The following is a 57671-nucleotide window of genomic DNA, read 5'->3' as shown; positions in this document are numbered from 1 at the left end:
CGCGCGAAGGGTGCTGGGCGAGCGAGGCGAGGAACGCGAGTCGAAGCGTAGCAGGCACTACGCGCGGCGAGCGTGACGAAGCATCGAGAAGCCCACCACCCCTCGCCCGGAGGGATGAAGCCAGGCGGACGCCCCGCGGCGTCAGGCCCCTTGAACGATGTCCCGCATCGCCCTGCGGGCCCTTCCTTTCGGTGCATCCCGCCTAGCTTCATCGCGGCGTCGTGGGATTTTGTTAGGAGCTCTTAGGGGCCTCGTCTCCACCGCAGTTTACTGGTCTGGGCATAAAAAGGGGGGCCGCACGCGGCCCCCCTTTTTGCCTTGGTGAAAAGCGGAAACGACTACACAAGCCCCTGGTCGATCATGGAGTCGGCCACCTTGATGAAGCCGGCGATGTTGGCGCCGTTCACGTAGTTGCCGGGGGTGCCGAAGCGGGCGGCGGCATCGGCGCAGGACTTGTGGATGTTGATCATGATCTGGTGCAGGCGGGCATCCACTTCCTCGGCGGTCCAGCCCAGGCGCATGGAGTTCTGGCTCATCTCCAGGCCCGAGGTGGCCACGCCGCCGGCGTTGGAGGCCTTGCCGGGGGAGAAGATGATCTTGCCGGTGTTGGCCTGGAAGAACTCCACGGCATCCAGGGTGCTGGGCATGTTGGCGCCCTCGATCACGGCCTTGCAGCCGTTGGCCAGCAGGCTCTTGGCCTCGTCGAGGTTCAGCTCGTTCTGGATGGCGCAGGGCAGGGCCACATCGACCTTCTGCTCCCAGGGGCGCTTGCCCGCGTGGAACTGGGCGGTCTTGAACTTCTGCGCGTAGGGGGCCACGGACATGCGGTCGATGCGCAGCATCTCGGTCATGTACTCGATCTTCTCGCCGCTGATGCCGTCCGCGTCATAGATGTAGCCGTCGGGGCCGGAGATGGTGACGACCTTGGCGCCCAGCTGGGTGGCCTTGGTGACGGCGCCCCAGGCCACGTTGCCGAAGCCGGACACGGCCACCTTCTTGCCTTGCATGCTGTCACCCTTGGTCTTCAGGGCTTCTTCCGCGAAGTAGACCACGCCGTAGCCCGTGGCCTCGGGGCGCACGAGGCTGCCGCCCCAGTACTGGCCCTTGCCCGTGAGCACGCCCGTGAACTCGTTGGCCAGCTTCTTGTACATGCCGAACATGTAGCCGACCTCGCGGCCGCCCACGCCGATGTCACCGGCCGGCACGTCTGTGTCGGCGCCGATGTGGCGGAACAGTTCCATCATGAAGGACTGGCAGAAGCGCATCACTTCGGCGTCGGACTTGCCGTTGGGGTCGAAGTTGGAACCGCCCTTGCCGCCGCCCATGGGCAGGCCGGTGAGGCTGTTCTTGAAGATCTGCTCGAAGCCCAGGAACTTCAGGGTGTCGAGGGTGACGTTGGGGTGGAAGCGGATGCCGCCCTTGTAGGGGCCGATGGCACTGCTGAACTGCACGCGCCAGCCTGGATTGACGCGGATCTGGCCCTTGTCGTCCACCCAGGGCACGCGGAAGCCGATGGCGCGCTCGGGCTCCACGATGCGCTCGAGGATGGCGTTCTTCTTGTACTTGGGCTCCTTCTCGAGGACGGGTGCCAGGGAGTGGAGGATCTCGGTCGCGGCCTGGATGAACAGGCTTTCCCAGGGGGCCTTCTTCTTGAGGCCCTCTAGGACTTCATTGACGTACTGGCTCATGGTTCCTCCGGGAGGAAGGGGGTGTGAAGGCGAAGCCGGAGCTCCGATCGGATGGGGTCTTGAGGTGGTGGCCGTTGCGCCCGTCCCGAGGCTGCCGCGGCGTGGTTCAAGGGCCGAAAACAGGACGACATGACTCTAGCCTCAGGAGCCGGGCCGGGCGAGGGGCAGGTATCAAGAGGTGATGGGGAGCACTAAAAGCGGGCCATTTGATGGGTGCCCACGGCGTTCTCTTGACGATATGTCAAGAGCGCACGCTTCAGGGCGCGGGGGCTGGGACCGGCCAGCCGGCCCGCACCTCCACCCGGTTGTCGTAGAAGGTGCTGCCGCCACCGCGATCCGTGAGGCGCTGGGAGGTCAGGGCGTTCACGGTGCGGTCACCGGGAGCGTGGCGGCGCCACCACACCCCCTCGGCCACCGCAACCCCGGCGGGCACCTTGTCCGTCACCTCCAGGGTGAAGGCCACCTCGCCCAGGCCGTTGAACGCGGTCACCGGACCGCCGTCCGCCAGGCCCCGGGCCGCGGCCTCGGCAGGGTTCACCCGGAGGGTCATCCGGCCCATGCGCCGCCGCAGGTCCTCCCGCTCGTGGAAGGTGCTGTTGAGGCCCTGGACCGCCGGGGCCGTCACCAGTTGAAGGGAGTGCGGATCATTCGCGCTATGGGGCGGCAGGAAACGGGGCAGGGGCTCCGGATCGCGGAGGTTGAGGACCTCCACCTTGCCGCTGGGGGTGTGGAAGCGGAGACCCGTGCCGCGGCCCGGGTCCAGCTCCACCGCGAAGCCCTGGGCGAGCCGGGCCTCGTCCAGGCCCGCCCGCCACGGATGGGGCTCGGCCAGGAGGGCATCGATGAGGTCGTCGGCGGACTGCGAGAACACTTCCTCCGTGAACCCCATGGCCCGCGCCAGGGCCTGGAACACCTCGAGGTTCGAGCGGCTCTCCCCCACCGGCGGCACCACGGGTCGCGCCCCCTGGATGGCGTAGTGCCCGAAGGCGCGGTAGAGGTCGCTGTGCTCCAGGGAGGTGGTAGCGGGCAGGACGAGATCGGCGAACCGGGCCGTGTCCGTCATGAACCGCTCGTGCACGACCGTGAAGAGGTCCTCCCGGGCCAGGCCCCGCAGCACGGCGTTCTGGTCCGGCGCCACCACCGCGGGGTTCGAGTGGTAGACATAGAGTGAGGCCACCGGCGGGTCCTGCACCTCGTTCAAGGCGCGGCCCAGCTGGTTCATGTTGAGGGTTCGGACAGGGCGGGGCAGCAGATCCTCGCGCTCGAGGAGATGCATGGGGAAGGCGCCCCCGGTGTTGGTGGAGGCGAAACCGCCGCCGCCGGGCTTGGCGTAGGCCCCCACGAAGGCCGGAAGGCAGGCCAGCGTGCGCAGGGTCATGGCGCCGTTGCCGTAGCGGGAGATCCCGTTCCCCGGGCGCAGGTGCGGATCGCGGGCGCGGCCGTAGGCCTCCGCCAGCTCGTGGACCGTGGCCGCGGGCACGCCGGTGATCGCCTCCACCCGCTCCGGTGGATAGTCCGGCAGGATGCGTTCCCGAAGCTCCGCCGCACCCTGGACATGGGCTGCGAGGAAGGCCTCGTCACAGAGACCCAGGCGGTCCAGCAGGTGGAGGATCCCCAGGGCCAGGGCCCCGTCCGTGCCCGGGCGCACCAGCACCACGCGGTCGCAGAGGGGCGCCGTGGCGTGGGCGTAGGTGTCGATGAGCCAGACCTGGGCGCCCTTCCGCTTGGCCTCCCGCACGGCGTGGAGGGCGTGGACGGTGGTGGCCGCGGCGTTGATGCCCCAGAGCAGGATGAGGTCGCTGGCGGCGCAGGCGTCCGGGTGCGGCGCGGGCGTGCCGCCCATGACCAGGGCCCAGCCCTCGCTCTTGGCCGGCGAGCAGATGGTGCGGTCCAGCTTCGAGGCCCCCAGCCGATGGAAGAAGGCATGCCCGGCATTGCGCTGGACGAGGCCCATGGTGCCCGCGTAGGAGTAGGGCAGGATGGCCTCGGCGCCGTGAGCGGCGATGATCCGCCGCCACCGCTCGGCGATCTCCCCGATGGCCTCGTCCCAGGAGATGGGCGCGAACGCGCCCTCGCCCTTCGCGCCGGTGTGGCGCAGGGGCGTCGTCAGCCGCTCCGGATGGTGCACCGTGTCCTGGTAGCGGTTCATCTTCGGGCAGAGGTTCCCCCGGGTGAAGGGATGCTCCGGGTCGCCCGCCACCGCCACGGCGCGGCCGTCTTCCACCTCGATCACGAGGCCGCAGGCGTCGGGGCAATCGTAGGGGCAGACGGAACGATGGTGGGTGCGGGGCATGGGACACCTCCGAGGGGTTCCATCATGGCCGCAGGCGCGGTTCCTTCCTAGTCGCCCTGGAAGGCCCGGCGGTAGGCCGTGGGCGAGGTCTTCAGGATCTGGCGGAAGTGCAGGCGGAGGGAGACCGCCGAGCCGAAGCCGGCCAGGGCGGCCACGTGTTCCACCGGGTGCCCGGTGGTCTCGAGGAGCCTCTGCGCGAAGGTGAGGCGCCGCTGGAGCAGCCAGGCCCAGACGGTGGTGCCGGTCTTCCGCCGGAAGTGCCGGGTGAAGGTGCGCCGGCTCATGCGGGCGCGCGCCGCGAGGGCGTCCACGGTGAGCGGGTGGTCCAGGTGCCCCTCCGCCCAGGCCAGGGCCTCGGTGAAGGGGTCCCGGTCCGGGGCGGACGCGACGGGCTGCTCGATGAACTGCGACTGGTCTCCGTGACGGTGGGGCTGCACGACCATCCGCCGAGCCACCGCATTGGCGACCTCGGCCCCGCACTGGGACCGGAGGAGGTGGAGGCAGCAATCAAGGCCCGCAGCCGTGCCCGCCGAGGTCACCAAATCCCCCTCGTCAACGTAGAGCACGCCTGGGTTCAGTCGGACCCGTGGGAATTGCCGGGCGAAGCTTTCGGCCCAGTTCCAGTGGGTGGTGGCCTGGCGCCCATCCAGAAGGCCCGCCTCGGCCAGGACGAAGGCGCCGAGGCAGAGGCCCACCACCCGCGCACCACGGGCATGGGCCCTCCGGAGGGCGGCGAGGAGGGCTTCGGGCGGGCGCTCCTGGGGATCCCGCCAGCTGGGGACGATGATCGTGCCCGCACCGTCCAGGCCCTGGAGGCCATGGGGGGCCCGGAGGGTAAAGCCGGCCGAGGTGCGGAGGGGCCCCGCCTCCACCCCGCAGATTCGGAGGCGGTAGGGCGGGACGCCGAGGTCCGGCCGATGCTCGAAGACCAGGCAGGGCACCGAGAGGTGGAACGGACTGATCCGATCGAACGCCACCACGGCCAGGGTGAAGGGATCCAGCGGGGGAGAGGCCATGGCCTGATCTTATCGAACATTGTCATTTAGGCCACTTTTCTGGTCCCGATGCAGGGCACAGCATGAACGCAGCCCGGCCCTGCCGGCCCCTTCAAGGAGCAGCCCATGCCCGCCTCCCCCCACCGCGCACTCATCGTCATCGATGTCCAGGAGGAGTACGTCACCGGCAACCTTCCCATCGAGTTCCCGCCCATCGCCGAGTCCCTGGCGAACATCGGCGCCGCCATGGACGCCGCTCGGGAGGCGGGCATTCCGGTGATCGTCGTCCAGAACCACGCGCCCGCCGGGGCGCCCCTCTTCGCGAAGGGCAGCCCCGCCTGGGAGCTCCACGAAGTGGTCCGCTCACGCCCGCACGACCACTACCTGGAGAAATCCCTTCCCAGCGCCTTCACGGGAACCGATCTCGCCGAGTGGCTGGGAACCCGGGACATCGACACCCTCGCCGTCGTGGGCTACATGACCCACAACTGCGTGGATTCCACCATCAAGCACGCCATGCACGCCGGGCTGGCGGTGGAGTTCCTGTCGGACGCCGCAGGTTCGGTGCCCTACGAGAACGCCGCGGGACGGGTCAGCGCCGAGGCGATCCACCGGACCTTCTGCGTTGTCCTCCAGTCCCGGTTCGCGGCTGTCACGGACACCCGCGCCTGGGTGGCGGCCATCCGGGGGGAAGCGCCGGCACCGGCCCGCGGCACCATCTACGACTCCAACCAGCGGGCCCGGAGCCACCGCCCGAAGTGACCCCGAAGTGAAGGTGCGCCCGGGGTGAAGGGGGGTATCCTGGCGCCGGAACGTTCCCATGGCCCACGCCCTCCTTCCCTCCGGCCACGGCACCTACGAGCGCCTGGTGGCGCGTCTGAACCGCTTCCCCCAGGGCGCGCCGCCGTCGGAGCGGCTCTTCCAGATCCTCAGGCTCCTGGTGAACGAGGAGGAGGCCGGCCTGCTGGCGCAGGTCCCCATTCGGCCGTTCACCGCCCGCCGGGCCGCGGCCATCTGGAAGCTTCCGGAGGCCCGAGCCCGGGAGGCGTTGGACGCGCTCGCGGAGCGGGCCATGCTGTTGGACTTCACATGCGAGGGCGAGACGCGCTACGTGCTGCCGCCGCCCATGGCCGGCTTCTTCGAGTTCTCGATGATGCGGGTGCGGGGCGATGTGGACCAGAAGGCCCTGGCCGAGCTGTTCCATCAGTACCTGAACGTGGAGGAGGACTTCGTCCGGGCCTTGTTCGCCCATGGCGAGACCCAGCTGGGCCGCGTCTTCGTGGACGAGACGGCGCTTCCCCGGGAGGACAGCCTGGTGGTCCTGGACCACGAGCGGGCCAGTGAGGTGGTGCGCTCGGCCAAGGCCATCGGCATCGGCACCTGCTATTGCCGACACAAGATGGCCCACCTCGGGAAGGCCTGCGACGCGCCCATGGACATCTGCATGACCTTCGGCACCTGTGCGGATTCCCTCACCCGTCATCACGCAGCGCGGCGGGTGGAGGCTGCGGAATGCCTTGACCTCCTGCAGCAGGCCCGGGAGCGGGGCCTGGTGCAGTTCGGGGAGAACGTCCGCGAGCAGGTGAGCTTTATCTGCAACTGCTGCGGCTGCTGCTGCGAGGCGATGATTGCTGCGCGGCGGTTCTCCTTCATGAAGCCCGTCCACACCACCAACTTCCTGCCTGAGCTGGCCACCGACCACTGCAACGGATGCGGCAAATGCGTCAACGCCTGTCCCGTGGAGGCCCTCGGGCTCGTCTCGGCCCACGACCCCCACCATGCGGCGGCGAAGCGTGCCCAGCTGGACGAGGAGCGCTGCCTGGGCTGTGGCGTGTGCGTCCGGGCCTGCACGAAGGAGGCGCTTCGGCTGAAGTCACGCCGGGCACGCGTCCTCACTCCTGCCAATACCGCTCACCGCACGGTGATGATGGCCCTCGAGCGGGGCCAGCTGGCGGAGCTGCTGGTGGACGGGCAGTCCGGCCACGGCCATCGCGCGGTTGCCGCCATCCTCGGCGCGGTGCTCAAACTCCCGCCCCTCAAGCAGGCCCTCGCCTCCAGGCAGCTGAAGTCGCGCTACCTCGACCGGCTGATGGCGGGGGTCTGAGCGACCCCCGGAAGAGGTTACCCAGGCCCCGGCAGTTCGTTGGTGTTCGGCGGCCTTCGCCTTTCCATGGCCTTCCGCCCTAGGATGGTCCTTACCATGCCCCGGACCCGCCCCGTTCTTCAGCTCAGGACCAGGATCACCCTCCTGGTCTGTCTGATCCTGGGCCTGGCCCTGCTCGTGACCGGCACCCTGGTGGATTGGAAGATGGAGCAACAGGCCCGGGAGGCCCTGGGCGACAAGGTGACGCTGCTCTCCCGCATCATGGCCGAGTCGGAGGTGGTGCGCGAAGGGCTGACGGGCCGGCGCTCCCAGGGGCAGATCCAGGAGCTCGCGGAACAGATCCGGACCGGGGCGGGCGTGGATTATGTCGTGGTGATGGACATGAACGGCCTCCGGCTCTCCCATCCCAACCCCGCCCTGATCGGCGCCCGGTTCGCCGGCGGGGATGATGCGGACGTGTACCGCGGGCGCTCCTACCTCTCCGTGGCCCAGGGGACGCTGGGGGTCTCCCTGCGCGCCTTCACCCCGGTCCGGCAGGGGGATCGGCAGGTGGGGGCCGTGGCCGTGGGCCTGCTCCAGTCGGGGGTGGACCGGGCCGTGGTGAGCGTGCAGAAACGCATCGTATTCGGGGGGGTCATCGGCTTCGCGGCGGGGATTCTGGGCGCCATGTATCTGGCGGGCCGCATCAAGCGGATCCTGATGGGCATGGAGCCCCAGGAGATCTCCACCGTGCTCCAGCAGCGCAACGCCATGCTGCATTCGGTGCGGGAGGGCATCATCGGCGTGAACCGGGAGCTGGTGGTCACCATCGTCAACGAGGAGGCCCTGCGGTTGTTCGCGCTGGCGGGGAGCCATGGCGAGCTGGTGGGCCACCCGGTGGAGGAGGTGCTGCCCAGCTCCCGCCTCGGCACGGTGATGGAGACGGGCCAGGCGGAGTACGACCAGGAAGGCGACATCCTGGGCCTGAAGATCCTGACAAACCGGGTGCCCGTGCTGGTGGATGGCCGCATCACCGGGGCCCTGGCCACCTTCCGCGACATCACCGAGATGAACCGGCTGGCGGAGCAGCTCACGGGGGTCCGCCTCTACGCCAACGCGCTCCGGGCCCAGGCCCACGAGTTCATGAACAAGCTCCACGTGATCCTCGGGCTGGTGCGGCTGGAGGAGTACGAGCGCCTCAAGACCTACATCACCGGGGTGGTCGGCCGGCTCGATGACGAAGTGGGCTTCGTGGTGCAGCGGATCAAGGACCCTGTGATCGCGGGATTCCTGCTCGCCCGGTTCGCGTCGGCGCGGGAACAGAACATCCTCATGGAACTGGATCAGGACGCTTCGCTGCTCCCCTGTCCTGATGACGCGGCCTCCCACGATCTCGTCACGGTGCTCGGCAACCTGCTGGAAAACGCGGTCGAGGCCATCGGGGAAGGTGCCCACCGGGAGATCCAGGTGTCCCTCCGCCCCGAGGGCCCCCTGCTGCACTTGTCCGTCGCGGACAGCGGCCCGGGACTGCCCGCGGAGCTCCTCACCCAGACCTTCACGCTGGGCTTCTCCACGAAGGGCGAGAACCGTGGCTTCGGCCTCTGGCAGGCAGCCCGGGCCATCGAGACCCGGGGAGGGCGCCTGGTCGCGAAAAACCGCGAGGGTGGTGGCGCCGTCTTCACGGCTTCGTTCACTCTGTTCCCCGGGGAGGAGCCATGATCCGGGTGCTGCTGGTCGAAGACGATCCCATGGTGGCCGAGCTCAACCGGATGTACCTGAGCCGCGTGCCGGGCTTCGAGACGGTGGCCTCCGCGCGGAGCGCCTCCGAGGCCCTGGAGCTGCTCCAGAGCCACACCGTGGACCTGCTGCTGCTGGACATCTTCATGCCTGGCCAGAGCGGCATCGAGCTCATGGAGGGGATCCGGAGGCGGGCCCTGGATGTGGACGTGATCTTCGTGACCGCCGCGCGGGACGCGGTGACCATCGACCGGGCCCTGAAGCTCGGCGCCGTGGACTACCTCATCAAGCCCTTCGAGTTCGAGCGGCTGAAGCAGGCCTTGGATCGCTACGGGGAGACCCGCCGCATGATCCGGGACGGTCAGACGCTCGACCAGGCAGAGCTCGACAGGCGCCTGGCTCGCCGGACCCCCGAAGGCCGGAAGGCGGAAGGGCTGCCCAAGGGCCTCGATCGGAACACCCTGGACAAGGTGCTGCAGGCCATCTCCGCGTGGCCGGAGACAACGCCCTGGTTCACCAGCGAGGAGGTCGGCCAGCAGGTGGGCATCTCGCGCGTCTCTGTCCGCAAATACTTCGAGTTCCTCTGCACCCTCAAGGTGCTGCGGATGGAGCCCGGCTACGGCACGGGTGGCCGGCCGGTCCACCGCTTCCTGCTCCAGAAAGCCTACCTGCGCGAGGCGAAGCGCTTTTTATGATCCTCCGGGGGTCCTCCCGGCCACGCATGCGTGGCCGGGATCTAGGGGCGCGCTGCGCGCACACCCCCGGACCCCCGCGCTCAGCCCAGCGGAGCTGGGCTTCGCTTGTGATTCTCCGGAGATTCCAGCTCCGCACTGATTCCGCTTACAAAAGTTCCAATTCCTGGAATCAACTTCCATAACGACCGGCTTTTGGCCGGGCGACCCAGAATCAGGAAAACCACCCGTAGGTCGCGTGAGCAGGATGCCTGCTCGTCAGCGGGGTCGCTCCTCGGTACGCACCTCCCTAGGCATCTTTCCCACCTTGTTCACATCCGGCTCTTCCAGGGCCGTCCACTGCGCATGGCTGGCTTTTCTGAAAGGACCAATCGCATGTTGAAGCGAGCCGCATCAAAACTGTACAACTGGGTCGCGCTCATGATCGTTCTCGGCGCGCTGCTGGGGCACTTCTATCCCGGCGTGGCCGTGAAGATGCAGCCCCTGGCCGACGGCTTCATCGCCCTCATCAAGATGCTCATCCCGCCGGTGATCCTCTGCAGCGTGGTGCTGGGGATCGCGGGTTCCGGCAGCATCAAGAAGGCCGGCCGCGTGGGCGGAAAGGCCATCCTCTACTTCGAGATCGTCAGCACCCTGGCGCTGGTGGTCGGCCTCGTCATGGCCAACGTGTTCGGGCCCGGGCGGAGCTTCCACGCCGACCCCTCGAAGCTTGATCCCAAGCTCGTGGCCAACTACGTCACCCAGGCCCAGCACCTGACCATCACGGATCACCTGCTGAAGATGATCCCCAAGACCATGTTCAGCGCCTTCACGGACGGCGACATCCTCCAGGTGCTGCTCATCTCCGTGCTGCTCGGCTTCGCGGTGGCTGCCCTGAACGAGAAGCACAAGGCGCCCCTCATCGGCCTCCTGGAGAACCTCAGCAAGATGTTCTTCGGCGTCATGCGCCAGATCCTCTACCTCGCCCCCCTGGGCGCCGGCGCGGCCATCGCCTACACCATCGGCAAGTTCGGTCTGAAGTCGCTGGTGCCCATGGCGCAGCTCATCTTCCTCTTCTACGCGACCTGCGCCGTGTTCGTCTTCGTGGTGCTGGGGATCATCGCGCGGCTGGCGGGCTTCAACATCTTCAAGGTGGTGGGCTACATCAAGGATGAGCTCCTGCTGGTCATGGCCACCAGTTCCTCCGAGTCCGCGCTGATCCCCCTCATGGAGAAGATGGAGAAGCTCGGCCTGTCCAAATCCGTGGTCGGTCTCGTGATCCCCACGGGCTACTCCTTCAACCTCGATGGCACCAACATCTACATGACCCTGGCTTCGCTCTTCATCGCGCAGGCCCTGGGCATCGAGCTCACCCTGGGCCAGCAGCTCGGCATTCTGGTGGTGGCGATGATCACCAGCAAGGGCGCCGCCGGTGTCACCGGCTCCGGCTTCATCACCCTGGCCGCCACCCTGGCCGTGGTGCCCACCATCCCCGTGGCTGGCATGGCCCTCATCCTGGGCATCGACAAGTTCATGTCCGAGGCCCGCGCCATCACCAACCACATCGGCAACTGCATCGCCGCCGTCGTGATGGCCAGCTGGGAGAAGGAACTGGACTGGGACAAGTTCCACGCCGTCCTGGGCAAGTCGAAGGACATGGCTCCCGTGGTCGAAGTGCCGGTCCTGGCGAACGAGATGGAATAGGGCCTGAGCACGAACGGAAAGCGGGGGCGAAAGCCCCCGTTTTTTTGTAGAAGTAATGTCTAACCTTGAGGACCAGGTTTCGCCCGGATGAATCTGCCAAGTCGGGCTATTGGCCGGACCACTTGATCTCTTCCTGACCGGCCCGGTCTTTGTATGGATGACAGGTTTATATCCGGCCTCACGGCACCAAAGGCCGCAAGGAGTCGAGTCTTGCGACTTCGGCCCTTGCCAAGGCTCACATTACGAATTATGAGTATCAGCCTTTGCCACCTGTGATTGGCCTTGCAAGTACCTCGACTACTGAGGAGGCCTTGGCTGCATCGATCCCGCCCTCCTGGGAATAGCCGGTGGACTGAGGTGCAAAGACACAAGCTGCCGCCTGTCCGAGGATTACCTTCCCTGCCTCGGGGTCTCCAGATGCCTTCACGAAAGCTTCGAAGGTAAGCAGGGCATTCTGGCGATGGCGGTTGACCACTTCGTTATGTCGGTGCGCTAGGTAGTTCTTCGCGGATAGGTAGAGCATGAAGGAGATCACCGCAAAGACGAGAGCCTTGCTGACGATTAATTGGACGTGCTGGTATGCGTCTTCTGGTTTGAGCCAATTCCATCTCGCCAGGAAAAGACTTGTGATGGCCCAGGCACCCAAGCCGATGGCCCACCAAAAAGTGTATTTGCCCCAGTTATCAGCTTCAGTCCTGTGGTGACTCGCCTCGTCTTTGAAATATATTGCCTGCTGGGTCACGCCCTGTTCGGCCGCCACTTTCCGGACTGTCTCGACAACCTCAGTGACCCGATTTACCTGCGTCTGAAGGCTAACCTCGATATCTTTTGCCTGTTTCGTCACCCGGTCAACAACAGCCTTGGCCTCGCGTTCAACCCGACCAAGATCGATGGTCCTCGTGTTGGCATAGGCGATGAGCGGAAACAGCGTACTGAATGTAGGTACATAATAATTGGTGATCTGAGAGATCAATTGATCCCGTGCCCCTTGGCCTTGAGCTGGCTGGAAGGCCAGGATCTGATTGAAGTAGGCCATCACTTGAATGGCGTAGTCCCGGATGTGACCTTGGAGGATGTTCGTCGGAAGGTCTTCCAGCGTTTCTGGTGAGATCTGCCGAAATAGGCTAATCAAACGCTCTGCAGGCTCCACGACCTCACGGAAAGAGGACAGCTCGCCCAGCTCCCGCTCTCGAATAAGAGATTTCACATCGAATGATTGAATGGCTTCTAGGGCTTCCTTGGCTTCCTTGAGCATCTGGAGTTCAGCAGGGTCTTTAGAGGCCATAGATACTCCTTGGGTCGTGTAGTCAACATATACCGATGTCGATGGACAAGGTTCCATTGTTATCGCGAAGTCTGCAACAGGCTGAAGTTCATTATTAACGGTAAACCTCGAATGAGATCGAATGCCGTATCGCTGCTGGTCGCAGCGGCAATTCCACCAAAGGAAACCCCCACGAGTGGCTCGACAGTGTTCCGGTGGCGGAAGTCTCTCCGCATCATTCTTCGAGCGATGCTCCGGATACGCGACATGCTGACACGCCGCTAATCCCCTTCGACAGCTCCGGGGTGCCTGATGGGGCGCAGACCCTCTCCCTGGAGGTTCGGGCTAGAAGTTTGGAGTAATAGGCAAACTCGAAGACTCGCCAATCCCTAGACTTCCTTTTGTCGCCACGCAGGTCGCGGTTCCCGTGAATGACAAGCACTCACGGATCGGGCCGAGACCTGATTTCACCCCGGCACGGAGGAAGCAATGACCATCAATGTTCTCGGCTACGCCGCCCAATCCCCCACCTCGGAGCTGGCGCCCTTCCCCTTCGAGCGCCGCGACCCCCGGCCCGACGATGTGGTGATCGACATCCTCTACTGCGGCGTCTGCCACTCGGACCTGCACACGGCCCGCAACGACTGGGGTTGGACCACGTACCCCATCGTCCCCGGCCACGAGATCATCGGGCGCGTGCGCACGGTGGGCGCCGCCGTGACCCGCTTCAAGGCCGGCGACGCCGTCGGCGTGGGCTGCCTGGTGGACTCCTGCCGCCACTGCAGGCCCTGCGAGCACGGGGAGGAGCAGTACTGCCAGAACGGTTTCACCGGCACCTACGGCGGCACGGACCGCCATGACGGCCGGCCCACCCAGGGCGGCTACTCCGACCAGATCGTGGTGTCCGACCGCTTCGTGCTGAAGGTGCCGGACAGCCTGGACCTCCAGGGTGCCGCGCCCCTCCTCTGTGCGGGCATCACCACCTGGTCGCCCCTGCGCCACTGGAAGGTCGGGAAGGGCAGCCAGGTGGCGGTGGTGGGCCTCGGGGGCCTGGGCCACATGGGCCTGAAGCTGGCCAAGGCCCTGGGCGCCGAGGTGACCCTCTTCACGCGCTCCCAGGGCAAGGAGGCCGATGCCCGGCGCCTGGGCGCGGACCGCGTGGTGCTGTCGACGGACCCCGCCCAGATGGCGTCGGTCGCGGGCCGCTTCGACCTCATCGTCGACACCGTGCCCTACGTCCATGACCTGAATCCCTACGTCCCCACCCTGGCCACGAACGGCACCCTCGTGCTGGTGGGCTACCTGGGCGGGCTGGAGCCCAGGCTCAGTACCGTGCCCATGGTCCTCGGCCGCAAGTCCGTGGCGGGCTCCCTCATCGGCGGCATCGCCGAGACCCAGGAGCTGCTGGACTTCTGCGGCGAGCACGGCATCACGTCGGACGTGGAGGTGATCCGCATGCAGGACATCAACGGCGCCTACGAGCGCCTGCTGAAGAGCGACGTGAAGTACCGCTTCGTCATCGACATGGCTTCGCTGAAAGCGAAGAACTGAACCCGACCCACAAGGAGAACATCATGCAAACGCGCACCCTCGGAACCCACGGACTCAACGTTTCTGCCCTCGGCCTGGGCTGCATGGGCCTGAGCTTCGGGCTCGGTCCCGCGGTCGAGAAACAGGAAGGCCTCGCCCTCATCCGGGCCGCCGTGGAGAAGGGCGTCACCTTCTTCGATACGGCCGAGGTCTACGGGCCCTGGGTGAACGAAGCGCTGGTGGGAGAGGCCCTGGCGCCCTTCAAGGGCCGGGTGGCCATCGCCACCAAGTTCGGCTTCGCCATCGACCAGGTCACGGGCCAGAACCCGGGCGGCCTGAACAGCCGGCCCGAGCGCATCCGGGCCGTGGCCGAGGCCTCCCTGAAGCGCCTGCGCGTGGAGGTCATCGACCTCTTCTACCAGCACCGGGTGGACCCCGAGGTGCCCATCGAAGACGTGGCCGGCACGGTCAAGGACCTCATCGGGGAAGGCAAGGTCAGGCACTTCGGCCTCTCCGAAGCCGGCGCGGCCACCATCCGCAAGGCCCACGCCGTGCAGCCCGTGGCCGCCCTCCAGAGCGAGTACTCCCTGTTCTGGCGGGAGCCGGAAGTTGAGATCATCCCCACGCTGGAAGAACTGGGCATCGGCTTCGTGCCCTTCAGCCCCCTCGGCAAGGGCTTCCTCACCGGCAAGATCGACGAGACCACCACCTTCGATCCCACGGATTTCCGGAATGTCGTTCCTCGTTTCACCCAGGAGGCGCGCAAGGCGAACCTCGCCCTGGTGGAGGTGCTGAAGGGTCTGGCCACGGCGAAAGGTGTGACCCCGGCCCAGCTGGCCCTCGCCTGGCTGCTGGCCCAGAAGCCCTGGATCGTCCCCATTCCGGGCACGACGAAGCTGCATCGGCTCGAAGAGAACCTGGGGAGCGTCGCCCTCGACCTCACCGCCGAAGACCTGAAGGCCATCGACACCGCCGCCTCCCAGGTGGAACTGCAGGGCGCCCGGTACCCAGAGCACCTGCAGAAGCTGGTGGGCCGCTGATCGGCAGGAAACCACGAAAGGATGGAGACAGTCCCATGAACGTTCTCATCATCAATGCCCACCTTGCCTATCCCGGGTGGTCCGAGGGCAAGCTGAACCTCGCGTTCATGGACTTGGCGAAGGCCTTCTTCCTGGCGCGCGGACATCAGGTCGCTGAGACGTTGGTCGAGCGCGGCTATGACCCGGAAGAAGAGGTGGGCAAGCATGTGGCCGCGGACCTGGTCATCCTCCAGACCCCGGTGAACTGGTTCTCAGCTCCATGGATCTACAAAAAGTATGTGGATGAGGTCTTCAACGCAGGGCTGGCCACGAAGGCCCTGCTCGAAGGCGATGGCCGCACGCGCCAGGATCCGAGCCGGCAGTACGGAACGGGCGGCCTCATGCAGGGGCGGGCCTTCATGATCTCCGCCACCTGGAATGCCCCAAGGGAAGCCTTCGGCAACCCCAACGGCGTGCTGTACGGAGGCAAGGGAACTGCGGACCTGTTCCTCCACATCACCTCGAACTACAAGTTCATGGGGTTCGACATCCTCCCGGACTACGGGGTGTTCGACATCTTCAAGTCGCCCGACATCCCGCGTGCGCTTGAGAACTACCAACGGCATTTGGAGCGACACTGCCTGTGAAGGCTCCGGCCGCGCCACCGCATCCCGCGCCCCAGGCGTGAGACCCTGTTTCGGGACCTTTCCATGAGCCGAACGCCCACTTCCTTTCCGGCCACGAGCCCCGATTCCGGCTCGCCGGACCTGGCCCGGCTGGCGGACCTGCTGCTGGCCCACGCCCCCTTCGACGGCACCTTCGAGCTGCGGCTTCCGGGGGTACATGTCTCCCGGGCCTCCCGCGCCCACAAGGACTTCCATCACGCCGTGCAGCGGCCGGGGCTCTGCCTGGTGGCCCAGGGCGCGAAGCGGGTACTGCTGGGGCAGGAGCTCTACGAGTACGATGCCTCGCGGGTGCTGGTCTATTCCGTGGATGTCCCCGTGTCCGCCCAGGTCACCCAGGCCAGTCTGGACGCGCCCTACCTCGGCCTTCGGATCGACCTGGATCCGGCGCAGATCGCCGACCTGACGGCCAAGGTTTACCCGCTCGGCCTGCCCCGGCGGGGCGAGGGCCGCGCCATCTGCGTCGACCAGCTGGACGAGCCGGTGATCAACGCGGTAGTGCGGCTCCTGGAGCTGGCCTCCCGGCCCGACGAGGCGGAGCTCCTGGCGCCCCTCGTCCTCGACGAGATCCTCATCCGGCTCCTGCGGAGCCCGCTGGGTCCGCGGGTGGCCCTGATCGGCCAGGAGGAGAGCCAACTCCACCGGGTCGCCAAGGCCGTCTCTTGGGTCCGCACCCACTTCGACCAGCCGCTGGACGTGGAGCGCCTGGCCACGCTGGTGCACATGAGCCCATCCTCCTTCCACCAGCACTTCAAGGCCGTCACCGCCATGAGCCCCCTGCAGTACCAGAAGGCCATCCGCCTCCAGGAGGCGCGGCGGCTCATGCTGCTCACCCGCCTCGACGCCGGCACCGCCGGCCGCCGCGTGGGCTACCAGAGCCCCTCCCAGTTCGCCCGGGAGTACGGACGGTACTTCGGGAATGCACCCACCAAGGATGTGGCGCGATTGCGAGAGCAGGCGGAAGGAGTGGGAGAGTAAGCGCAAGAAGCGCCGTGGATGCGGCCCGGCAGCTCCAGCGGTGGTGGGCCCCCCTCTGCATCACCCTGCGGGTGACGCTCCGGCCGCGTGAAAGGCTGGCACGCCGCTTGACGTCTTCAGCAGTCCCCCGGACTGCCTTCGGCTACGGCTACCTGCCAGCCTTTCAGCGATTTCGAGTCCCGCCTTTTTATCTCCACCACCAAATGGGGCCCCGAATGGGAGGCACTTGGCGTGTCGCTGCTGGGCACGGCGCTGATCCTCCGGGCAGGACATCAAGTCCTGCCCTTCGGGCGCCTACCTGCCCGCAGCGGCAATTCCACCAAAGAAAAGCCCCCGCAGGCGGGGGCTTTTCTTTGGTGGAGGTGGTGGGAGTCGAACCCACGTCCAAGACATGCCGGATGGCGGCTCTTCCACAGGCTTGGTCCGCTCTTGAAACCTCCCGGCGGGGAACGGACGAGCCGCTCGGGACGTGTGCCCCCTTATCTCGGCCGCTGTCAGGGGGCGTCGCGGCGGCCTATCTGGTGCCTCCGTCCGGCAGGCCGAAGCCACCCTTTCGGAGGTTTAACGAGCTCGGTACCCAGAGATCCCGAGGACTCGCTCGGAGCCTAGGTTGCCCTAGGCAGCGAGAGCCAGTTCGAAGTTATCGTTGGCAGTTTGATTTGGGCGGCTTGATAAGGGGGCCAGCCGTCCAACCCCCGCCTGCACCAGGCACCCGGATCACGACCTGTCGAAACCGGTCACCCCCGTGTGTGGTGGTCACCGCCCGAGGGGCGGCGCCGCCGTCTCGTCCCCCGCGAGGGCGCGAATCGAGCGGATTCTGAGTATGGGTGCTGCTTCCTGGATGCACAAGGTGCGGAGCTACTTCCCCTGCCTCCGCCGCGCGGTGACGGTCTCGCCGCCGATGCCCCAGTTGTCCGTGTCCACTTCGTCGATGGTCACCACGGTGGTCTGGGGATTCTTGCCCAGCACATCCACCAGGAGCTGGGTGGCGCCCTGGATGAGCCGGGCCTTCTGGTCGGCGGTGGCGCCTTCGCGGGTGATGCGGATGTTCACGTAGGGCATGGCGGCCTCCAGGGGGAAGCATAGACGGATTCAGAGGGGGCCGAGGGCCTTCGGCTGCAGGACGGCGCGGCTGTCCGCGTCGGCGAAGCGCCAGGGGCGGGCCTGGTCCTCGGCCGTGGCGAAGGCGATGCCCAGGCGGGGGCCGGCGAGGAGGCGGGCCGGGGGTGTTCCCGGGCGCAGCTCCAGGCCGCCAGGGGTCAGCAGGTCGTGGCCGTCGAAGGTGCGGTCCAGGCCCAGGGCCTGGGCCACCTTGCCAGGACCCGCGCAGAGCTGGGGCGTGACCTTGGCGGCCTTCCGCCGTTGCAGCACGGTCTCGAGCCCTGCCACGACCTCGGCGCCGCGGATGAGCACGGCGGAAGCCTCGCCCTCGGGCCCCGTTACCACGTTCAGCATCCAGTGCACGCCATAGCAGAAGTAGAGATAGGCCCGGCCCGGCGGTCCCCACATGGGCGCGTTGCGGGCGGTGCGGCCGTGGCGCGCATGGCTGGCGCTGTCCCCCCGGCCGTCGTAGGCTTCCACCTCCGTGATGCGGAGGGCCACCTCCCCGCGCACCAGCACCATGCCCAGCAGGGCCTGGGCGGCGAGGGGTACGGGCCCGGCGAGCTTCATCACTGCAGCAGCTTGCGGGCCCGGAGGAAGGTCTCCAGTTCCGCGCTGGCGGCGGCCTCCAGGGCCCGCTCCGGCAGGAGCACGGCCCGCGAGGGGCCGGTGCGGAAGATCCAGAAGCCGCTCTGGCGCTGGATCTTCTCGAAGTCGGACCAGGGCAGGCCGCCTTCGCTGGCTTCGGTGCGCAGGGTGAGCCCCTCGTCATCGAAGACCACCTCCACAGGGGTGTAGGCATCGGCCCCGCGCCGGCGCCGGGCCAGGCGAAGGACCGCCTCCGGCAGCCCCGCGAAGAGCAGACCGTTCAGGACCAGGAACAGGCCGGGCACCCGCTGCGACCCCGTGGCGAGGCTGTAGGCGCCCAGCAGCATCAGCCCCACACCCGCACCCACGGAGACCTGGTACCAGATGCGCTTGAAGGTCCGCGCGCCCCGGAGGGCCTCGTCGGCGGTGAGGGTGTAGGTCACGGTGATGTGCATGGTCGTCCCTGAGGGCCTGGGCCGCTGAGCGGCCCGGGAAAAGAAAGCATTCCACGAGAAAGGGCCCGCGAGCGGGCCCTTTCGCTACTCGAAGCGCATCGCGAGTCGAGGCCCTACACTTCGTCGAAGAAGTAAGGCTTGAGCACCTGGATGCGCTCCTCGAAGTCGTCGGGGTGGATGAAGTGCAGGGCGGCGGCCACGCTGGAGAGCAGGCTGTTACCGTCCTGGGGAGTGAAGCAGAAGCCCACCACCCGCTTCTCGTCGGGCATGGCGAGGGTGCTGAGGGGGATCACGGTCTGGTTGAGGATGCGGCCGTAGTGGCCCTGGTCGCGGCCGAAGGAGAACACGGTGTTGGCGTCCTTCTTCTCGGTGATGGCGATGCGGTCGTTGGCCTTGATGCGGGTCTTGAGGCTCTCCAGTGTGGTGGGCCGCTTGAGACGCAGGTCGAACCAGAGGCTGTGCATGTACTGGGTGGGGAGCTTGATGGCGCTGCTGAACAGGTTCAGCTCCAGGCCGCGGGTCTGGAACAGGTGGTAGGCGTCGCGGGCGTGGTGGGTGCCGAACTTGCCTTCCTTGTGGGTGCCCACCTGGGGTGCGGGGCAGAAGTCCTTCACCTGGCTGATGTCGTTGGCGCGCCGCATGCAGACGAAGGTGCCTTCGATCAGGTTGTCATCGCCCTCGGTCAGGGCCAGAGTGTCGATGATGCAGGAGAGGTTGTGAGTGTTGCAGCTCACGACCTGCACGTACTGGCCGCTCTTCTTCAGAACGTCGTCGTTGATGCCGCGGGCATACATGGTGCCGAAGCCGAACTCGCTGCCCTGGGCGAGGAAGCCCTTGGTGTTGTGCTCGTAGTGCGTGTAGAGCTTCTCCTTCATGTCCAGGCCCTTGGGGCTGCAGTCGATGACCACGGTGGCCTCGTTCAGGGCCTGGTCGTGCAGCATGGCGGGCTCGACGCCCATGGCCTTGAAGCCCTCCACCTTGTCGGCGTCCACCACGAGCTTGGCGCCCCGGCGCAGCAGGGCCTTCACCTTGGGCCGCTCGCTGACGCTGTTCTTGTGGAACGTGACGTCGTCGATGCCCAGTTCCTTCTTGTACTCCGTCAGCAAGCCGATCAGCGGCTCGCCGATGGTGCCGGTGCCGACCACATGGACGACGTTCCTCTTGGACATGGATCCTCCGTGGCCGGTGTCTTGGGACGCCCCCCCAGCCCAGTAGACGATTTTCCCAGGCGTCAGAAGGAAAAGCCACCTGCAAAAGCCGGACACGGCCTTCTTGTGACGAGTGGCCTACCAGCCACGCAGCTCGTTGGCCCTTCTCACCCGCTCCAGCGCCAGGACGAGGGCGCCGGTGCGCCAAGTGCAGCCATGCAGCTTCACCTTCTCTTCGACCTCGTGGAAGGCCTGGATCAGGATTTTCTCCTCCTTCTCGAAGATCTCGGCTTCGTCCCAGAACAGCTGCTGGAGGTTCTGCACCCACTCGAAGTAGGACACGGTGACGCCACCGGCGTTGGCGAGGATATCGGGGATGAGCGTGATGCCGCGCTCGCGGAAGATCCGATCCGCCTCAGGTGTGGTGGGGGCGTTGGCGCCTTCCACGATGAGCCGGGCCTTCACCTCCGGCGCCGTGGCCTGGGTCAGGACGCCACCGAGGGCGGCGGGGACGAGGATGTTGCCCTCCTGGGCCCACACGGCCGCGGGATCGAAGGCTTCGCCCCCCGGGAAGCCCGCCACGGTGCCCTTGTTCCGCGGCACGTAGGCGAAGAGGGCGGGGACATCGAGGCCCTCCGGCCGGCGCACGGCGCCCCCGAGATCGGCCACGGCCACGATCCGGGCGCCCATCTCATCCAGGAATTTCGCGGCGAAGCTGCCCACGTTGCCGAAGCCCTGGAGCACCACCCTGGCATCTTTCAGGTCTCGGCCGAGCACCTTCGTCCAGGCCTCCCGCGCACAGAGGGCCACGCCCCTGCCGGTGGCGGCCTCCCGGCCCTGGCTGCCGCCCAGTTCGAGGGGCTTGCCCGTGACGCAGGCGGGCTGGTAACCGTTCTTGCGGCCATATTCGTCCATGACCCAGGCCATGGTCTGGGCATTGGTGTTCAGATCCGGCGAGGGCACGTCGCGGGTGGGGCCCAGCACCATGGAGATCTTGGAGATGTAGCGGCGGGTCAGCATTTCCAGTTCGTGCTGGGACATTCTCGAGGGATCGCACTGGATGCCGCCCTTGGCGCCGCCGAAGGGGATGTTCACCACGGCGGTCTTCCAGGTGTTGAGGCTGGCCAGGGCCCGCACGTCATCCAGGACCAGATCCGGATGGAAGCGGATGCCGCCCTTCTGGGGGCCACGTACGCCGTTGTGCTGCACGCGATAGCCCTTGAAGACCCGCAGCGTGCCGTCCTCCATGCGGATGGGCATGGCGACGGTGATCTCGCGGTAGGGCGTCTTCAGCAGCTCCCGCAGTTCCTGGGAGAGGCCGAGAATGTCGGCGGCTTCGTCGAACTGGCGGTTCACGTTGTCGAAGAGGTTCATGTGCTCGGTCATGGAACCCCCTGCCTGCACCTGGCCTTGGGCTGGGCCAAGCATAGCGCGCCCCGGGAAACCAGGGGCTTCCCGGGGCGGAAGAGCGGGGCTGGGTCGGGCTACTGCTTCAGGCCCTTGAGCGACACCAGGTAGCGCATGAAGGAGACGCCATAGGTGCCATCGGGCTTCTTGAGGCAGCTGACGTTGAGGATCTTGGTGCCGTCGAAGCCGATCGCCATGTCCTTCACGACGGTCTGGGAGCCGAACTGACGGGCCGCGGCGTTGTCCGTGATGCCCATGTGCCGCATCTTGCCCCAGGACTTGGCGGTGAGGCCCTTGGTCAGGCGGTAGATGCCGGCGTTGTAGGCCAGGCGGGCATCCTTCACGGTGTAGTCGGGGAAATTGACGGGATCGGGGCCGCCCGGCAGCTCGTCAAGCTTGGCGGCCAGGTGCTCGACGCCCAGGCCCTTCAGCTCCTCGGGGGTGAGGGTGATGCCCAGCGCCTTGGCGTCCATGTGCATCTGGCGGGCCGACGGGAACACCACGTCCGGCGTGATGGGGGCGATGAGGGCCGCGTGCTTGTAGTCCTTGCGCACGGCCAGATACTGCAGGTGGTAGAGGATGTCGGCGGGCTCCTTCGCGGCGGCCGGCGCCGTGGTGGGGATCTCGTCGCCGCCGCAGCCCACGAACGCGGGCACGAGGAGCAGGCTGGCGAGGGGCAGCATCAGGGTACGTCGCATCTGGAACCTCCGGAACGGAATGGTCTGAATGTAAAGGATGGTGGAGCCTTCCCGCTGCGCTGCCAAGGGAAATTCATCACAATGGGATCGTGTATCCCATCTCCCTCATCGCCTTCGGTCGCCTGCGCCTGGAACCCTGCCGGGGGCTGGAGCGTCACTACCTGGACATGCTCCGCCCCTATGCCCGTATGGAGGTGACGGAATTGACCGAGGGTAAGGGTGACCCGGCCCGCCAGCTGAAGGAGGAGGCGGAGCGCCTGCGCCCGAAACTGAAGGCGGTGACCTGCCCGGTCCTGCTCACGCCGGAAGGAAAACTCCGGGACAGCGGGGCCCTGGCCAAGTGGCTGGGCGAGCGCATGGACCGGGGGGAGAGCCTGGCCTTCATCCTGGGCAGCAGCCATGGCTTCGACCCCACCCTCAAGGCCGAGGTGAAAGAGCAGCTCAGCCTCTCGCCCCTGACCTTCCCCCACGAACTGAGCCGGGTGATGCTCCTGGAACAGCTGTACCGGGCGTTCACCATCCTTCGGGGCAAGGATTATCACAAATAATCAAGGGGGACCGCCCGGCGGCTGCGCCGCCTCTTGGTCCCACTTGAATCCTGGGCTCGGGTGCCATCGATCCCCGCGGCCCATTCACCCTGGGATCATTCGCCCTTTTTCCGCCTTTGGGCGACACTGGTCCGATGGCGCATCCCATGGACCGCTACTTCGCCCCGCCGGAGGGACGGATCTTCGCGTGCTTTCCCGGCGCCGAGGACCGCCCCGGCCAGCGGCGCATGGCCGAGCTGGTGCACAACGCCGTGGTGGACGGCTCGGCCCGTTTCCAGCGGTGGCGGGACGGTGGCGGCGAGCCCGACGCCCGCCCCGAGGCCGTCATCCAGGCCGTGGAGGCGGGTACGGGGACGGGCAAGAGCCTGGGCTATCTGGTGCCGGCCCTGGCCGCAGGCCGCCATCCCATTCTGGTGGCCACCCGCACCAAGCAGCTCCAGCGCCAGCTGCTGGAAGAGGATGTCCCCCGGGCCGCCGGCATCCTCGGCCGCCCCATCAAGGCGGTGCTGGCCAAGGGCCGCGCCAACTACCTCTGCCGCACGGCCTGGGAGGCGGTGTCCACGGATGCCCACCTGGAATTCAGCCGCGCCGACCAGCAGCTCTGGCTGGCCCTCCAGCGCTGGACCCGCGAAACCCAGGACGGCGACCGGGAGGGCCTGGGCCGCTTCGGCGAGGGCGAGTCGCCCCTCTGGGACAAGATCAACGCCCGGGCCGAGCGCTGCACGGGCCGCCAGTGCCCGCGCTACGAGGACTGCTTCCTCACGAAGCTGCGCCAGGAAGTGGCCGAGGCCGATCTCATCATCGTGAATCACGCGCTGCTGCTGGCGGACCGGGTGCTGCGGGAATCCGCCTTCGGCCAGGTACTGCCGGATGCGCCGGTGCTCATCCTCGATGAGGCCCACGACCTGGAGGAGCAGCTCACGGAAAGCTGCGCCGAAGCCTGGTCCAGCCGCGCCATGAACCTGCTCTTCACGGACCTGCGCGAGGCCGCCAAGGGCTCGGGAGCCGCCCTGCTGGCCCTGCTGGAGCCCTGGGAGCGGGCCTGGGCGGACATCCTCACCTGGGTGCCCCTGGAGGGCGGTGTGCTGCCCCTGCTGTCGCCGGGCCCGGAGATGAAGGCCCTGGCCGACGCCGTGGGCGCCTGGGTGGAGGCGGGGCATCCCCTGTGGCTGGAGGCGCGGCGCCTGGGCGCCGCCGACCCGGAGAACCCACTGTGGATGCGCCTCGCCGAGCGGGTGGGCACGGCCTTCTCGCGCATGGAGCAGATCTTCGCCCAGCCCGAGGGCTGGGTGTCCACCGTGAACCGGGAGGGGGCCCACCTTGTCCACTTCAAGTCGAACCCGGTGGACGTGCGCCCCTTCTTCCACCAGCACGTGCGGCGGGGCTTCGAGAGCGTGGTGCTCACCAGCGCGACGCTGCGCGATGGCCGCGGCTTCAATGGCCTGGGCCTGCGCCTGGGCTTCACGAAGCCTGAGGTGGAGGTCGCCGAGCACGTGGAGAGCCCCTTCGATTTCGAATCGCAGGGCCTGCTCTTCGTGCCGCCGGATCTGCCGGAACGACGCCCGGGCAGCGGCGGCGGGATCGGCGATCCGGCCTGGGTCGAGGCCTCGCTTTCGGCCATGGAACGCATGCTGCGCGCCAGCCGGGGCCGGGCCCTCCTGCTCTTCACCAGCCGCAAGATGCTGGCCGCCTTCCGCCCCCGGCTGGAGGACGCGCTGCCGGAGCTCACCTTCTTCGTCCAGGGCGACGGCTTGTCGCGCACCCAGCTCCTGGACCGCTTCCGGGCCACGCCGTCGGCCGTCCTGTTGGGCCTCGCCAGCTTCTGGCAGGGCGTGGACCTGCCGGGCGATGCGCTGAGCCTGGTGGTGGTCTCCGCGCTGCCCTTCGCCCCGCCGGATGATCCCGTGCTCCAGGCCCGCATCCGCGAGGCCGATGCCCAGCGCGACGGCCTCGGCTTCATCGGCATCCAGGTGCCCCAGATGACTCTCAAGCTCAAGCAGGGCATCGGCCGTCTCATCCGCACCCGTGGCGACCGCGGCGTGGTGGCCGTGCTGGACCCGCGCCTCATGCTGCCCAGCGAGGATCGCCTCGGCAAGCGCTACGCCGCCCAGGTACGTGCCGCCCTGCCGCCCTTCCCGGTGACCCGGGACTGGGAGCGGGTGGAGGCGTTCTTGCGCCAGCTATGAGGAAGGGCCCGCAGCGCGGGCCCTTCACGGTTGGAGGAGGCAGGATCAGAGGTCCGGGTCCGCGGGCGGCGCGGGCGGGGCCGGAGGCGCCTCCGGCGCTGGGGGCGGCGGTGGGGGAAGAAGGGCCGGCCGGGGGGTTGCCGGTGCCTTGGGGACCTTTGGCGTCGTGGCCATTTCCTTCTGGAGCTGGTCCAGGCGTTTCTGCATGGACTTCATGGCGGACTGGAGGGCGCGGATCTCCGCCTGGGGATCCGCCTCGACGCCCGGGTGCTCGATGTGGATCTCGGGGATGTGGATGGGGGGGATGGTGATGTCCCCGGGGACATCCACGACGATGTCCTCCTCATCGGGGTCGACGAAGGACCAGGTGCCGCCCTCGCCCTTCTTTGCGCCACGGACCTTCACGCGCTTCTCGATGACCTCCTTGCCGTCCACCTTCTTGCGGATCACGACGGTGCCGGGGCCCACGTCCTCGGTGAGGATCTCCACTTCCTTCCCGGCGTCGCCCTGCTTCCGGATCACCTCCATCCGCACCTTGTGGCGCTCGGCGCGGGCCTTCTCGATCTCGACCCGCGCCTTGTCCAGGTCGGCACGGACCTTGGCGCGCTCTTCGGGGCTCAGCTCCGGGAGGCGATCGAGATCCTTCAGGTGCGCGTCCAGTTCCTTCAGGTGGGTGTCCAGCTCGCGGGTCTGATCCTCCATTCGCCGCGTGTGGATTTCGATGCGATGGGCCTTGTCGCGGGCCTTCTGTGCCTTGGCCGCATCCTTCACGGTCTCCCGCAGCCAGGCCTCGCCCTCGGCGTCGAGAGGCCGCTCCTGGCCATCCACGGTGTAGGTGCGCTTGTCCTTGGTGGCGCTGTAGGTCCGGACCTTCCCGCCCTTCTTCTCCTCCACGCGGAAGCTGCCGCCGCCGGGCACGGCTACGGGCTCCTTCGCCGCAGGATCGAGCTTGACCTCGCCTTCCATGCGCACATCCATCTGGCGGTCGCCGTCGATCACCTTCATGCGCGTGGACGGGTCAGGTTTGGGTGTGGGTTCCTTCCCCTTGTCCTGGAAGGCCACGCCGGCGGCACTCAGGAGCGAGGCGGCCAGCAGGGCCAGGGCGGTGGCGCGGGCGGCGTTGGAGGCGGGCAAGGCTGGCTGGAGCAGATGGCGGATGCGGTGCATGAGGGAACCTCCGTTGGCGGCCAGGGCCAGGTGGGTGGGGGAGGAGGGCGCCGGTTCACGCAGGGCCTCGAGGTCGGTGAGGGCGCGGGCCAGGATCAGGGGATCGCCGCAGAGAGCCGCCGCCACGTCATCGCAGCAGAGCTCCCGTTCGGCGCGGATGCGGCCGGAGAGCCACCACACGGCCGGGTGGTAGAAGAGCACGACCTCGACCAGGGACTGGAGGAGGTTCACCAGGAAGTCGCCCCGGCGGATGTGGGCAAGCTCGTGGGCCAGAATGGCCTCCAGCTGCTGGGGGGCCAGACCCGTGAGGGCGCAGGCCGGCAGCAGGATGATGGGACGCAGCCAACCAAGGGCCGTGGGCACCTCCACCGCGGCGGATTGCAGCAGGCGCACCGTGCGGGAGAGCTTCAGCTCGCGGCAGAGCCGGGACAGCACCAGGTGCCATTCGGCGGGGACGGGCGAGGCGCTGCGGCGGCGCAGGCGCTGCACGCGGATCCAGCTCCCGAGGAAACGGCTGGACAGGAGGAGCACGCCCAGGGCCCAGGTGCCCAGCAGCCAGGGCAAGGCGGGATCCAGGGCGGCTTTCACCCGGACGGCCAAAGGTGCATCCGAAACCACGGCCCCGGCCGCTGCCGCGACGGTCAGGTTCAGGGGTTCTGGCTGGCCGGCGGCCGGCCGCTGGAGGAGCAGGAAGGTGGCGGCCAGCGCGATCGCCATCAACAGGAGGAAGGCGCAGGCGATTCCGTACCGGACCTTGGCGTTTGCGCCCCGCAGCAGGGCCAGCAGCAGCCAGGCCAGCAGGCCCAGGGCCGCACCCTGCCACAGGAAGTGGAGAAGGCTCCAGCCCAGGGCCCGGGCCCAGGGCTCTTGGACGAGCGACAGCAGCTGATTCATCGCTTTCCTCCTTCGGCCAGGTCGAGCAGCTTCCGGATCTCCGCCAGCTCTTCGCGGCTGGCCTTGCGGGTGGCCAGGGCCTGCATGACCAGATTCAGGGACGAGCCCCCGAAGGCCTTGTCCAGCAGGTCATCCAGCAGCGTCCGTTGGGTCTGCACCTGGGTCCGCGTGGCGCTGAAGACATGGGTGCGGTCCGTGACATCCCGCTGCACCAGGCCCTTCTCGTGCATGATCTGAAGCATCTTCAGCACGGTGGTGTAGCCCAGTTCCCGCTCGGCCGACAATACCTCGAAGACCTGCCGCACAGTGCTCGGCCCCAGCTCCCAGAGCACCCGCAGGATGGCGAGTTCGGCGTCGGTGGGACGAGTGGTGGGCTGCATGGGATCGGGCTCCGGGAGAGGAATGCCGAAAAGATACGACAGGTTTCGTAGTCGTCAACGAAAAACTTCGTAATCGGTTTAGTGCCTCGAACCTCCTTTCCAAAAAAAGAGGGGGAGACCTTCGGCCTGCTGCGTTCAAAGCCGCGTCATTACAGCCCCATCGGCCCCAGTTGGGGGGCTCAGGCCTGCAGGGCGGCGAGCAGGGCATCCAGGGAGACGCTCGCGATGGTCGAGGCCTTGTCGCTCATGGCGAAGGGGAGGATGAGGTCGCGGCCGTGGAGGAGGGCTCCACAGCTGTAGACGACATTGGGCACGTAGCCTTCCCTGCCCGTGCCCTCGGGCACCAGGAGGGGTTCCCGCAACCGGCCGATGACTTTCGTCGGGTCTTGCAGGTCGAGCAGGGCGGCGCCGATGCAGTACTTGCGCATGGGCCCGACGCCGTGGGTGAGCACCAGCCACCCGGCTTCGGTCTCGATCGGCGAGCCGCAGTTCCCGATCTTCACGGACTCCCACATCTCGGCAGGGCGGAGGAGCACGGTCGAATCGCTCCAGTGGTGGGGATTGTCCGAGAACATGATGAAGAGGTTCTCGTCGTCCTGGCGGGCGAGCATCGCGTAGTTGCCGTCGATCCGGCGCGGGAAGAGCGCCATGCCCTTGTTCTGCACGGCGGTGCCGTTGAGCGTGAGGATGCGGAAGTGGAGGAAGTCCTTGGTCTCGATGAGCTGGGGCAGGATGGCGTGCCCGTTGTAGGCGGTGTAGGTGGCGTAGTACATCGTCGAGCCGTCGTCTTCGACGAGGCGGACGAAGCGCGCGTCCTCGATGCCATGGCTCTCGTTGGTGGAGACGGGGAAGATGATCCGCTCGCTCATGGCGAGCTTGGAGGAGAAGTGGAGTTCGTAGTTGGAATCGGCGAGCCACTGGATGCAGCGGAGCGTGTTGTTGAGATCCTGGGTAATGGGCCGGGTCTCGCGCCGGATGCGGAGGACGCAACGGTTCAGGTCGCTCCGGGTGAAGCTCTCTCCGAGGGAATCCATCACCGAGGCGGCGTTGCCGTTGTTGAAGCCCATCTCGTGCAGCTTGACGATGAAGGGGAGCTTCTTGTAGCTGGGATTGGGGTTGAGGTCGGGCAAGGCGACGAAGCGGGAGACGGGATCCAGGCGGATGCTCCCGTCCGGGTTGATGAGGCCGGTCCGGAACTCGATGGAGGAGATGTGGCCCTCGCCGGTGGCGCGCAGGCTCATGATGAACCGCAGGGCACCCGCAGGGAGGCCGTCCTGGTCGGGGTGTGGAACGATCGAGGGGTTGAAGAGGGCCGCGGACTCGAGGGCGTACTCCCCCGAGAACAGGGCGCCGATGAGAAGCTTGCGCGCGTGGGTGAGGGGGCGGTGCGTGAAGATGTGGGGCAGCACCCGCTCGAAGTTCGCCAGCAGGGGCGTCTCGATGTCGAGGTGGCGGGAATCGAATTCCCGCAGCATGGATTCCAGATCGCGGGCCGCTTCCTCTTCACTCAGTGCGAGGGCACGGCCGAGGATGGTGGTGATGCGATGGGTATTAGAGGGGATGAAGGGACGGATGATGACCCGGGCGCTCTCGGGAACGAGATCCACGTCGTGGCGGCGGAGGGGGATGGTCGTCATGGGGCCGGAGTCAGGATCGGGGCAGGGGCGATGTCGTGGGCAGCGACGTTCATCTCGGCGAGGGCCAGGTGGAAGGCCAGGGTCGACTCCGCCCCCTGGTTCTCGCTGACCCGATCCGGATGCAGCCCATCGCTGCAGCCTCCGCCGTTGGAATCGTACAGCGGCAGGCCGAGGTCATTGCGGCCCAGGAACCATTCGAAGGCGCGCTTCGCCTCCCGCAGCCAGGCGTCATCCCGGGTGGTGCGAAAGGCTGCGAGACAAGCAGAAATCATGGATTGCGCCTCCACCGGCTGCTGGTCGAAATAGGCACGAGCGCCTCCCTTGACGTAGAAACCATTGCTGCCGATGGGCCGGAAGTGGCCCTTCTGAGTCTTCTGCACGGAGATCAACCAGCCCAGGGACTTGAGCGCGATCTCCAGGGCCTCGGGGTTGGCCTTCCCCCGGGCGCTGATGAGCAGGGCCTGGCAGAGCCGGGCGTTGTCGTATGTGGCGCTCGATTCAAACCATGGCCAATCGTCGGTGGCGCAGGCGTTCCACAATCCGATGAGCCTGGCCGTCAGGTCCTCGCGCAGGAGCTTCGCCTGCTCATGGTCCGGGAAGGCACGGAGGTACTCGTGGATGCCCAGCAGCGTGAAGGCCCAGGCGCGGGGGGACGAGAAGGCCTCCACCGCGGGCAGGCCCCGCTCGAAGAGCTGGGCTGAAAGCCTCCGGTGGCCGGGATTGCGCGACCGTCCGGACCCGGTGCCCGTGGCCCAGAGGGCACGGGCGTGGCTGTCCTCACTGCCGGAGGCCTCCAGCCATTGCCGGCCATGGCTCATGAAGTTCCGGAAGCGGCCCGTCTCGGGGTTCAGGGCGGCCGCCAGGAAGGCCAGGTAGCTGGTGGCCAGACGATCGGTATTCTCCGAAGGCGAACGTCCTCCGAGTTCATCCAGGAGGTTGCACAGGATGAAGGCCCTCGCATTGTCGTCCGTGCAGTAGCCCTCGTGGAAGTTCGGCACATTGAAGGTGGCGTGCTGGAGGATGCCGGTGCCGTCGCTCATGCGGATGATGTGGTCGAGCCGGAGCGGAGGCAGTTCGTAGGGTCGGCTGGCGAGCGTCCATCCGGCAAAGGCGGAACGGGGTGTGGCCCTCCGCTCGGTCCGGGCGCGCTGGAAGGATTCGAGGTAACGCTGCGCCACCGCAGGCCAGATCATCGCCCGTCCCAGCTGATAGGCCTCGTCCCCGGTCGCCTTCAAGCGGTCGGGGTCATCCAGGTAGGCGCAGACGCCGTCGGCGATGGCGTGGGGATCCCGGAAGGGCACGAGGGTGCCGCGGCCGTCCGAAAGCAGTTCCTGGGCGTGCCAGTACGGCGTGGAGACCACCGCCTTGCCGGCGCCGAAGACATAGGCCAGGGTGCCCGAGGTGATCTGCGCCTCGTTGAGGTACGGGGTGAGATAGATGTCCGTCGCGCCGATGAACTCCTTGAGGTCGTCCAGGGACACGAAGCGGTTGTAGAAGATCACGTGCTCTTTCACGCCGAGGTCCTCGGCCAGGCGCTCCAGGCCCAGCCGGTAGCTTTCGCCTTCCTGCGCGACGAGATGGGGATGGGTGGCGCCCAGCACGAGGTACACCACGTTCGGGTGCCGGGCCACGATCTCCGGCAGGGCCTCGATGGCATATTCGATGCCCTTCCCGGGCCCGAGCAGCCCGAACGTAAGGAGGACCTTGCGGCCTTCCACGCCGAGTTGCGCCTTGTAGAAGCTGGAGTCGATGAACGGCATGTCCGGGATGCCATGGGGGATGATGTCCACCTTGGCCTCCGGGGCCGCGTAGGTGTCGCGCAGGATTTCCGCCCCCTTGCGGGCCATGACCACCAGGCGGTCGCTGCGGCGGATCAGTTCCTCCATCACCCGGAGTTGCGCCGCGTTCGGTTCGCGCAGGACCGTATGCAGGGTGGTCACCACCGGCATCCGGACTTCCCTGAGCAGGGCCAGCAGATGGCTTCCGGCCGCCCCCCCGTAGATGCCGAACTCGTGCTGGACGCACAACACGTCGGCATTGTTGAAGTTCAGGAAATCCGCCGCCCGACGGTACGAATCCAGGTCCTTCTCGTCCAGTTCGAAGCGGACGCGAGGCGGGTAGTCATAGACATCGATGCGGTCATTCACCGCCCCGGCGAAACACTGGGATCCGGGGGCGGCTTCGGCCACAGCTTCGCACAGGTCATGGGTGAAGGTGGCGATGCCGCACAGTCGCGGCAGGAACCCACCCAGAAAGGCGATGTGCTCGGGCATGGGGGACGGCATCTGGATGCCCCTCTTCACAAGGATGGAGGGACCATCGCCCGGATTGGCCTGACATTGATTTCCATGAAACGCTCCCAGGTAGTACCCAGGCTGGGAAGGCCGGTGGTGTGTCGAACGATCCCGCACACCCGCCGGGGACATCCACGCTTCTGATCCTGCGCTCGAAATGCCATCCAGGCCAGGGGTTTGATGGACCCCGGGTCGGCCGCGAATGGGCCCCTCGGTGACTCGAATTTTCAAGAACCGGACTACACTTCCCTCCCCGGAGGGTTCCGCCATGGCGCAGATCGAATCCACCCCCTCGTTCGTGCAGGCCGCCTACGACCGCATGGCCGCCAACCTGAAGGTGGTGCGCCAGCGCCTGAATCGGCCCCTCTCCCTGGCCGAGAAGATCGTCTACGGCCACCTGGACCACCCGGATCAGGCTGAGCTCCTGCGCGGGAAGAGCTACCTGGAGCTGCGACCGGATCGCGTGGCCATGCAGGATGCCACGGCCCAGATGGCCCTCCTCCAGTTCATGACCTCGGGGCTGCCCGAGGTGGCCGTGCCTTCCACGGTCCACTGCGATCACCTCATCCAGGCCGAGGTGGGTTCCAGTCCCGACCTGGCCCGGGCCAACACCGAGAACAAGGAGGTCTACGACTTCCTGTCGACCGTGTGCGACAAGTACGGCCTCGGCTTCTGGCGGCCCGGCAGCGGCATCATCCACCAGGTGGTGCTGGAGACCTACGCCTTCCCCGGCGGCCTCATGATCGGCACGGATTCGCACACGCCCAACGCGGGGGGCCTGGGCATGGTGGCCATTGGCGTGGGCGGGGCGGACGCCGTGGATGTCATGGCGGGCCTGCCCTGGGAGCTGAAGGCCCCCAAGCTCATCGGCGTGAAGCTCAAGGGCACGCTCAACGGCTGGGCCTCGCCCAAGGACGTCATCCTCAAGCTGGCGGGCATCCTCACGGTGAAGGGCGGCACCGGCGCCATCGTGGAGTACTTCGGCCCCGGAGTGGATGCCATCTCCTGCACGGGCATGGGTACCATCTGCAACATGGGCGCCGAGATCGGCGCCACCACGAGCCTCTTCCCCTTCAACCACCGCATGGCGGAGTACCTGCGGGCGACGGGGCGCGGCGAGCTCGCCACACTCGCCGAAAACCATGCCGAGCTCCTCAGGGCCGACGAGGGCTGCCAGTACGACCAGGTGGTCGAGATCGACCTCAGCACGCTGGAACCGCACATCAACGGCCCCTTCACGCCGGACCTGGCCTGGCCGCTGTCAAAGTTCGCCGCCGCCGTGAAAGAGAAGGACTATCCGGAGGAACTGAAGGTGGGCCTCATCGGGAGCTGCACCAACTCCAGCTACGAGGACATGGAGCGGGCCGCCAGCGTGGCGAAGCAGGCCCTGGACCACGGCGTGAAGGCCAAGTCCACTTTCACCATCACGCCGGGCAGCGAGCAGATCCGCGCCACCATCGAGCGCGATGGGCAGATGGCGACCTTCACCGCGGTGGGCGGCATGGTGCTCGCCAACGCCTGCGGCCCCTGCATCGGGCAGTGGAAGCGCCACGATATCCAGAAGGGTGACCGGAACTCCATCATCACGAGCTTCAACCGCAACTTCGCCGCGCGGAACGACGCCAACCCCGAGACCTGCGCCTTCGTGGCCTCGCCGGAGATCGTCACGGCCTTCGTGCTGGCGGGCCGCCTCACCTTCAATCCCGAAACGGATTCGCTCATGGGAGCCGACGGCAAGCCCTTCAAGCTGGTGCCCCCCAGTGGCGACAGCCTCCCCAGGAAGGGCTACGACAAGGGGCAGGCCACCTACCAGGCTCCGCCTGAGGATCACCATCGCGTGGAGGTGAAGATCGATCCGGCCAGCCAGCGCCTCCAGAAGCTGGAGCCCTTCAAGGCCTGGGAGGGCACGGACCTCACGGATCTGTACCTGCTCATCAAGGCCCAGGGCAAGTGCACCACCGACCACATCTCCGCCGCCGGGCCCTGGCTGCGGTTCCGCGGGCACCTGGACAACATCAGCAACAACCTCCTCATCGGCGCCACCAATGCTTTCAACGGCGCCGTCAACCGCGTGAAGAACCAGCTCACGAGCGACTACGAAGAGGTGCCCAAGGTGGCCCGGGCGTACAAGGCCGCGGGCATCGACTGGGTGGTCATCGGCGACGAGAACTATGGCGAAGGTTCCAGCCGCGAGCATGCGGCCATGGAGCCCCGGCACCTGGGGGGCCGCGCCATCATCGTGAAGAGCTTCGCCCGCATCCACGAGACGAACCTCAAGAAGCAGGGCATGCTCCCCCTCACCTTCGCGAACCCGGCGGACTACGACAAGCTCCTGGAGGACGACCACCTCTCCATCCTCGGGTTGACCGCCTTTGCACCCGGCGTGCCCCTCACGCTGGTGGCCAGGCATGCGGATGGTCGCGAGGACCGGATCACCCTGAACCACACCTTCAACGCGGGCCAGATCGCCTGGTTCAAGGCCGGCTCGGCCCTGAACCTCATGGGCAGGACCCGGAAGTAGGCTCCCTCAGGCGGCCCGCCGCCCGAAGCGGGGCATGTTCCAGCCGAACCGCAGCGACAGGTAGCGCAGCCCGAAGCAGGCCAGAAGGCCCGGCCAGGTGGTTCCGGCCGGGCCCCAGTGGAAGTGGTCGCCCAGTACCACCAGCAGCGAACCCAGCAGGGCCGCGGAGGCGTAGATCTCACGCTCCAGCACCACGGCCACCCGGCTGAGCAGCATGTCGCGAAGGATGCCGCCGCCCACGGCAGTCATCATCCCCAACAGGACGGCGGTTTCGGCGTTGCGGCCCAGCCCCAGCGCCTTCTGGGTGCCGGCCACGGCGAACATGGCCATCCCCACCGCGTCGAAGAGGAGCACCGGGTAGCGCAGGCGCCGCACCCAGCCATAGGCGCCGAGGGTGGCCAGGGCGCCCAGGGTGGCGCAGGCCAGGTAGCGCCAGTCCGCCAGGCCCACGGGGGGCAGGGCGCCCAGGCAGAGGTCGCGCACGATGCCGCCGCCGCAAGCGGTGACGAAGGCCAGGGCCACGATGCCGAACAGGTCCAGGTCCCGCTCGCGGGCGGCCGCGGCGCCGCTGATGGCGAAGACGAAGATGCCCGCCAGATCGAGGAACTCGAAGAGCGCGTGCTCAGGCATGGCTGGTGGGCTCCTCGTGGCCGAGCCAGGCCCCGGCCGCGGCCAGCATGGCCTGGAGGCCCGTCTTCAGGGTGGGGTGCAGCACGGGGGCGTACCGCGACGAGTGGTTGCTGGGAAGGCGGTTGATCTGTCCCTCGGCCTTCGCCTTGGCGAAAACCTCCGGATCGGTGCCGCCCACGATCCAGAACACGTAGGGCGTCTTCCAGGCGCGGCCGAAGAGGCTGAAGTCCTCGCTGGCCGCGGCAGGCGCCGTCTCGTAGGCGCCCTCCCCGAACTGGGATTGGAAGGCCTTCGCCACCCGCGCCGTGGCCGCGGCATCATTCACGGTCATGGGGTAGCTGTTCAGGGTCGTGAACTCGGGCTCCCGCGGGGCGTTCGAGGCCGCGCACTCCGCCCGGCAGATCCGCTTCACCGCGGCCAGGACGTGGTCGCGGACGCCCTCGTCGTAGGTGCGGATGTTCAGCTTGAGGGTGGCGTCCTCGGGGATGATGTTCTCCTTGGTGCCGGCCTGGAGCGAGCCGATGGTCAGCACCGCGCTGTCCAGGGGCCCGACCTCGCGGGAGACGATGGTCTGGAGGCGCAGGACGGTCGAGGCCGCCATGACCACGGGATCGATGGAGGTCTGGGGCTGGGAGCCGTGGGAGCCGCGCCCGAAGAGTCGGACTTTGAGGCTGTCTCCGGCCGATAGGATGGTGCCGCTGCGGGTGCCCACCGTGCCCGCCGCCCCCACCATCACGTGCTGGCCCAGGATGACGTCGGGGCGCGGGAAGCGCGTGGTCATCCCGTCATCCACCATGGCCTGGGCGCCCCGGGCGACCTCCTCGCCCGGCTGGAACACGGCCAGGAGGGTGCCCTGCCACAGATCCCGGTGCTCGCTGAGCGCCTGGGCCGCGCCCATGAGCCAGGTCACGTGCAGGTCGTGGCCGCAGGCATGCGACACGCCCACCGCCACACCCTCGTCGTTCGTGGCCCTGGCTGTGCTCGCGTAGGGCAGGCCGGTGGCTTCCGTGACGGGCAGGGCGTCCATGTCCGCCCGCAGCATCACCGTGGGCCCGGGCCCGTTGCGCAGGAGCCCCACCACGCCCGTGCCGCCCACGCCGGAAGTCACCTCGAAGCCGTCCCGGGCCAGGTGCTCCGCCGCCAGCTTCGCGGTGCGCACCTCCTGCATGGAGAGCTCCGGGTGGCTGTGGAGATCCTTGTAGATGGTCTCCAGCCCCGGCAGGAGCGCGTCCAGGTGGGGATCAAGCAGCTTGGCCAGCGAGTCCATCGGTTCTCCGTGGGCAGAATCATGCACCTTTTCCATCACTGGTGGGGGCTCCACCGACCTGCGCATCGGCACCCGGGGCTCTGGTGCCCTCCCCCAGGTCCGGGACTGCACTGCCCTCCAGGCGCCAACCAAGGCTGGAGGACGGCCCCTTTCCTTGTAGAATCAAGGGTTCCAGTGGAGTTCCGCCATGCCCTTCCAGCCCCTGACCCAGGAACCCGAGATCCAGCGCCGCTGGCTCGAGTCCGGCGCCTTCCGCGCCAAGCGGGCCTCGGAGCTGCTGCCCGGGTCGAAGACCTTCTACATGCTGGTGATGTTGCCCTATCCCAGCGGCCGCATCCACATGGGGCACGTGCGCAACTACACCCTGGGCGACGTCACGGCCCGCTTCCGGCGCATGCGGGGCTACGAGGTCATGCACCCGCTGGGCTGGGACAGCTTTGGGCTGCCAGCCGAAAATGCCGCCATCAAGAACGGCATCCACCCCGCCATCTGGACCCGCCAGAACATCGAGGAGATGAAGGGCCAGATCCAGAAGATGGGCATCAGCTACGACTGGGACCGCGAGATTGCCAGCTTCCAGGACGACTATTACCGTTGGAACCAGTGGCTCTTCCTGAAGATGTGGGAGGCGGGTGATGTCTTCCGCGCCATGCGCACCGTGAACTGGTGCGAGGCGCTGGGTACGGTGCTGGCCAACGAGCAGGTGGTGGACGGCAAGGACGAGCGCACGGGCTTCCCGGTCACCCAGAAGCCGTTGGAGCAGTATTTCTTCAAGACCACGAAGTATGCCGACGAGTTGCTGGAGTGCCTCGACGGCCTGGACTGGCCCGAGAACGTGAAGACCATGCAGCGCAACTGGATCGGGCGTTCCGAGGGTGCGCGCCTAGCCTTCGACCTCGACGGAGGTGGCCAGGTCGAGGTCTTCACCACGCGCCTGGACACGCTCTTCGGCGTCACCTTCATGGCCCTCAGCACGGAGCATCCCGTCATCGAGAAGGCTGCCGAGACCGATGCAGCGCTGAAGGCTTTCTGCGACCAGGTGGCCGCGGTGAGCCGCGAGGAGCGCCTCACCAGCGACGTGAAGCTGGGCCACCGCACGGCGCTCTCCGTGATTCATCCCTTCACGGGCGAGAAGGTGCCGGTTTTTGCCGCCAACTACGTGCTCATGGACTACGGCACGGGCGCGGTCATGGGCGTGCCCGCGCATGATGAGCGCGACAATGAATTTGCCAAGAAGTACGGTCTGCCCATCCCCCAGGTCATCGAATCCACCAGCGAGTGGGACCTCGGCACCCTGGTGAATAGCGGCGAGTTCACGGGGATGAAGAGCGAGGATGCTGTCACGGCCATGGTGGCGAAGCTGGGCGGTCGCGCCGCCAAGACGACCACCTACAAGCTCAAGGACTGGGGCCTCAGCCGCCAGCGCTACTGGGGCACGCCCATCCCGACGGTGCATTGCCCGAACTGCGGCGTGGTACCCGAGAAGGCCGAGAACCTGCCCGTGCGCCTGCCGGAGGATGTGGCGTTCACGGGCGTGGGACCTTCGCCCCTCACCACGTCGAGATCCTTCCTCGACTGCGCCTGTCCGTGTTGCGGCAAGCCCGCTCGCCGCGAGACCGACACGATGGACACCTTCGTGGACAGCAGCTGGTACTGGCTCCGCTATCTGGATCCCAAGAACACCGAGCTGCCCTTCGCCAAGGCCGAGAGCGACGCCTGGATGCCCGTGGATCTCTATGTGGGCGGCATCGAGCACGCCACCATGCACCTGATCTACGCGCGCTTCTTCTACAAGGTGCTGCGCGACCTGGGCCTGGCCAGCGGCCCGGAGCCGTTCCAGAAGCTCATCTGCCAGGGCATGGTGTTGAAGGACGGCTCGAAGATGAGCAAGTCCAAGGGCAACATCGTGGATCCCGACGAGGTCATCTCGAAGTACGGGGCGGACGCCCTGCGTCTCTTCATGATCTTCGCCGCGCCCATCGAGAAGGAGATCGACTGGACGGGTTTCGAGGGCATCGAGGGCGCCAGCCGCTTCCTCAAGCGCATCACCCGCATGGTGGAGGACCATCGCGTCAGCCCCGATCCGCTGCCCGCCAAGGACCAGCTTGGCGCCGAGGAGAAGGCGCTGCTGATCAAGCTCAACCAGACCATCGCCCGCCTCACGGACGACCTGGAGCGCCGCTACCAGTTCAACACCGTGGTGTCGGGCCTCATGGAGCTGTCCAACGCCCTGGGCGACCTGCCCGTCGGTTCCCCCCATCGCCACGCCGTGCTGCAGCACGCCCTCGACGCCTTCGTGCGGATGATGTCGCCGGTGGCGCCCCACCTGGCGGAACAGCTCTGGAGCCAGCTTGGGAAGACCGGCCTCTGCATGCAGGCCGCCTGGCCCGAGGCCGACGCCCAGTATCTGGAAGCCGACGAGGTGCTGGTGGTGGTGCAGGTGAACGGCAAGGTGCGGGGCCGCATCACCGTGCCCGTCCACGCGGGCGAAGATGACCGCCGGAAGGCCGCGCTCGCCTGTGCCGAAGCGCAGCCCCACCTGGCGGGCAAGGAAATCGTGAAAGTGGTCCTGCCGGCCGGCGGCAAGCTGGTGAGCATTGTGGTGAAAGGTTGATCCTGTGACGCAAACCCTTCCTTCCGTCGTCGATTCCGTCCTGGACCTGGTGGGCAACACCCCGCTGCTGCGCCTCACGCGCTTCGCGCCGGGCCTCCAGCTCTTCTCCAAGCTCGAGTACCTCAATCCCGGCGGCAGCGTGAAGGACCGCATCGGTGTGGGCATGATCAAGGCCGCCGAGGCCCTGGGTCAGATCAAGCCGGGCGTCAGCACCATCATCGAGCCCACGGCGGGCAACACGGGCGTGGGGCTGGCCATCGCGGCCAAGGCGCTGGGCTACCGCTGCATCCTTTGCGTGCCCACGAAGTACAGCCGCGAAAAGATGATGCTCATGAAGGCGCTGGGCGCGGAGCTGGTGCTGATCCCCAAGGAAAAGGGGATGGTGGGCGCCATCGAGAAGTGCAAGGAGCTGGCGGCGAGCATTCCACATGCGTTCGTGCCCCAGCAGTTCGACAACCCCAGCAACCCCGACAGCCACTACGCCACCACGGGGCCTGAGATCTGGGCGCAGATGGAGGGTCGCGTGGACGCGGTGGTGCTGGGCGCCGGCAGCGGCGGCACCTTCACGGGCATCGCCCGCTACCTCAAGGAGAAGAACCCGAAGATCCACGCCGTGGTGGTGCAGCCTGTGGGCTCGGTCTACTGCGGCGCGCCGTTGAAGGAGTGGGTGGTGGAGGGCGTCGGCAACGGCTTCATCCCCGCCAGCCTCGATCTCTCCATCGCGGATCGCATCATCGACGTGGCGGACGCCGACAGCCTGGCCACGGCCCGGGAGCTCATCGCCACCGAAGGTTGCCTGGTGGGTGCCTCCAGCGGCGCCAACGCCTGGGCCGCCCGCGAAGTGGCGAAGTCCCTGCCCGCGGGTGCCCGCGTCGTGACCCTCTTCCCTGACGGCGCCGAGCGCTACATGTCCAAGCAGCCCGTGGCGGAGCTGGAGATCTGATGCCGCTCTCGCCCCGGGATCTCGCCGCCTGTCTCCTGGATGCGGGGGCCGTGCGCCTGCAGCCCCTGGACCCCTTCACCTGGGCCAGCGGCCTGAAGTCGCCCATCTACTGCGACAACCGCCAGCTGCTGGGCTTTCCGGAGGCCCGCGGCCTGATCGTGGACGCCCTGGTGACCCGGACGGCCACCTTCGCCCCCACCCTCATCGCCGGGGCGGCCACGGCGGGCGTCCCCTGGGCGGCCATGGTGGCCGACCGGATGGGCCTGCCCATGGCTTATGTGCGGCCCACCCCCAAGAACCACGGCATGGGCCGCCAGGTGGAGGGCCCCCTGGCGAAGGGCCACCGCGCCGTGCTCATCGAGGACCTCATCTCCACCGGCATGTCCAGCCTCAAGTGCGCGGACGCGCTTAGGGCCGAGGGCGCCGAGGTGCCCGCGGTGCTGGCCCTCTTCAGCTACGGCCTGCCCCAGGCGGAAAAGGCCTTTGCCTCGGCGCGCATCCCGTTCGAGGTGCTCGGCTCGTTCCAGGTGCTGTCCGATGAAGCCGAACACCGCGGCATCCTGGATGCCGCCGGTCTGGCAGCCCTGAAGGACTGGCGGTCCGATACCGTGGTCTGGAGCCGCGCCCACGGCGGGGCATAGGCGCTGATCCATCCTGTCCCTGTTTTCGAGGTCCGATCATGAAGCTCTACACGCGCACCGGCGATGACGGTTCCTCGGGCCTCTTCGGGGGCGACCGAGTGAGCAAGTCCCACCTCCGCCTGGTGGCCTACGGCACCCTGGACGAGTTGAACAGCGTCATGGGCCTGCTGGGCCTGCACGCGACCTTGCCCTGTGCGACCCGGGAGACGCTGCAGCGTGTCCAGCATGACCTCTTCGTGCTGGGGGCCATCCTCGCCACCCCCGCCTCGCGCCAGGAGCTGCTGGGCACCCGCATGAGCACGCCCACCTGGGCCCTGGCGGACATGGAGGCGGACATCGACCGCCTCACGGCCCTGGCGCCGCCCATGACGGCCTTCGTGCTGCCTGGTGGCACCCCAGCCTCGGCGTACGCCCATCTGGCCCGCACGGTCTGTCGCCGCGCCGAGCGCGAGGTGGTGGCCCTCACCCATGAGGAGGCCATGAACCCGGCGGTCCTGGCCTACCTCAACCGCCTCAGCGACTGGCTTTTCGCCCTGGCCCGCGCCGAGAACGCCACCGCCGGCGTGGCCGACATCCAGTGGGTGCCGAAGGACTGACGGTACGCCACACCAAGTAAAAAGGGGGCCCGAGGGCCCCCTTTTTACTTAGCGATGGTGCTCGACCTAGAACTTCAGGCGGAAGCCCACCTGGTAGCGCCGGGGCGGCTGGAATTGGTACGGTGTGCCAGCCACGGCTGCGTTGTAGATGGTCGTGATCCCGGAACGGACATTGAGTCCCTCCGAAATGCCCGTCGGTTCCTGGCGGTTGGTCAGGTTGATGATGTCGAGGTAGACCTCGGAGCGGAGCTTCTGGTTCCACTTCCAGGCGTACTGGACGCGGATGTCGCTCTGCCAGAAGTTGGGCGTCCGGTATTTCCCGGCCTGCTCGGTGAACACGTCATTGATGTCGGCCGGGGCGGAATTCAGGATGCGGGTGCCGACCTTCTCGCTGGCGCTGTAGTGGTAGCCGGAATTGGCGTTGAAGTTCATGGCCACCTGCAGGCCCATGTCCCAGTGATAGAAAACATTGAACTTCGCCATCCAATCCACAGAGCCATCGAGCTTGCCGTTCATGTAGGGCAGGCGCGGATCCCACTGGGCCACATCACCCTGGTAGTCGGCGTTGCCGAGGCTGAAGCTGTTGCCCTGGCCATCTACCAGGCTGACGGAGGCGAAGCCGCCCCAGTTGTCGGATTCCCGGCGGGTGAGGGTGAAGTCGAGAGATTTGTACTTCCGGAAGCCGCCGGGCAGGTTGGCCAGGGCGAAGTTCAGCTGGCCAGCCTGGGCCCGGGCCAGATTCTGGGCCCCGGTGTAGCCGCCACCGGCAAAGTACTCCACCGGCATGGCGAGTCCGCGGAAGTAGTCCACCACGCGCTTCTGCTGGGTGCTGAGGGTGGCGTAGGGGTTGGTGAGGGCGGAGCCCATGTTGTAGAGGCCACGGGCCTCGCCCTCAAGATTATCGGCACTGGAGTAGAGGCCGATGTCCCAGTCCTCCACGATGTCGAAGTCGCGGCGCAGGGTGCCGACCACTTCGAAGGAATAGATTCGTGCGAAGTCCGTGGCGTAGCCGAGGCGGAACTCATCGGTTTTGGGGAGCTTGAACTTGTCCACGAATACGGCATCCACCGAACCCTTGGTGCCGCGGTTGATGGCGGTGATCCAGGTGTTGAACATCCGCACGTCTTCGGTGGTGGCGGAAGCCTGGAGGCTGCCGGTGAACCGCACCATGTCCAGGCGGATGGGGTCGATGTAGCGGCCCCAGTAGGCGTAGATCTTGGAATGGCCGTCGCCCTTGATATCGTAGGTCGCGCCGATGCGGGGGGCGAAGTTGTAGTCCGTCTTGAACAGGGATTGGCCGTTGTCCGCTTCATATTCGTACTTGTCGAAGCGGAAGCCGGGACTCAGTGTGAAGCGGCCGACCTGCCACTGGTCCTGGATGTAGAAACCCTGCGTCTTCTGCTTAGGCGTGGAACTGGCGGTGGACACGAAGTTGTTCCGGTAACCGTAGTAGCCACCGATGGGGTTGGCTTCATTGAAGGTGTAGGCATTGAAGTCCGAGGACTGGAAGATGCCGCCCGCGCCAGTGGGCGTATAGCCAGCGGCGATGGCCGTGGCCTTGAGCGTGGGATTGTTGTTGATCGCTCCCAGGACGCGGGTGCGCTGGGATTTCACCTGGCCGCCAGGCAGGCCGGGCAGGCCGCCCCAGGTGTAGGTGTTGATGTCGAAGCTCTCGTACGCCACGCCTTGGCTGATGGCAGCCGTACGAGTGAGGGAGTCCTCGCCGCTTTGGGCACCGAGCTTGATTGTGTGGTTGCCCAGGGCGTTGAGGAGCCAAGTCAAGTCCGCGCGGAGCAGATCCTTCTTGTAGACGCGGAGATCCATCCCGGCGCTGTTGCCGAGCTGAGCCTGGTCCGGCGTGAGGCCGCCCGGAAGGAGGGAGACGATGTTGTTTTGTGGACCCGCATTGGTGTAGAGAGGCGTGACTTTGTTGTCTTCCTGGTGGTGGGAGTAGTGCACGTCCACGAAAATATCGCTGAACTGGTGGGAATAGGCCGCGATCCAGCGATTGCCGCCCTGCTCGGTCTTGGACGCCCGGCGGGTGACGACGCCAGGGCTGGAGAGGTTATCGAAGTCGTAGGGGTTGGTGTTGTAGGTGAAGCTGACCAGATCGATGGGAGTGATCTGCCAGGTCAGCTTGCCGAAGAACCGCTTGCCATCCTCGTTCAGGCCCGTGCGCGATTCGCCGCTGGGCAGCTTGACCGTGTATTCGTCCTTCACGGTCTGGATGCTGCCGACGAACCAGAGCCGATCCTTGATGATGGGGCCCATGAAGTAGGCGCTGTAGTCCCGGACGCTGCGCTCACCCACGTCGTACTTGCCATAGCCCACCTTGTTCTGGAGCGAGGGGCTCTGGAAGTCGAGGGTGAGGCCACCGGAAAAGTCGTTGCCTCCCACCTTGGTCGTCACGCTGGAGAACAGGCCCGCGCGGGCGGTGTATTCCGCCGTGATGGCGCCGGTCTTCACATCCTGCACCTGGATCAGTTCCGGGGCGATGGTGGTGCGTAGCGTCCCGGCTTCGGGGCTGGTCACGTCCACACCGTCCACGAGGTAGGTGTTGTTGCGGCCGCCACCTGAGCCGAAGTTGTCGCGGTTGAGGCCGGTGGCCAGGGTCGGGTTGCCGTTGGAGCTGCCAAGGGTGGAGATGACGCCTGGAGCCAGATTCAGCACCGACAGCTGAGTACGGCCGATGGGCAGGGTTTCCAATTCAGCGGAGGTGATCTGGGTGCCGGTAGTCACCGTGGTGGCGTCCACGTTGGACACGGTGGACAACACTTCGACGGTGGCGGTACCCAGGGCCTGGATCTTGATGCTGGCCGAGGCCGTCTGATCCACCTTCACTTCGAGGGCGGCCAGGGTGGCGGTCTGGAAGCCTTCCTTGGACACCTGGACCTTGAAATCACCCGGACTGAGGCGGATGAACCGGGCGTTGCCGTCCTTGTCGGAGGGCACGGTCCGGGCGCCGCCGATCTGGGTGGGGCTGGTGATGATCACCGTCGCGCCAGTCACGGGCTTGCCCTGGATATCCACGACCTTGACGTACAGGTTGCCATCGCCAGCGGCGTAGGCGGCAGCGCCCACGGCAACGAGGAGGGCCGTAGTACGGGCCAACCGGAGGGGAGAAGGATACATGCAGTACTCCTATGAGTGCGGGAAGCCGCACGGGGGAAGTGGGTGGTCACCCTGTCCCGCGTCCGTCTGGTCAGCGGCAGCCCCTCCTCCGGAATTCCGGAAGTTAGGTTGTCATGGCCCAGAAGAAAGGGGACGGCGATGTCCAAAGAGTTGAAGAGTGGAACAAGGATAAACGCGAATTTCAAATTTCACGGGAACTTTTCTTGTGTTTTTGGTGCACTACCTCACGGCACGATATGGATATCGTCGCTGGGTAGGTCCACCAACGGGCATGTGTGGATTGGTCCAGAATTAGTAAATAAATTGACGATTAATCGGTCATGTATTTAAAAGTACCGCTGGCCGATGGCCTTCCCCGTACCGGTGATGTGACCCTGCCGTTGCCTGGGCAAGAGGGCACCTCTGGACCCGAAGGTGCGGGCCAGTGGCGGGCCTTCGGAGGGATGACCACCTCTGCCTGCCGGCAACCGCAGACAAAAAAATCGGGCCCCGAAGGGCCCGATTCTCTTGCGGTCGTGCGTGCTGACTAGAACTGGTACTTCACGCCCAGGCGGATGCGGCGGGCAGTCTGGTAGGTCAGGACGTTCAGGAAGTTCTTGTTTTCCGCGTCCACCGAAGCTTCGAAGTTCTGATCGTAGGAGGTCGGCTTGTGGACATTCCACAGGTTGAAGACATCCGCACGGAAGGACACCTGGTGCTTGTTGGCAAGCTTCCAGACGTACTGGCCGCTCAGGTCGAAGTTCAGGGTGTTGGGGGTGCGTCCCTGGGATCCGCGGCCACCGGCGGCGAGCTCACCGGTGTTGTCGTAGTCGATCAGGCCGTAGAACTTGTTCAGGGGCGTCCCGGTCTGGAACTTGACCAGGGTCGTGAGGGAGAAGCCGGAATCCCAGCTGTAGGTCAGGCCGGCATTGGCCACCACGGTGCGGTCGTTGGGGAGGGGGCCAGAAGCAAAGGCCTCCTCACCGGTGAGGCCCCGGGGATGGTAAATGGGAGCGCCTGGGTTGCCGTCATTCGTATAGCTCGGGAAATTGCCGGCATTCGGGTTCTCATAGTTCTTCAGGTATTCCAGCGAGAAGTCGTAGAGCGAGGTGATGTTCGGATCGCTCTGGCCGTTGTCGTTGCGGAACAGGCCCTCGTAGTTGCCTTCCAGCTTCGAAAGGCGCAGGTTGAAGAAGCCGTTGACATGCTTGGTGGTCTTCGACACCTCGATTTCGAAGGCCCAGTAGTCGCGCTTGGGCTTCGGCCAGGTGGCGGTGGTGCCGCTGCCCATCAAGTTGGGATTGGCCACGCCGTAGACAGTCCTCTCGAGATCGAGAGCCGCCTGCTGGATCTGCCCGGAGTTTTCACCGGGGTTCGCGATGTAGTAAGGCAGGTAGTTGCCACCATCGATGCCCATGTCTTCCAGGGCGCGGCCCAGCGAGCGGTAGATGACCCGGTTGCTGATGGTGAGGCCTTCGGAGGGCTGCATGTCCCAGCCGAGGACGTACTCATTGGTGTAGGGCAGCTTGGTGCCGGGGAGTACCGGAGTCAGGAAGCCCTGGCTGCCGATGAAGTGGGTCGAGGTGGGGGTCGTGTTCACCACGCCATAGCCGGTGGCCGGGCGGACATCCAGAATGGCGGTGCCATTCTGGATCGGGTTGGTGAGGGAGTTGTAGGCGCTGTTGATGTTGTAGAAGTCGGAACGGCTGACGCCGACTTCGGTGCTGAGCGAGCGGACCGCGAGATCGAGAGGGACCTTCTCGAAGTACTTGCCGTAGAAGGCGTAGATCTTGTTCTTGCCATCGCCGTTCGGATCCCAGGTGATGGACAGGCGGGGTGCCATGGCGTCCTTGGCCTTGAACTTGTAGGTCTGCTGGAGACCCGCCATGTCTTCCGATTCCCAGCGGAAGCCGGCCTTCACGAACAAGCGGTTGTTCCAGGAGTACTTCGCCTGGACGAAATAGCCTTCCCAGGGAGCGGTGGTGGGGATGAGGGGCGGCGTCGTGCGGGCGCGGGTGATGCGCCAGTAGGGCGCAATGTTGTTGGTAGGGGTCCGCGTTTCCGTGCCGACGGTGTAATTCAGCGAGGGATCGAGCACATAGTAGCGCTGGCTGACCAAGGCGCCGCTGGAGTAGGGCTGGCCAGTGGCACCGGAGTGGGGATCCACGAAGCCGGCAGGGCCCTGGTAGGTATTGCCGCCCTTGTGTTCGATGTCTTCCTTGAAGTAGCCGGCCTTGAACTCGAAGGCGCCGAAGGTCTTGGTCAGCTTCAGGTCGTACTGGCGATTGCGGTCGTCTGTGCCATCCACGAAGCCCGGGCCAGGAGCGTACTGTACGCCAGTGTACACATCGGACACGCGGTAGGTCTGCTGGACGGCGGGATCAAGGATGCGCCGGAACTTGTTGTTGGCCTGAGAGACGCGAGCTTCCACCAGGAAGTCATTGAAGAAGACGCCGTTGTACTTCAAGGTCCAGTTCCGGCCGCCGAATTCGACTTCTTCCCAGCTGTAGGGGGCGGTGTAGATGGCAGCGGTGCGGTTGGCGCCGTAGGGCAGCTTGCCGGGATCACCGAAGATGCTGAACTCCAGGGACTGAGTGGAGGTGATCATCCAGTTCAGTTTTCCGTAATAGGAGTTGGTCTCGGTCTTCTGCTCGATCTGGCGACCATAGAAAGGCTGGGCAGGGTCGATCTGCGTCCGCTTCACGGAATTGCGGATGGGGTTGTAGCCGACGAAGTAGAACAGCTTGTCCTTGATGATGGGGCCGGCGACGGTGAAGCCCAGTTCGTACCGGTTGCTGCTGTCGAACGAGGGGGTGATGCGCAGCGAGGGATCGATGCGGGGGGGTTCCTTGTCCTTGGACTGCAGCGAGTTCAGGTCGAAGTAGGCGAAGACCTGGGCATGCAGCGTGTTGTCGCCGGTCTTGGTGACGGCGTTGACCATGCCACCGGTGGAACCGCCGAACTCGGCGTCCATGCCGAAGCTCTTGATCTGCACTTCACTGATGAAGTCAGTGTTGATGCCGGTGCCGAGGGAGCCGTAGACGATCGAGTAGGAGCCGTTGGCGCCGTAGCCAGCGCCGGTGGTGTTCACGCCGTCGATGACGTACTGGTTCTCCAGGCCGGAGGAGCCACCGACCGAGGGGTTGTTGGAATCGATGCCGCTGCTGGAAACGCCAGGGGCAAGGTTCACGATGGACGAGAACGAGCGACCCAGGGGCAGGGAGGAGATCGTCTCGGAGTTGTAGGTGGTGCCGGAGGTCTGGGTGGTGGTGTCGATGGTCTGGGTGGTGGCCAGCACTTCGACGACCGCGCCCGCCGCCTTGGACAGGGTGAGCCTGACAGGGGTCAGGGTGTTGATGGAGACGTTGGCGGTGAGCTTCGCGGCGGTTTCAAAGCCGGGCGCAGTCACAGTGACGGTGTACTGACCGGGGATCAGGGCGGAAGCCTTGAAGGACCCGTTGGCATCGGTGACGCGCACGACCTGACCGCGGCCACCATCAAGAATGACGCGGGCACCGGCGATCAGGGCGCCGTTGGGCCCCGTCACGATTCCTGAGACGGCACCGGTAGTGGCATCCTGGGCATAACCCATGACGCCGCTTCCAGCGACGATGGCCGCGGCGGTGAAGCCCAGCCGGGTAAAGATTCGACTCATAGAAACTCCTTTGGGGGGAAGGCGGCAATGCCGCATGGTGCAGGTGCGAAAGGGGGGAGAAGCAAACCCGCCACAGTATCTGTGGCGGCGGTGGTTCTGAAGTCTGGGAGGACTGCCAAAGATCGGGGACGAGTGTCGCAAGAATAGGTCAGGTTCCACGATCTTTACAAATAATTTCGATCCGGGTTTTGGAATTCAAACATTGTAACACGAGGTATGCGGCGGAAGCCCCATTCGCCTCTTTTGCGGACATTTGGGATAGAGGACGCAGTGGTCTGCACCTGGGTCAGGCGAAAACCTCATCGGGAGGGATCGAGGGGCCCTTTTTTGCCGGGTGCGACGGCGATTCTGGGGATGCGGCATTGAATCGAGGCGCCGTCCGTAAGACCACCTTCTTGCGACACGCATCCTTCAGAGGGTGCTGAATTCCTTTCGGATGGCCCATGGTCGGGGCCCGGGGCCCCGGCCATGGAGGTGGCGAGCGCGACTGAGGCAGGCGCTTCCTGCACAAGGCCCATGCCTGCCCAACACAAAGCCGGCCCCGCGTGAGCGGGGCCGGCTTTGTGTTGGTGGCAGCTGGTGGCGAGTTCCTAGAAGTGGAACTTCGCCCCGGCCTGGATCCAGGACGGATTGATGCCAGTCGTATTGGTGGCATCCGTGCCCAATTCGGTCATCTGGACCAGCAACTGACCGGACCAGGCGGGAGTGAAGCGGTACTCGAGCCCCAGCCGGGCGCCAAACTTGGGCCCCTTGACGTTATCGGTAGAGCTTCCAAGTCCAGCCACCTCGGACTTCACCCTGTACTTGTTGATCGACAGACCCGTAATGAACTGCAGGTCCGTCCAAGCGGAGGCGATGAAGATGTCCCCTGCCAGCTGGAAGCTGGTGAGGCTCTGCTTCACACCGAGATGATCGCTGCCCGGGAAATACTGGTAGCCCAGGCTGGCCCGGAAAGGCACGGTGCTGTTGCCGAGGTGGCCGTTGTACCCGAAGTCCACCACAAACCCGGTGGTGTTGTGGGTGACCTCCTTGAGGCCATCCAGGGCGGAGGTGAGGCTCGCGCCCGCAGTCCAGGTTTTCTGTGTTTCCTGGGCGGCGAGGCTCGTGCCGGCGAGGAGGGCCCCAAGGGCCAGGTACCGAAGAGTGGATCGCATCATCATTGGGTCTCCTGACTCAGACTAGAACTGCAGGCCGAGGCTGAAAGCCAAGGACCGAGCGTTCACAAAGTAATTGATTCCGGAACCGGGTCGGGTGGTCCCGAAGGTAGGCGCATCGTTGACGTAAAGCACACTCTGTCCGAAATAACCCGGGAAGGCCGTATCGTAGGTCGCCACCATCTGGGTGTTGAAGACGTTGTTGATCTGCAGATCGCCGATCAGCTGCACACGCCACAGGGCCAGAGGCACCTTGAAGGCAACCTTGAAATCGACCTGGTAAGTGTCGTTGTAACTGTACTGCCCGCGGCCGCCATAGTACTGGGTGTAGGAAGAAGGTGCGCGTGGAGCAGGGGCGGGAAGGTTGGCGGCGAACGCGAGCGGGGCGGCTTCCGCGGCGCTGTAGTTGTTTCCGGAATCGTAGCGGAGCAGGGCCGAGTAGGAGATCTTGCCCTTGCCGAGGGGGAGTTCGGCGGTCAGGAAGAGGCGGGCGCGGTGGGTCTGGTCCTGCAGGAGTGGGCCCGTGGCGGCGAAGTCGGCGTCCGTGCGGCCGTTCACCTGGGTCAGCTGCTCGCGATTGAAGTAATAGCCCGCAGGGGCGTTATCACGGAAGGACTGACCCGAATTCGAGTCGCCGCCGTTGTTATTACCCACCAGGCGGCTGTAGGTGTAGTTGCCGCCCCAGCTCCAGGTGGGGCTGATCTTGCCGAGCCACTCCATCTCAAGGCCGTTGTATTCCCGGGTGAGGGCGTTCGAATTGAAGACATGGGTGATCTGAGCCTGCTGGTCGGGAAGATTCGAGCCCGTGGGATCATGCAGGATCACCATCTGGTCGGCGGCGTAATCCTGGGAGAAGGCCCAGTCCTTCTTCCACTCGCGATGGACCCAAGTGAGGCTGATGTGGGAGCCGTTGTCATAGCTCCGCTTGTAGCCCAGGGTGTACTCATCCATGTAGGGGGCCCGCAGATTTCCGTCGACCACATAGCTCTTGCTGTTGTCGAAGTAGGCCAGCACGTTGCCGTAGTTGGCGATGTTGGTCAGGGTGGCGTAGTCCACGAAGCTGACATCGGCGCCCGCAGCGCCCACCGCGCCGACCACGCCGGGGCCCGGGTCCACCGCTTGCGCGCTCCAGCCACGGTTCACACCAGAAGCGGTGGCCTTCTTGATGAAGGCATCGGTGAAGCCGGTGGTGAAGTCGCCGCCGAAGCGAGCTGCGGTAGCCGTGAAGAGGTGCTTGCTATCCCCGTTCAGGTCATAGCGCAGCTGAAAGCGGGGCGTGATGTCACTGGCCTTGCCGAGCGTCGTACCGTCGGTGTCCTTGACGCCGATCCTGTCAAAGCGCAGGCCCGCCATGAAGTTCCAGTGCTGGTTGATGGTCCACTGGTCATTGATGTAGAGGGAGTCGGTCCGGTTGCGCGTGGTGCCGTCGACGCCGCCATATGCGATCACACTGGGGGCGGCGCCGCGCAGATAGAACTGGCCCGGAGTGCCCGTGTCAAAGTGGTTCACGCCGGTCGCACCGGTGTTGTTCATGACTTCGAAGAGGTAGCTCCCGTTGGTGGGGTTGAAGAAGGCCCCGCCACCCGCACGGAAGAACTCGTTCTTCAGGCCGGAAGAGACGGACGTGCCGCGCACGGCTTCGTAGTAGTCGTAGCCGAAGTCGATCTCATGGCTGCCCATGAGGTCCTTGAACCACTTCACGTTCACATTGCCGCTGCGATTGTTGCGGGCGTCAGGGGTGGGCGTGATGCCGAACCCGAAGGGATAGCCGAAGCCCTGGCGGGATCCAGCGGCCCCCCCGACCCGGCCGGCATAGATCAGCATGCCTTCGCCGGTGCCGTAGGCGGGATCACCCACGGGGAACACGGCCTCGGAATCCAGCCGGTTGTAGTGGGCCTCGATGAAGAGGTTGCTGGCGAGAATGCCCTTGTAGCCAACGCCAAAGACCTTCTTGTCCTCCGTCTGCTTGCCCAGGGCGTTCAGGCGGATGACGGTGTTGCCACCATCCCCGAACGGGTTGCGAGGGCTCAGGGACAGGTTGGACTTGGAGAAACTGAGCTCCAAGGTGTGATCCATCGTGATGGCGCCCGTGATCTTGCCTTCGTAGTAGTTGGATGTGGTCTGGCGATTGTAGGGTGCGCCCTGCTCAAATTTGGTGAAGGCATAGCCGGCCGGAATCGAGGCCGAGAGAGGGGCGCCAATGGCGTCCACGGCGGCGATACCGGTGGTGACGCCCCGGGTGGCGAGGGGGGTGTAGACCGTGCCCAGCCTGAAGGGATCGGATGTCTTCGGCGTGAGGATGGTGCCGAAGCTGAACCAGATCCGGTCCTTCATAATCGGGCCGGATAGCGTGACCTGGTACTGGCGGTTCAGGTTGTCGTTGGTCTCGTCGTCCTGGTAAGTGTAGGAGGGATTGTGGGCGTTCCAGGAAGCCCGCGAGAGGCTGGCCCGGATGCTGCCCTGAAAGTCGTTGCCGCCGGTCTTGGTGACCACGTTCACCGAACCACCCAGGGCTCGGCCGTTGCGGGCGTTCAGGGGGGACAGGATGACCTGGACGTCTTCGATGTTGTCCTCGATCACGAAGGTGCCCGTCAGGTCGCCCTGGTAGTCATCCTTCACGTCGACACCGTTGACGCGGTAGTTGGTGTTCTGCGTGGCGCCGCCACGGACACTGAAGGAGCCGCCCCGGCCGGTGGAGAGACCAGGGGCCAGATCCGCAGCGCCGTAGAAGCTGCGGTCGACGCCGGGGAGGGCGACGAGGTCTTCGGACGAGAAGTTGGTGGCGGCCTTGGTGTCGCTCTTGTCGACGGTGACCGCCGAAGCGAGAACCTCGACGGTGGCCGAAGCGGCCGCCAGAGGCTTCAGGGTCAACTCCTGGGATACTGCAGCACCCACGCCCAGGCGGATGTCCTTGGCTCCCGCGGTCAGGTAGCCATCCTTGACGGCAGTAACCCTGTAGTTGCCCGGGGGCAGCAGGGGGGCGCGCCACTCGCCGCGGTCATTGGTCTTGACGACGCGGGGGTTGAAGAGCGCGGGAGACTCAATGGTCACCGTGGCGCCGGCAATGGCCAGGCCTTTTTCGTCCTTGACCTGACCTGACATGGAGCCACTGGTGACCTGTGCGAACAGGGCGCTTCCAGAGACCAGGGCGAATGCAACCGCAGACCCGCCGAGAATTGATTTCGTTCGAAACATGGTGTTTTATCTCCTTAAGGATTTGGTCGATGCCGGAACGAATGCCACCTCAGAACCGGAAGGTGTATCCGATTTCGATGTGCAGCGAATTGCGCTTGATCTCCTCCAGGTGATCGCCGGCGTAGACAAGGTGTGAGCCGGGAACGGTGGGATCGCCGGAAACGATCGCAGAGCCAGGAGCGTGGTGGAAGTTGATGGCGGTGTAGGAAATGGAAATCAGGTTGAGTTCGAAAGCCGAATCCTGGTTGATCTGATAGGTCACCCCCGCGAAGGGATTCACGGTGAACACGCTCTTCGTCGGAGTTCCGTTGTAGGTGTCCTCGTAGGTGGCCCAACGGAGATCAGCCACATCGCCGATGTACTCATGCCGGAACTTGGACTGGCCCAGCTGCAGGCCCGCCTGCCAGGACCAGGCATTGCTGATGGCCCTTTCATAACTGAACCTGGCGTTCAACTGAGTCAGGGAGTTCTTCCGGCTGTCCACACTGCCACCGGCAATGGGATCAGGCCAGGAATCCACTGCGGCAGGCATGCCCGCTGCGGGGGCTTCTAGTGCGGCCCGGTACTGGCGGCCCGGCTTGTAGAAATAGCCAAGCTCGCCATTGAGCGTGCCCCACTCGAATCCGTACCGAACATTCAGGCCAAACCCGAAGGCCGAGGCATTGAGGTGGTCATTGGTGCTGAGGCCGCTGGCAGCTCTCAGTTTGAGGTCAAACCCGATCCCCTTCTCCTGGGCCAGAAGAAAGGAGGAACCGAGGATGAGAAGGGCCGTGAGGCGGCCCATTCGGTGGTTCAAGAGATGCATAGCATCCTCCAGAAAGCCAGAGCCGGACGGTGACGGCTCCGTGGTGAAAAAGCATCTGTGACCCCTTGGTTCGCTCGGAGAATTGCTCCGGCTGGGGGTGTGACAGAGGACAGCAGAGAGAAATATCCGAGGGTGATAATGCGAGCATTGCAATGCGAGGGGTGTTAATTTTTGTTAATTTTTCAAAAAAATAGGGAACCGATCTGCCGGAGACCGCACATTACAGCGATCTTGAGACCGTGTATCTACTTATGAGGTCATGCCTCGTCGGCCGGGTGAGTATAGGAACGGGGGTGATCGCTGGGGCTGGTTCACGGGCCCGAGGCGGGAACTTATGGAATCCCTGAATCGGAGAGTGCGAACGTCCTGTGATCGGGGTCTCCTTGAACCCACTTCCAGGCGAGCCTAGAGGAGCCCCCCGATGACCAGGGCGCATCGCTGGGTTTTCAGGGCTCCAGTCGGCTTTCTCAGCAGCCGATGGTGTCGAGGAGCCAAGGCACGGCCTCGGGTCGATCGCTCGCGAGGCCCAGGGTGGCCAGGTAGGCCTCGGCCTTCACTGGATGACCGGCCTTGGTGTAGGCCGTGAACACCATGTCACCCGGCTCGATCCGCTGCCCGACCTTCACATGGACCCGGATGCCCACACCCAGATCCAGCACGTCGTGTTGATCTTTGCGTCCAGCGCCCAGGTCCATGGCGAGGAGGCCCAGGGCGCGGCCATCGAGGGCGGACACGTAGCCGGCCCGATCGGCGGGGATAGCGATCGTCCGGCCGGCCTGGGGCAGGAGGCTGAAGTCGTCCAGGGCCTTAGCATCGCCCCCATTCGAGCCCACGAACCGCCGCAGGGTCTCGAGGGCTGAGCCGTCCTGGATGGCCATTCGCACCTTGGCCTGGGCCTCGGGCAGAGTCTTCGCCGCGCCACCCATGATCAGCATCTCGGCGGCCAGACGGAAACTCATCTGAGCCAGCTCGGAATCGCCGTGCTCACCGCGGAGGATCTCGACGGACTCCATGACTTCCAGGGCGTTGCCGATGGCCCAGCCCAGGGGGGCGTCCATGCGGGTGATGAGGGCGCGGATCTGCATGCCGTGGGCCGTGCCCACGTCCACCATGCTCTGGGCCAGGGTGCGGGCATCGTCCAAGGTCTTCATGAAGGCCGTGGGGCCGCACTTCACGTCCAGCACCAGGGCATCGGCGCCACCGGCCAGCTTCTTGGACATGATGCTCGCCGTGATGAGGGGGATGCTTTCGACCGTGGCCGTGGTGTCGCGCAATGCGTAGAGCTTCTTGTCGGCAGGGGCGATCTTGCCGGTGGGGGCCGAGTTGGCGAAGCGGGTCTCCTGGAGGCTCTGGATGAACTCCGCATCCGTGAGTTCGACCTTGAGCCCGGGGATGGCGGCGAACTTGTCGACGGTGCCGCCGGTGTGGCCCAGGCCGCGGCCGCTGAACATGGGGCAAGGCACGCCGCAGGCTGCCACGATGGGCCCCAGGATGAGGGTCGTCTTGTCGCCCACGCCACCTGTGCTGTGCTTGTCCACCTTGATGCCGGGCACGGCAGAGAGGTCCATCCGCTTGCCGGAATCACGCATGGCCAGTGTGAGGGCCAGCGTCTCCTCCGTGGTCATGCCCCGCCAGCAGATGGCCATGAGCAGCGAGGCGCTTTGCTCGTCGGGGATGCTGCCATTGGCGGCGCCCTCCACCCAGAAGGCGATCTGCTCGGGCGACAGGGCGCCGCCCAGCTTTTTGGTATAGATCAGGTCGTACATCCGCATGGGATGACTCCTTGTCTGAAGGCGCTCAGATGCTCTGGATCAGTCCTTCGAAAGCGCTGGCGTCGCCTCGCCCCTTGAAGCGCGCCTTGTACTCCGCCAGGTCCTTCAGGGCCTGCGTCCGGTCTCCGGCGAGGCGGTCGGCGTCCATCTGGCTGGCCCAGAAGGCCTCGGCCCAGGGCTCGCCGGGCGTGGCCTTGGCCCGCAGCTCGTCCAGCTGGGCGCGGGCGGCCTGGGCCTGTCCCAGGGCCAGGGCCCGCTGGGCCAGGCGGATCCGTCCCCAGGCATCCTGGGCTTTTGCGGGGGCCTGATCCTTGCCGTCCAGGGCCAGGCGCCAGCTGGCGAGCAGCCCTGCGGTGGCGGCCTTCCGCGAGGACGGCGCCTCGGCGGCCAGGGTCTCCAGGCGGCCCAGCTTTTCACGCATGCGCTTCTCCACCTCGGCGGGCGGAACCGGCGTCACGCCATCACCCTCGACTTCCATCTGGAGAGCGGAAAGGGCAGCCTCATGCTTCTCCGTGGCCTGCGTCTGGTACGCGCTCCAGGCGCCATAGGCCACTCCCATCAGCACCACCGCCGCAACGCCGATGAGGATGGGTTTCAACAGCGCGCCATCCTCCTCCTCGCCCTTGCCCAGCTTGGTCTGGAAGTGGGCCAGACTCTGCGCGGGTTTCTGGACCTGGATCTCGCGGTTCTTGGTGGGTTGGGCCATGACGGACCTCTCGGACGGAGCAGTACTCAAACCATTGAGGATGCACCAATCCACTCCGTTCCGGCACTTGAAAATGCGCGTCCGCCTGATATCCTGAACCTTCCTGCCTGGGTAGCTCAGTTGGTAGAGCAATGGATTGAAAATCCATGTGTCGGCGGTTCGATTCCGTCTCCAGGCACCAAAACAAGGGCCCCCGTCTGGGGGCCCTTGTGTGAATGCTGAGTCGAAGCCTACTCGGCGCCCGCGGGCCGGTAGTCGTCGGCCAGGGTCACCGGGACCTTCTGCTTGACCTCGTTCTGGATCTGGTCGCTGAGGGACTGCATGTGCTGCTGCTTCCAGAGCTCCGGCAGCTGACCCTTGACGGCCTCGAAGGGGGGCACGCCCTGGGCGCGGCCCTGGGCCTTGAGGGCTTCGACGCGCTCCTTGTAGAAGGCCTGGAGCTGCTCGTCGGTGGGGGCCATCCCCGCCATGCGCTTCTTCATGAGGGCCTGGAAGTAGATGTTGGCCTGCTGCTGCTCCAGCTGGCGCTTCACGGACGGATCCTTGTCGAGGCCCGTCTGCGCGGCATAGGTGGTGATGGCCCGGGACATGGCGATGCGCTGGGCGAGCTGGGCCCGTTCGTTCCTGGCGGTGGCGTCCGTGAGGAAGGCCTGCGCTTCCTTGGGGTCCGGCGAGAGGCTCTTCACGATGTCCTGGAATTCAGCCTCGGTGAGCTTGCTGCCCCCGATGTTGGCGATGATGCGGCTGTTATCCGGCGTGCTCTTGCCACAACCCAGGGCCAGGGCCAGGAGAAGGGCCGGCGCAGCGAGGAGGCCGGTCTGAATGGTCATCTTGGACATGAAACCCCCCAACAAAGCATCAAAGGATCCAGAATGACAGGTCCGGGAGGATCCCATGAGCCGAATTGCTGCACTGGAAGGCCTGGATCTGACGGTCTACAGCGCCGCCTGGTGCCCGGATTGCCGCCGCCTGGAGGCCTGGCTGACCGAGCATGGTGTCGCCCATCACAAAGTGGACATCGAGGCCGTGCCGGGGGCTGCGGAAAAACTCGAGGCCGAGACCGGAAAGCGGGCCATTCCGTACGTGCTGGTGAACGGCGAGCGCTGGGTCCGGGGCTATCACAGGGAGCTCACTCAGCGGCTGGATGGGGATTTGCTGGTGCAGGAGCTGGTGACGGCCGCCAAGTAGCCCGCCCCGGACACGCGCTTTATGCTCGCCGGTGCGGGGCCCCGCTCGGGTCAGCCCGCCGGGCTGCCCGCTCGCGACCCGCATCCGGTTCGCGGGTCCGGGGCTATCACAGGGAGCTCGCCCAGCGGTTGGATGGGGATTTGCTGGTGCAGGAGCTGGCGGCGGCGGGGAAATAATCCCGCCCAGGACCATTCGCCCCCCGGGTTCCCCACGGCTGGCCCGGGGGGCTGGTTCGTGGCACGCTAAGAGGTTCTCCGGGAGCCGCCAGTGGCCAGCATTTTCTCCAGCCAGTTCTGGTCCAACATATTCAATTCCGACCTTGCCATCGACCTTGGCACGGCCTCGACCCTGATCCACACCAAGCAGGCCGGCCGCATCGTCATCTATGAGCCCTCCATCGTGGCCGTGAACACCCTCACTCACGAAGTGGAGGCCGTGGGCGACGAAGCCAAGCAGCTGCTGGGGCGTGCCCCCCAGGGCGTCCGGACCATCCGGCCCATGAAGGACGGCATGATCTACGAGGTGGACGCCGCCGAGAAGATGCTGGCCCAGTTCATCTCCAAGGCCCGCCCAAACCGCGGCATCGCCCGGACACGCATCGTGGTGAGCGTGCCGCCCCGGGCCCACCAGGTGGCCCGCCGCGCCGTGAAGCAGGTCTGCTATGACGCCAAGGCCGGCGAGGTCTTCATCGTGGACCAGACCATGGTGGCCGCCATCGGCGCAGGGCTGGCCATCAACGAGAAGCGTGGCTGCATGATCGTGGACATCGGTGGCGGAACCACGGACGTGGCCGTCATCAGCTACAACGGCAAGGTGTTCTCGGATTCCATCCTCATCGCCGGCGACGAGATGGACGAGGCGGTGATCAAGTACATCCGCGAGAAGTACAACGTGCTGATCTCCGAGTCCTCGGCCGAGGAAGTGAAGTGGACGCTGGGATCGGCCTTCCCCTCCGAGCTCACGCGCACCATGGAGGTGAGCGGCCGGGACCAGTTCGAGGGCCTGCCCAAGACCCTCACCCTCAACGACGCTGAGATCCGCGAAGCCCTCGCCGAACCCATCGGCGCCATCATCGATCTCGTCCGCAAGGCGCTCAACGAGACACCGCCCCAGCTGGCGGCGGACCTCATTGACCGGGGCATCTGCCTCACGGGTGGCGGTTCGCTGATCCAGGGCCTGGACGAGCGGCTGCGGAAAGAGACCCACCTGCCGGTCTTCCGCGCGGAGGATCCCCAGACTGCCGTTGTGCGGGGCACCGCCCTCCTGCTGGAGAACATCCCGCTCCTGCGCCGCATCCAGATCCTCGACTAGCCGGGAGGGCGCATGGCGCTCCGCGCAGCCAAGTGGGGATGGAGCCGCGCGGGGTGGCAGCGTCTCCTCGTCCTCCTCCTCTGGCTGGGGCACGGCATCTGGGTGTCGCTCGGTCCCGCTCCGGGCCGACATTGGACGCGCCTGGCCGACACCCTCTCGCGGCCTTCTCAGGGCCTGGCCTCCCGCTGGGCGCAGTGGCGGACCAGCCGCCGTGAGGCGGCACGCACCTTCGAGGAGACCCGCGCCGAGAATGCGCGGCTGGGCACCGAGCTTTCCCAGCTTCGGACGCAGGCCGCCCAGGAGGCCCCCCGGCTGGCCGAGGCGGACGAAGCCGTGCGGTTGCTCGGGTTGAAGCGGCAGATCCCCCTGGATCTGAAGGCGGCACGGGTGGTCTTCAGCACTCGGCCCGCGGCG

Annotated in this window: 43 protein-coding genes, 1 tRNA gene and 1 other RNA gene (1 of these 45 only partly in view); 20 read left to right on the top strand and 25 right to left on the bottom strand. The window is 66.1% G+C overall.

From position 1 onward, the window contains the following. Positions 1-338: 338 nt before the first annotated feature. The 3 genes from gdhA to NOV65_RS13605 all read right to left on the bottom strand — a co-directional run bounded on the left by gdhA (position 339) and on the right by NOV65_RS13605 (position 4997). Complete coding sequence (gene gdhA / locus NOV65_RS13615) at positions 339-1688, bottom strand: NADP-specific glutamate dehydrogenase (RefSeq protein WP_257307011.1); 1350 nt, start codon at positions 1686-1688, stop codon at positions 339-341. A gap of 256 nt (positions 1689-1944) precedes the next feature. After that, on the bottom strand, positions 1945-3981 hold the full coding sequence (locus tag NOV65_RS13610; RefSeq protein ID WP_257307010.1) for a molybdopterin oxidoreductase family protein: 2037 nt from the start codon (positions 3979-3981) through the stop codon (positions 1945-1947). A gap of 47 nt (positions 3982-4028) precedes the next feature. Continuing rightward, positions 4029-4997 carry a helix-turn-helix domain-containing protein gene (locus NOV65_RS13605; protein ID WP_257307009.1) on the bottom strand — a complete coding sequence of 323 codons (969 nt, stop codon included), beginning with the start codon at positions 4995-4997 and terminating at the stop codon, positions 4029-4031. Positions 4998-5102: 105 nt separating this feature from the next. Here NOV65_RS13605 and NOV65_RS13600 point away from each other — a divergent pair, with 105 nt between their 5' ends. The 5 genes from NOV65_RS13600 to dctA all read left to right on the top strand — a co-directional run bounded on the left by NOV65_RS13600 (position 5103) and on the right by dctA (position 11171). Next, positions 5103-5738 carry a cysteine hydrolase family protein gene (locus NOV65_RS13600; protein ID WP_257307008.1) on the top strand — a complete coding sequence of 212 codons (636 nt, stop codon included), beginning with the start codon at positions 5103-5105 and terminating at the stop codon, positions 5736-5738. A gap of 58 nt (positions 5739-5796) precedes the next feature. Further along, positions 5797-7080: a 4Fe-4S dicluster domain-containing protein gene (locus tag NOV65_RS13595; protein ID WP_257307007.1), complete on the top strand. Its 1284-nt coding sequence runs from the start codon at positions 5797-5799 to the stop codon at positions 7078-7080. Positions 7081-7176: 96 nt separating this feature from the next. After that, entirely contained in the window at positions 7177-8778 is a 1602-nt protein-coding gene (dcuS, locus tag NOV65_RS13590; RefSeq protein ID WP_257307006.1) for a DcuS/MalK family sensor histidine kinase, read from the top strand. Continuing rightward, positions 8775-9491, top strand: coding sequence for a response regulator (locus tag NOV65_RS13585; protein WP_257307005.1), 717 nt, complete (start codon positions 8775-8777; stop codon positions 9489-9491). Before dcuS ends, NOV65_RS13585 begins: the two co-directional genes overlap by 4 nt. A gap of 372 nt (positions 9492-9863) precedes the next feature. Then, positions 9864-11171: a C4-dicarboxylate transporter DctA gene (gene dctA, locus NOV65_RS13580; RefSeq protein ID WP_257307004.1), complete on the top strand. Its 1308-nt coding sequence runs from the start codon at positions 9864-9866 to the stop codon at positions 11169-11171. Positions 11172-11427: 256 nt separating this feature from the next. On the opposite strand, the gene NOV65_RS13575 is transcribed toward dctA, so the two are convergent. Further along, positions 11428-12456, bottom strand: a complete 1029-nt coding sequence (locus tag NOV65_RS13575; protein WP_257307003.1) for a short coiled-coil protein — start codon at positions 12454-12456, stop codon at positions 11428-11430. 468 nt (positions 12457-12924) lie between these two features. Here NOV65_RS13575 and NOV65_RS13570 point away from each other — a divergent pair, with 468 nt between their 5' ends. The 4 genes from NOV65_RS13570 (at position 12925) to NOV65_RS13555 (ending at position 16645) form a co-directional block, all read left to right on the top strand. After that, on the top strand, positions 12925-13986 hold the full coding sequence (locus NOV65_RS13570) for an NAD(P)-dependent alcohol dehydrogenase (RefSeq protein ID WP_257307002.1): 1062 nt from the start codon (positions 12925-12927) through the stop codon (positions 13984-13986). 23 nt (positions 13987-14009) lie between these two features. Then, positions 14010-15005 (top strand): aldo/keto reductase, encoded by a 996-nt coding sequence (locus NOV65_RS13565; RefSeq protein WP_257307001.1) that lies wholly within the window; start codon positions 14010-14012, stop codon positions 15003-15005. A gap of 35 nt (positions 15006-15040) precedes the next feature. Further along, positions 15041-15631 carry an NAD(P)H-dependent oxidoreductase gene (locus NOV65_RS13560; RefSeq protein ID WP_257307000.1) on the top strand — a complete coding sequence of 197 codons (591 nt, stop codon included), beginning with the start codon at positions 15041-15043 and terminating at the stop codon, positions 15629-15631. A gap of 63 nt (positions 15632-15694) precedes the next feature. Further along, positions 15695-16645 carry an AraC family transcriptional regulator gene (locus NOV65_RS13555; RefSeq protein ID WP_257306999.1) on the top strand — a complete coding sequence of 317 codons (951 nt, stop codon included), beginning with the start codon at positions 15695-15697 and terminating at the stop codon, positions 16643-16645. A gap of 354 nt (positions 16646-16999) precedes the next feature. Here NOV65_RS13555 and ssrA read toward each other — a convergent pair. The 7 genes from ssrA to NOV65_RS13520 all read right to left on the bottom strand — a co-directional run bounded on the left by ssrA (position 17000) and on the right by NOV65_RS13520 (position 22042). After that, positions 17000-17390: a transfer-messenger RNA gene (ssrA, locus tag NOV65_RS13550) on the bottom strand. A gap of 113 nt (positions 17391-17503) precedes the next feature. Further along, positions 17504-17707, bottom strand: coding sequence for a tautomerase family protein (locus tag NOV65_RS13545; protein WP_257306998.1), 204 nt, complete (start codon positions 17705-17707; stop codon positions 17504-17506). 30 nt (positions 17708-17737) lie between these two features. Further along, positions 17738-18316 carry a DNA-3-methyladenine glycosylase gene (locus NOV65_RS13540; protein ID WP_257306997.1) on the bottom strand — a complete coding sequence of 193 codons (579 nt, stop codon included), beginning with the start codon at positions 18314-18316 and terminating at the stop codon, positions 17738-17740. Further along, on the bottom strand, positions 18316-18789 hold the full coding sequence (locus tag NOV65_RS13535; RefSeq protein ID WP_257306996.1) for a YcxB family protein: 474 nt from the start codon (positions 18787-18789) through the stop codon (positions 18316-18318). Before NOV65_RS13535 ends, NOV65_RS13540 begins: the two co-directional genes overlap by 1 nt. A 113-nt stretch (positions 18790-18902) precedes the next feature. Beyond that, positions 18903-19958, bottom strand: a complete 1056-nt coding sequence (locus NOV65_RS13530; RefSeq protein ID WP_257306995.1) for a hypothetical protein — start codon at positions 19956-19958, stop codon at positions 18903-18905. 117 nt (positions 19959-20075) lie between these two features. Next, a complete protein-coding gene (locus NOV65_RS13525; RefSeq protein WP_257306994.1) occupies positions 20076-21323 on the bottom strand; it encodes a Glu/Leu/Phe/Val family dehydrogenase in 1248 nt (415 codons plus the stop codon). A 98-nt stretch (positions 21324-21421) separates the two neighbouring features. After that, complete coding sequence (locus tag NOV65_RS13520) at positions 21422-22042, bottom strand: hypothetical protein (RefSeq protein WP_257306993.1); 621 nt, start codon at positions 22040-22042, stop codon at positions 21422-21424. 89 nt (positions 22043-22131) lie between these two features. Between NOV65_RS13520 and NOV65_RS13515 the strand changes: the two genes are divergently transcribed. Together NOV65_RS13515 and NOV65_RS13510 are read left to right on the top strand one after the other, a co-directional pair. Next, positions 22132-22590, top strand: a complete 459-nt coding sequence (locus NOV65_RS13515; protein WP_257306992.1) for a 23S rRNA (pseudouridine(1915)-N(3))-methyltransferase RlmH — start codon at positions 22132-22134, stop codon at positions 22588-22590. Between the two features lie 146 nt (positions 22591-22736). Next, positions 22737-24776: an ATP-dependent DNA helicase gene (locus tag NOV65_RS13510; protein ID WP_257306991.1), complete on the top strand. Its 2040-nt coding sequence runs from the start codon at positions 22737-22739 to the stop codon at positions 24774-24776. Between the two features lie 45 nt (positions 24777-24821). Here NOV65_RS13510 and NOV65_RS13505 read toward each other — a convergent pair whose 3' ends face one another. The 4 genes from NOV65_RS13505 to NOV65_RS13490 form a co-directional block, all read right to left on the bottom strand. Then, positions 24822-26837 (bottom strand): M56 family metallopeptidase, encoded by a 2016-nt coding sequence (locus tag NOV65_RS13505; RefSeq protein ID WP_257306990.1) that lies wholly within the window; start codon positions 26835-26837, stop codon positions 24822-24824. Further along, positions 26834-27217 (bottom strand): BlaI/MecI/CopY family transcriptional regulator, encoded by a 384-nt coding sequence (locus NOV65_RS13500; protein ID WP_257306989.1) that lies wholly within the window; start codon positions 27215-27217, stop codon positions 26834-26836. The genes NOV65_RS13505 and NOV65_RS13500 overlap by 4 nt, the downstream gene beginning before the upstream one ends. A 179-nt stretch (positions 27218-27396) precedes the next feature. Then, on the bottom strand, positions 27397-28854 hold the full coding sequence (locus NOV65_RS13495) for a glycoside hydrolase family 130 protein (protein WP_257306988.1): 1458 nt from the start codon (positions 28852-28854) through the stop codon (positions 27397-27399). Continuing rightward, positions 28851-31139, bottom strand: a complete 2289-nt coding sequence (locus NOV65_RS13490) for a glycosyltransferase family 4 protein (RefSeq protein ID WP_257306987.1) — start codon at positions 31137-31139, stop codon at positions 28851-28853. Before NOV65_RS13490 ends, NOV65_RS13495 begins: the two co-directional genes overlap by 4 nt. 277 nt (positions 31140-31416) lie before the next feature. Between NOV65_RS13490 and NOV65_RS13485 the strand changes: the two genes are divergently transcribed. Continuing rightward, entirely contained in the window at positions 31417-33669 is a 2253-nt protein-coding gene (locus NOV65_RS13485) for an aconitate hydratase (protein WP_257306986.1), read from the top strand. A gap of 6 nt (positions 33670-33675) precedes the next feature. On the opposite strand, the gene NOV65_RS13480 is transcribed toward NOV65_RS13485, so the two are convergent. Next, positions 33676-34299 (bottom strand): trimeric intracellular cation channel family protein, encoded by a 624-nt coding sequence (locus NOV65_RS13480; protein WP_257306985.1) that lies wholly within the window; start codon positions 34297-34299, stop codon positions 33676-33678. Next, positions 34292-35566, bottom strand: coding sequence for an amidohydrolase (locus NOV65_RS13475; RefSeq protein ID WP_257306984.1), 1275 nt, complete (start codon positions 35564-35566; stop codon positions 34292-34294). Before NOV65_RS13475 ends, NOV65_RS13480 begins: the two co-directional genes overlap by 8 nt. A 187-nt stretch (positions 35567-35753) precedes the next feature. Between NOV65_RS13475 and leuS the strand changes: the two genes are divergently transcribed. Genes leuS through NOV65_RS13455 form a run of 4 tightly spaced genes read left to right on the top strand, consistent with a single transcriptional unit; the run spans position 35754 to position 40360 of the window. Further along, the gene (gene leuS / locus NOV65_RS13470; RefSeq protein WP_257306983.1) at positions 35754-38180 is read left to right on the top strand and encodes a leucine--tRNA ligase; all 2427 of its coding nucleotides are present in this window, start codon (positions 35754-35756) and stop codon (positions 38178-38180) included. 4 nt (positions 38181-38184) lie between these two features. Next, positions 38185-39123 (top strand): PLP-dependent cysteine synthase family protein, encoded by a 939-nt coding sequence (locus tag NOV65_RS13465; protein WP_257306982.1) that lies wholly within the window; start codon positions 38185-38187, stop codon positions 39121-39123. Next, positions 39123-39764, top strand: coding sequence for an orotate phosphoribosyltransferase (pyrE, locus tag NOV65_RS13460; protein WP_257306981.1), 642 nt, complete (start codon positions 39123-39125; stop codon positions 39762-39764). Before NOV65_RS13465 ends, pyrE begins: the two co-directional genes overlap by 1 nt. Positions 39765-39802: 38 nt before the next feature. Further along, complete coding sequence (locus NOV65_RS13455) at positions 39803-40360, top strand: cob(I)yrinic acid a,c-diamide adenosyltransferase (RefSeq protein WP_257306980.1); 558 nt, start codon at positions 39803-39805, stop codon at positions 40358-40360. 66 nt (positions 40361-40426) lie between these two features. On the opposite strand, the gene NOV65_RS13450 is transcribed toward NOV65_RS13455, so the two are convergent. The 7 genes from NOV65_RS13450 to NOV65_RS13420 form a co-directional block, all read right to left on the bottom strand. After that, positions 40427-43492 (bottom strand): TonB-dependent receptor, encoded by a 3066-nt coding sequence (locus NOV65_RS13450; protein ID WP_257306979.1) that lies wholly within the window; start codon positions 43490-43492, stop codon positions 40427-40429. Between the two features lie 526 nt (positions 43493-44018). Then, the gene (locus NOV65_RS13445) at positions 44019-47126 is read right to left on the bottom strand and encodes a TonB-dependent receptor (RefSeq protein WP_257306978.1); all 3108 of its coding nucleotides are present in this window, start codon (positions 47124-47126) and stop codon (positions 44019-44021) included. A 590-nt stretch (positions 47127-47716) separates the two neighbouring features. Continuing rightward, positions 47717-48283 carry an outer membrane beta-barrel protein gene (locus tag NOV65_RS13440; protein ID WP_257306977.1) on the bottom strand — a complete coding sequence of 189 codons (567 nt, stop codon included), beginning with the start codon at positions 48281-48283 and terminating at the stop codon, positions 47717-47719. Positions 48284-48304: 21 nt separating this feature from the next. Continuing rightward, a complete protein-coding gene (locus NOV65_RS13435; RefSeq protein WP_257306976.1) occupies positions 48305-51382 on the bottom strand; it encodes a TonB-dependent receptor in 3078 nt (1025 codons plus the stop codon). A gap of 142 nt (positions 51383-51524) precedes the next feature. Further along, the gene (locus tag NOV65_RS13430) at positions 51525-52280 is read right to left on the bottom strand and encodes a hypothetical protein (RefSeq protein ID WP_257306975.1); all 756 of its coding nucleotides are present in this window, start codon (positions 52278-52280) and stop codon (positions 51525-51527) included. A 467-nt stretch (positions 52281-52747) separates the two neighbouring features. After that, a complete protein-coding gene (locus NOV65_RS13425) occupies positions 52748-54052 on the bottom strand; it encodes a thymidine phosphorylase (RefSeq protein WP_257306973.1) in 1305 nt (434 codons plus the stop codon). Between the two features lie 25 nt (positions 54053-54077). After that, positions 54078-54758: a hypothetical protein gene (locus NOV65_RS13420; protein ID WP_257306972.1), complete on the bottom strand. Its 681-nt coding sequence runs from the start codon at positions 54756-54758 to the stop codon at positions 54078-54080. 105 nt (positions 54759-54863) lie between these two features. On the opposite strand from NOV65_RS13420, the gene NOV65_RS13415 reads away from it, so the two are divergent. Beyond that, a tRNA-Phe gene (locus NOV65_RS13415) sits at positions 54864-54939 on the top strand. A gap of 49 nt (positions 54940-54988) precedes the next feature. On the opposite strand, the gene NOV65_RS13410 is transcribed toward NOV65_RS13415, so the two are convergent. After that, positions 54989-55597, bottom strand: coding sequence for a hypothetical protein (locus tag NOV65_RS13410; RefSeq protein ID WP_257306971.1), 609 nt, complete (start codon positions 55595-55597; stop codon positions 54989-54991). 55 nt (positions 55598-55652) lie between these two features. Between NOV65_RS13410 and NOV65_RS13405 the strand changes: the two genes are divergently transcribed. From NOV65_RS13405 to mreC, 3 genes are all read left to right on the top strand, one after another. Further along, complete coding sequence (locus NOV65_RS13405; RefSeq protein WP_257306970.1) at positions 55653-55946, top strand: glutaredoxin family protein; 294 nt, start codon at positions 55653-55655, stop codon at positions 55944-55946. Between the two features lie 267 nt (positions 55947-56213). Continuing rightward, the gene (gene mreB / locus NOV65_RS13400; protein ID WP_341849969.1) at positions 56214-57257 is read left to right on the top strand and encodes a rod shape-determining protein; all 1044 of its coding nucleotides are present in this window, start codon (positions 56214-56216) and stop codon (positions 57255-57257) included. A gap of 12 nt (positions 57258-57269) precedes the next feature. Then, on the top strand, positions 57270-57671 hold the 5' end (the start) of the coding sequence (gene mreC / locus NOV65_RS13395; protein ID WP_257306969.1) for a rod shape-determining protein MreC. The gene runs 486 nt beyond the window's last position; the window shows 402 of its 888 coding nt (coding positions 1-402); it begins with the start codon at positions 57270-57272; its stop codon lies beyond the right edge, outside the window.

Source organism: Geothrix campi (assembly GCF_024609265.1).
In the GTDB taxonomy this organism is placed as follows: domain Bacteria; phylum Acidobacteriota; class Holophagae; order Holophagales; family Holophagaceae; genus Geothrix; species Geothrix campi.
The sequence above is the reverse complement of the archived record's forward strand: the minus strand, read 5'-3'. Positions and strand labels throughout refer to the sequence as shown.

What these genes read in the sequence shown, in the direction of transcription:
- gdhA (WP_257307011.1), bottom strand. Translation starts at nt 1,688, where the DNA reads ATGAGCCAGTACGTCAATGAAGTCCTAGAGGGCCTCAAGAAGAAGGCC.
- NOV65_RS13610 (WP_257307010.1), bottom strand. Translation starts at nt 3,981, where the DNA reads ATGCCCCGCACCCACCATCGTTCCGTCTGCCCCTACGATTGCCCCGAC.
- NOV65_RS13605 (WP_257307009.1), bottom strand. Translation starts at nt 4,997, where the DNA reads ATGGCCTCTCCCCCGCTGGATCCCTTCACCCTGGCCGTGGTGGCGTTC.
- NOV65_RS13600 (WP_257307008.1), top strand. Translation starts at nt 5,103, where the DNA reads ATGCCCGCCTCCCCCCACCGCGCACTCATCGTCATCGATGTCCAGGAG.
- NOV65_RS13595 (WP_257307007.1), top strand. Translation starts at nt 5,797, where the DNA reads ATGGCCCACGCCCTCCTTCCCTCCGGCCACGGCACCTACGAGCGCCTG.
- dcuS (WP_257307006.1), top strand. Translation starts at nt 7,177, where the DNA reads ATGCCCCGGACCCGCCCCGTTCTTCAGCTCAGGACCAGGATCACCCTC.
- NOV65_RS13585 (WP_257307005.1), top strand. Translation starts at nt 8,775, where the DNA reads ATGATCCGGGTGCTGCTGGTCGAAGACGATCCCATGGTGGCCGAGCTC.
- dctA (WP_257307004.1), top strand. Translation starts at nt 9,864, where the DNA reads ATGTTGAAGCGAGCCGCATCAAAACTGTACAACTGGGTCGCGCTCATG.
- NOV65_RS13575 (WP_257307003.1), bottom strand. Translation starts at nt 12,456, where the DNA reads ATGGCCTCTAAAGACCCTGCTGAACTCCAGATGCTCAAGGAAGCCAAG.
- NOV65_RS13570 (WP_257307002.1), top strand. Translation starts at nt 12,925, where the DNA reads ATGACCATCAATGTTCTCGGCTACGCCGCCCAATCCCCCACCTCGGAG.
- NOV65_RS13565 (WP_257307001.1), top strand. Translation starts at nt 14,010, where the DNA reads ATGCAAACGCGCACCCTCGGAACCCACGGACTCAACGTTTCTGCCCTC.
- NOV65_RS13560 (WP_257307000.1), top strand. Translation starts at nt 15,041, where the DNA reads ATGAACGTTCTCATCATCAATGCCCACCTTGCCTATCCCGGGTGGTCC.
- NOV65_RS13555 (WP_257306999.1), top strand. Translation starts at nt 15,695, where the DNA reads ATGAGCCGAACGCCCACTTCCTTTCCGGCCACGAGCCCCGATTCCGGC.
- NOV65_RS13545 (WP_257306998.1), bottom strand. Translation starts at nt 17,707, where the DNA reads ATGCCCTACGTGAACATCCGCATCACCCGCGAAGGCGCCACCGCCGAC.
- NOV65_RS13540 (WP_257306997.1), bottom strand. Translation starts at nt 18,316, where the DNA reads ATGAAGCTCGCCGGGCCCGTACCCCTCGCCGCCCAGGCCCTGCTGGGC.
- NOV65_RS13535 (WP_257306996.1), bottom strand. Translation starts at nt 18,789, where the DNA reads ATGCACATCACCGTGACCTACACCCTCACCGCCGACGAGGCCCTCCGG.
- NOV65_RS13530 (WP_257306995.1), bottom strand. Translation starts at nt 19,958, where the DNA reads ATGTCCAAGAGGAACGTCGTCCATGTGGTCGGCACCGGCACCATCGGC.
- NOV65_RS13525 (WP_257306994.1), bottom strand. Translation starts at nt 21,323, where the DNA reads ATGACCGAGCACATGAACCTCTTCGACAACGTGAACCGCCAGTTCGAC.
- NOV65_RS13520 (WP_257306993.1), bottom strand. Translation starts at nt 22,042, where the DNA reads ATGCGACGTACCCTGATGCTGCCCCTCGCCAGCCTGCTCCTCGTGCCC.
- NOV65_RS13510 (WP_257306991.1), top strand. Translation starts at nt 22,737, where the DNA reads ATGGACCGCTACTTCGCCCCGCCGGAGGGACGGATCTTCGCGTGCTTT.
- NOV65_RS13505 (WP_257306990.1), bottom strand. Translation starts at nt 26,837, where the DNA reads ATGAATCAGCTGCTGTCGCTCGTCCAAGAGCCCTGGGCCCGGGCCCTG.
- NOV65_RS13500 (WP_257306989.1), bottom strand. Translation starts at nt 27,217, where the DNA reads ATGCAGCCCACCACTCGTCCCACCGACGCCGAACTCGCCATCCTGCGG.
- NOV65_RS13495 (WP_257306988.1), bottom strand. Translation starts at nt 28,854, where the DNA reads ATGACGACCATCCCCCTCCGCCGCCACGACGTGGATCTCGTTCCCGAG.
- NOV65_RS13490 (WP_257306987.1), bottom strand. Translation starts at nt 31,139, where the DNA reads ATGCCGTCCCCCATGCCCGAGCACATCGCCTTTCTGGGTGGGTTCCTG.
- NOV65_RS13485 (WP_257306986.1), top strand. Translation starts at nt 31,417, where the DNA reads ATGGCGCAGATCGAATCCACCCCCTCGTTCGTGCAGGCCGCCTACGAC.
- NOV65_RS13480 (WP_257306985.1), bottom strand. Translation starts at nt 34,299, where the DNA reads ATGCCTGAGCACGCGCTCTTCGAGTTCCTCGATCTGGCGGGCATCTTC.
- NOV65_RS13475 (WP_257306984.1), bottom strand. Translation starts at nt 35,566, where the DNA reads ATGGACTCGCTGGCCAAGCTGCTTGATCCCCACCTGGACGCGCTCCTG.
- leuS (WP_257306983.1), top strand. Translation starts at nt 35,754, where the DNA reads ATGCCCTTCCAGCCCCTGACCCAGGAACCCGAGATCCAGCGCCGCTGG.
- pyrE (WP_257306981.1), top strand. Translation starts at nt 39,123, where the DNA reads ATGCCGCTCTCGCCCCGGGATCTCGCCGCCTGTCTCCTGGATGCGGGG.
- NOV65_RS13455 (WP_257306980.1), top strand. Translation starts at nt 39,803, where the DNA reads ATGAAGCTCTACACGCGCACCGGCGATGACGGTTCCTCGGGCCTCTTC.
- NOV65_RS13450 (WP_257306979.1), bottom strand. Translation starts at nt 43,492, where the DNA reads ATGTATCCTTCTCCCCTCCGGTTGGCCCGTACTACGGCCCTCCTCGTT.
- NOV65_RS13445 (WP_257306978.1), bottom strand. Translation starts at nt 47,126, where the DNA reads ATGAGTCGAATCTTTACCCGGCTGGGCTTCACCGCCGCGGCCATCGTC.
- NOV65_RS13440 (WP_257306977.1), bottom strand. Translation starts at nt 48,283, where the DNA reads ATGATGCGATCCACTCTTCGGTACCTGGCCCTTGGGGCCCTCCTCGCC.
- NOV65_RS13435 (WP_257306976.1), bottom strand. Translation starts at nt 51,382, where the DNA reads ATGTCAGGTCAGGTCAAGGACGAAAAAGGCCTGGCCATTGCCGGCGCC.
- NOV65_RS13430 (WP_257306975.1), bottom strand. Translation starts at nt 52,280, where the DNA reads ATGCATCTCTTGAACCACCGAATGGGCCGCCTCACGGCCCTTCTCATC.
- NOV65_RS13425 (WP_257306973.1), bottom strand. Translation starts at nt 54,052, where the DNA reads ATGCGGATGTACGACCTGATCTATACCAAAAAGCTGGGCGGCGCCCTG.
- NOV65_RS13420 (WP_257306972.1), bottom strand. Translation starts at nt 54,758, where the DNA reads ATGGCCCAACCCACCAAGAACCGCGAGATCCAGGTCCAGAAACCCGCG.
- NOV65_RS13410 (WP_257306971.1), bottom strand. Translation starts at nt 55,597, where the DNA reads ATGTCCAAGATGACCATTCAGACCGGCCTCCTCGCTGCGCCGGCCCTT.
- NOV65_RS13405 (WP_257306970.1), top strand. Translation starts at nt 55,653, where the DNA reads ATGAGCCGAATTGCTGCACTGGAAGGCCTGGATCTGACGGTCTACAGC.